This window comes from Microbacterium sp. (assembly GCF_047606685.1).
Taxonomy (GTDB): Bacteria; Actinomycetota; Actinomycetes; order Actinomycetales; family Microbacteriaceae; genus Microbacterium.
This window is the reverse complement of sequence record NZ_JASGEC010000051.1, coordinates 1-57,027: the sequence shown is the minus strand read 5'-3', so window position 1 is coordinate 57,027 and position 57,027 is coordinate 1. Positions and strand designations below refer to the sequence as shown.

The window sequence follows — 57,027 nt, the reverse complement described above, 5'->3', positions numbered from 1 at the left end:
CGAGTCGATGCTCAAGCGCGACCTCGGGATCAAGGACATGAGCTCGTGGCTGCCCGGCCACGGCGGTGTGCTCGACCGGCTGGACTCCATCCTGCTCTCCACGGTGCCGGCGTTGGCGCTGTACTTCCTCTTCTCACCGTTGGGGGTCTCATGACATCCGATCAGCTCCACGACGCCGAGCCCGCTGCGCCGGCCATGTTCCCTGACGCCGTCGGCAGGCAGAAGGGCTACGAGAAGCGCGCGGTGGACGCCTTCCTCGCCGGGGCGCGTGCCGCCTTCGAGGGCGGGACCGGCTCGGAGGTCACCAGCGCCACCGTCCGCGAGGCGACGTTCCCGATCGTCAAGCACGGCTACTCCATCGTGGCCGTGGACGCCGCGATGGGGCGCATCGAGGACGCGTTTGCGGCTCGCGAGCGCGAAGACGGCATCGCCGACGTCGGTGTCGAGGGCTGGGTGGAGCGCGCGCGCGGGAGCGCTCAGGAGATCTTGGACCGGCTGGGCCGGCCGGACGGACGTCGCTTCGACCGGGCGGGCGGGCTTCGGTACGGCTACCGGATCGACGAAGTCGACCTCGTGGCCCGAAAACTGATCGGCTACTTCGAGCGTGGCGAGCCGGTCACCGCCGACCAAGTGCGGCAGGCCGCCTTCCGCATGCAGCGCCGCGGCTACCGCGAGGAGCAGGTGGATGCGCTGCTGGACGCGGTTGTCGAGGTCATGCTCGCGGTGGGCTGACGGCGCGGATGCCGCATCCAGGTTCCGTCGGTAGAATCGCGGCATTGTGACTGTGCCCGACAGGATTGTCCCCGCCACCCGGCGCGCCGCGCGAGCTGCGCGAGCCGCGGGCAACGCGGCGGTCGATGTGGAGCCGGTTCCCGCGCGGGCCCGCGAGAACGTGCGGTGGTCGCGCCAGCACCGGGTCGTCAGCGTGTTCGCCGCGTTCGCGGCTCTCGGTCTTGCCGCGGCGTACGTCGGGCCGATGGGCGCCGCGATCGCCGAGCCCGTCCCCGCCTCCTCGTCGCTGTATGCGAGCGCGGTCGACTCCGCGCAGTCGATCCAGCCCCTCGACGAGGCCGCGAAAGTGTCGTTGCAGCGCGAGGGCTACGCCGTGTATGTCAAGCCGACGCCGACGCCTACCCCGACGGCCACCGAGTCCGGTGGGACCACCGCGCTGTACACGGGCGGCGGGTCGAAGACCGAGTGGCTGCGCGCCGCCGGCATCGCGGAGAGCGACTGGGGATACGTCGACTACATCGTCAAGCACGAGAGCGGCTGGAATCCGAACGCGACCAACGCCTCCTCCGGCGCGTGCGGGCTCGTGCAGGCGTTGCCGTGCAGCAAGGTGCCCGGCAACGGCTACGACCCGGTCGACAACCTCAAGTGGGCGGACGGCTATGCGAAAGGCCGTTACGGCAGTTGGGGTGCGGCGTATGCCTTCTGGACCAGCAACCACTGGTGGTGAGCAGCGCAGCATGCCCCGCGCTCATCGGAGACGCTCGCAACCGCCGTCCGACGACTCGCTCGACCGGTTTCTCGCCGGGTTCGCGCGCGCGGAGACGCGACGCGGCGGCGAGTGGACCGTGCAGCCCGTCTCCGCGCGGCGAGCGCAGAAGGTGTACCGCTGCCCGGGATGCGGGCGCGACATCGCTCCCGGCATCGCCCACGTCGTGACCTGGCGGGCGGATGGCGTGCTGGGCGACGCGGCAGACCTCGCTGCGCGGCGGCACTGGCACACGGGCTGTTGGAGGACGGCATGACGATCGAGATCCGCGGCGCTGTGCAGTTGCCCGCTCGACGCGAGGAGATCGAGCTGCGCACGGCAGACGGGCTGACCCTCGTCGGCGAGCTCGCGCTGCCCGAGTCGCGCGACCCCGTCGCGACGCTGGTGACGTTGCATCCCCTGCCGACGGCGGGCGGCTTCATGGACTCGCACATCCTGCGCAAAGCCGCGGCCCGCCTGCCCGCCCTCGCCGATCTGGCGGTGTTGCGCTTCAACACGCGGGGGACCGCTTCCCCGCGCGGCACGAGCGAGGGCGCGTTCGACGGCGGCCGGGCGGAGGCCTTCGACGTCTCGGCGGCGATGGACCTCGTGCGCGAGCGTTCGCTGCCGCATCCTTGGCTCGTCGGCTGGTCGTTTGGCACCGAGCTGGCGCTCAAACACGGCCGCGAGCACGAGGTCGACGGCGTCGTGCTGCTCTCGCCCCCGCTGCACCGCACGACGCCGGACGAGCTTGCGGCATGGGCGGGCGACGAGCGCCCCATCGTGGTGCTCGTGCCCGAGCTCGACGACTACCTGCGCCCGGCGGAGGCGGCCGAGCGCTTCGCCGCCATCCCGCACGCGACGCTGATCCCCGTCGAAGGGGGAAGGCACTTGTGGGTGGGCGAGAAGCAGACGCTGCGGGTGCTCAGCGAGATCGTGGGCGTGGTGAACCCGGCGGCGCTGCCGTTGCCGACCGAGTGGCCGAGCGGTCCCTGACCGGGTCGAAGCGGTCCCTGAGCCTGTCGAAGCGGTCCCTGAGCCTGTCGAAGCGGTCCCTGAGCCTGTCGAAGGGCTAGCGCTCGTTCTGCCGCGGGATCACCACCTGGCGGTAGATGATGAGGATGCTCGCGGCGACCGGGATCGCGATCAGCGCGCCCAGCAGGCCGAGGAGGGCTCCGCCGGACAGCGCGGCGATCACGACGACCGCCCCCGGCACCGACACCGCGCGGCTCATGATCCTCGGGGAGATGATGTATGCCTCGATCTGCATGTAGACGAGGTAGTAGATGCCCGCGATGAGCGCGGTGGTGGGCGAGCCCACGCCCGGAACCAGACACGTCAGCACGATGATCGTCGAGCCGGTGAGCGTTCCCACGAGCGGGATCAGCGAGAAGAAGAATGCCACCACCGCGAGCACGGCGGGGAACGGGGCGTTGATGATCGCGAGGAAGATCGCGCTGAGGACGCCGTTGATGACGCCGAGCGTCACTTGGCCCATGACGTAGTAGCCCACGGAGTCGGTGATCTGCTCTGCGAGGCCGGTGAAGCGGTCGCGCTTGGAGGCCGGCACGAGCTGGTACACGGCCCGCTTGAGCGACGGCGTGGACGCTGTCAGGTAGATGGTCAGGATCAGCACGATGAAGGCGCCGAACAGGCCCGAGACGAGGCCGAAGCCGGCGTTGATCACGCTGCTGGTGATGGAGTCCAGATTGGCCAGAAGCCACTCTTGGAGGTTGGTGAGCGCCTCGGTGAGGAAGCCGGGCGATATCCCGGGAAAGACGCCGGCGAGCCAGCCGTTGACGTCTTCCACGAACTGGGGGAACGTGCGGCTCTGCAGAAAGTCCTGGACCGTGCCCACGAGCTGGCTGATCTGGCTGACGATGATCGGCACGACCATGAGCACGATCCCCGCGAAGATGGCGAGCACGCCGAGCACCGTCACCAGCACCGCCGCCCACCGGGGCAGCTTCCGCCGCTCCAGCCAGCCCACGATCGGGTCGAGGCCGAGCGAGAGGAACAGCGCAGTGCCGATGTAGAGCAGAATCGTCGACAGCGTCTGGACGCTGCCGATCAGCACAACGCCGAGGCCGACTCCGAGCGTTGCGACGAACGCCGTCCGAAACGGGTTCGTGAACTTCATCGCACTCCGATCGCGCAAGCATCCAGTCGTCCCGTCAGGATATCCGCCCGAGCCTTCCGGACCGTGCCGCCACCCCCTCCATGGTGTCTTTCAGGTCGGCTCGCTACGCTGGAACGTCGAGTGTGCAGACCCGAGCGGCACTCGCCGGGTCGTGGGATGGAGACTTTCGCGTGCGTTTTGTGTGGGCCGTGGTGGCTTTCTTCCTCGCCGCCGCGTGCATCGGCGCGGGCATCGCCCAGCGCACGGTGTTCATGGGACCAAAGACGGCGCAGACCGAGTTCGAGGTCTCGGGCGACCTGCCGTACACCCTCATCGACGGAGCCGTGCTCGCCACCACCTCCGGCGCGCAGACGCTCGTCGTGCGCGGGTCCGACCAGGTCTTTGCCGCCTACGGGCGCACCGTCGACATGGTCGGGTGGCTGTCCGACTCCAGCTACAACCACGTGGTGCTCAGCGGGGGCAAGACCGTCGTCGAGCAGGTGGACAACACGCCCGAGGACGGGAAGGCGTCCGAGCACAACCCCGCCGTCTCCGACCTGTGGCTTGACCAGTTCGAAGAAGAGGGCGAGCTGACGCTGCCGCTGAAGCTTCCCGAGACGATGAGCATTCTCATCGCCTCGGACGGCACGGCGCCGGCCCCGTCCGACATCTCGGTCTCCACGCCCATCAGCAACTCCACGCCGTGGGCGGGTCCGCTCATGGTGCTCGGGGGGCTGTTCCTGCTCATCGGCGTCGTCTTGTGGGTGCTCGGCATCCGCCACGTCCGTCGCTCTCGAGGCCCGCGTCGCAAGGGCCTGCCGGCGCCCCCCACCGAGGCCATCGACGTCGCCGACGACGCGGCGCAGAAGGGCGTCATCAGCGCCGGCCGCCGTCGCCGCGCCATCACGACGGGCCGCCGCGGATTCGTTGTGGCGCCCGCTGTCGCGGTCTCGGCGCTGCTGTTCGGCGGCTGCTCGGCCGACGCGTGGCCCCAGTTCGGCGCCGGCGCGTCGCCCAGCCCGAGCGTGTCGGAGACCGTGATCGTGCCAGAAGGGCAGCAGCAGCCGGCGGTGACCGAGCCGCAGGCGGAGCGCATCATCGCGGAGGTGGCGGAGACGGTCGCCGAGGCGGACGAGGAGAAAGACGCCAAGGCCGCCGCACAGCGGCTGACTGGGCCCGCGCTCGCTGAGCGCGAGACGAACTACACGCTCCGCGACAAGGTCAAGGGGCAAGAGGCCCCTGCCGCGATCCCGTCCAAGCCGCTGGCGATCCTCCTTCCGCAGCAGTTCGACGGCTGGCCGCGCACGGTCATGTCGATCGTCCTCGACAAGGACGACGAGACGGTCGCCCCGACGATCATGCTCATGACGCAGGAGGACCCCTGGTCGAAATACAAGGTGAGCTACCTCGCGAACCTCGAGGCGGCCGCCGAACTGCCGCAGGTGGCGCCCGCCGACATCGGCGCGATCCAGGTGCAGCCCGACTCGCCGTTCCTCGTGATGGAGCCGGGCAAGCTCGCCAAGGCGTACGCGGACGTGCTGAACAAGGGCGAGAAGAGCACGTACGCGGCGATGTTCGACCTCGCCAACGACCACTTCCACTCCAGCGTCGCCGCTGACCGTGAAGAGCGCCTGAAGGCCTTCAACAAGACCGGGAAGAAGACCGGCGAGCTGACGTTCACGTCGAAGCCGGCCGACACGCCCCCGCTCGCCCTGGCCACGCTGGAGAGCGGCGCGATCGTGGCCGTGCACCTGCACGAGACGGACACGGTGAAGGCGACCAACGAGGACGCCGTGATCAAGCTCAAGGACAACCCGACCGTCAAGGCGCTCGCGGGAGTGTCGCAGTCGGCGACGGGGTTCACGACGACCTTCAGCGACCAGCTGTTCTTCTACGTTCCCACGCAGGGCTCGTCGGAGAAGATCCGCCTGCTCGGCTACAGTTCCAACATCCTCTCCGCGGCGGTGATCAAGAAGAAATGAGCGAGCCCCACCCCGGCGCCGTTCTGCGCGGAGCCGTCGACCTCTCCTCGCTGCGCAATCGCCCCGCGCCGGACGAGACAGCCGATGGCGCCGCGGCATCCGCGCCCTCGCTCGTGATGGATGTCACGGACGAGACGTTCCCGCAGGTGCTCGAGCTGTCGCGGACGGTTCCGGTCGTCATCGACCTGTGGGCGCAGTGGTGCGGGCCGTGCACGCAGCTGAGCCCGATCCTGGAGAAGGTCGTCGTCGAGCTCGGTGGGCGACTCGTGCTCGCCAAGGTCGACGTCGACGCCAACCCGCAGCTGTCGCAGGCGTTCCGCGCGCAGTCGATTCCGATGGTCGTGGCCCTCGTCGGCGGGCAGCCGGTGCCGCTGTTCACCGGGGCGGTTCCCGAGCAGCAGGTGCGCGAGGTGTTCGCGCAGCTGCTGCAGGTCGCTGCGCAAAACGGCGTGACCGGCACGGTGGCCGTCGACGGGGCGGAGCAGGCGGCGGATGCCGATCCGGCCGAGCCGGAGCTGCCACCGCTGCACGCCGAGGCCTTCGACGCGATCGAGGCGGGCGACTACGCCCGGGCGATCGACGCGTACGAGCGGGCGCTTGGCGAGAACCCGCACGACGCCGACGCCCGCGCGGGGCTTGCCCAGGTGCGCCTGCTGCACCGCGTGCAGAACCTCGACCTGCAGCAGGCGCGCGCCGCGGCCGCCGCCGCGCCCCTCGACTCGTCGGCCCAGTTCGCGGTGGCCGACCTGGATGTCGCGGGCGGCCACGTGGACGACGCGTTCGCCCGCCTGCTGGACCTGTTCGCAGCGCTGCCCGGCGACGAGCGCGGGCCGGTGCGCGAGCGCCTGCTCGAGCTGTTCTCGCTTGTCGGCGATGCGGACCCGCGCGTGGTGCGGGCTCGTGCGCGCCTCGCGTCCCTGCTCTTCTGACTCGAGCCGGGTCAGCTGCTGTGCTTCAGCCACAGCACGCCGAGCGGCGGCAGCACCATGGTCGCGCGCCTGTCGTCGCCGGTATGCACAGCCCCGAAGTTGCCGACCCCCGACCCGCCGTGCTGCTGCGCGTCGGAATTGAGGATCTCCCGCCACACACCGTGTTCGGGCAGCTCCAGGATGTAGTTCTCGATCGGCACGCCGGCGAAGTTGCACACGACGGCGACCGTGTTGCCATGGTGGTCGCGCCGGGCGAAGGCGATGACGTTCGGGTTCCACGTCGGGCCGCCCAGGCGCGAGAACGCCGCGCCGTCGGAGTCGCGCGCCCACAGCGCCGAGTTGTCGCGGTACACCGCGTTCAGCTCGCGCACGAACGCGAGCAGCTGCTGGTGCGCCGGCTGGTCGAGCAGCCACCAGTCGATGCTGCGCCCCTCCGACCACTCCGACAGCTGGCCGAACTCCTGCCCCATGAACAACAGGTTCTTGCCCGGGTGCCCCCACATGTACGCGAGGAACGCGCGCGTGTTCGCGAGCTTCTGCCAGTGGTCTCCCGGCATCCGCCCGAACAGGCTCCCCTTGCCGTGCACGACCTCGTCATGGCTGATCGGCAGCACGAAGTTCTCGCTGAAGGCGTACACGAACGAGAACGACAGCTCGCCCTCGTGGTAGGCGCGGTACATCGGGTCGCGCTTGATGTACTCGAGCGAGTCGTTCATCCAGCCCATGTTCCACTTGAAGCCGAACCCGAGCCCGCCGGCGCTCGTGGGGGCGGTGACGCCCGAGTAGCTGGTGGACTCCTCCGCGATCATCGCGATGCCCGGGTAGCGCTTGTACGCGGTCGCGTTCGTCTCCTGCAGGAACCCGATCGCCTCGAGGTTCTCGCGCCCGCCGTGGATGTTCGGCTCCCACTCGCCCTCGCGGCGCGAGTAATCGAGGTAGAGCATGGATGCCACGGCATCCACGCGCAGCCCGTCCACATGGAACTCCTCGAACCAGTACAGGGCGTTCGCGACGAGGAAGTTGCGCACCTCCTTGCGGCCGTAGTCGAAGATGTAGGTGCCCCAGTCCTTGTGCTCGCCACGCCGCGGGTCGGGGTGCTCGTACAGCGCCTGGCCGTCGAACCGCGCCAGCGCGAACGCGTCTTTGGGGAAGTGCCCGGGCACCCAGTCCATGATCACGCCGATGCCGGCCTGGTGCATCCGGTCGATCAGGTAGCGCAGGTCGTCGGGCGTGCCGAACCGACTGGTCGGGGCGTAGTAGCCGGTGACCTGGTAGCCCCACGACCCGCCGAACGGGTGCTCGGCCAACGGCAGGAACTCGACGTGCGTGAAGCCCTGCCCGGTCACGTAGGCGATGAGCTCGTCGGCCGCGTCGCGGTACGACAGGCCGGGCCGCCACGACCCGAAGTGCACTTCGTACGCGGCCATCGGGCGCGACACCGGCGTCGCGGTGGCGCGCGCCGACATCCATTCCCCGTCCTCCCACGCGTACGACGACTCGGTGACGATCGAGCCGGTGGCGGGGGGAACCTCGGCTTGGCGCGCCATCGGGTCGGCCTTGAGGATCCAGTGCCCGCCGCGCGTCAGGATCTCGAACTTGTAGACCGTGCCCACGCCGATGTCGGGCACGAACAGCTCCCACACCCCGGTCGAGCCGAGCGAGCGCATCGAGTGCCCCTGGCCGTCCCAGCGGTTGAAGTCGCCGACGACCCGCACGGCCTGCGCGTTGGGCGCCCACACCGTGAACGCGGTTCCCGGCACGCCGTCGCTGGAGCGCACGTGCGCGCCGAGCGCACGCCACAACTCCTCGTGCCGCCCCTCCGCGATGAGGTGCAGGTCGAGCTCGCCGATGGTGGGCAGGTGCCGGTACGAGTCGTCCGTCACGAAGTCGGGAGCGCCGTCGTACGCGGTCTCCAGCACGTACGAGCCCGCTCCGCCGTCGCGCACGCCCTCCCACACGCCGTACTTGACGTGCTGGAGGGCCACGCGCTCGCCGTCGGCGAAGACGGCGGTGACGGATGCCGCGAGCGGCCGCCGCGCGCGCACCACCCACACCGAGCGGCCCGTGCCGTCGGTGGACTCGTGCAGTCCGAGGACGTCGTGCGGGGCGTGGTGCGAGCCGCTGGAGACCCGGTTGAGCGTGACATCGTCGACGGTGCTCATCGCGACTCCTTGACGTGCAGGATGTGGGCGGGTTCGTCGAAGGCGTCCAGCCGAACGTAGTTGTGGTCGGTCCACGTCCAGCGCGACCCGGTGACGAGGTCTTCGACGAGGAACGGGGCGCCGGGCTCGACCCCCCACACGCGTGTGTCGAGGTGGACCATGGTCTGCCGAGCCGAGTGCGGGTCGACGTTGACCACGACGATGATCGTGTCGGAGCGGCCGGTCGGCGAGAACGCCGCGTCGAGGTGCTTCGAGTACACGAGGATCGCCTCGTCGTCGCTCCAGTGCGCGCTGAAGTTGCGCAACTGGCGCAGCGCGGGGTGCGAGCGGCGGATCTCGTTGAGGCGCCGCAGGTAGGGGGCCAGCGAGTCGCCGGCCGCCTCGGCGCCCTCCCAGTCGCGGAACTTGAACTCGTACTTCTCGTTGTCGATATTCTCCTCGGAGCCGGGCCGGGCGACGTTCTCGAACAGCTCGTAGCCTGCGTACACGCCGTAGGTCGGGGCGGCGGTGGCGGCGATCGCGGCGCGGATCTTGTACGCCGGGCGACCGCCGTACTGCAAGTACTCGGTGAGGATGTCGTGCGTGTTGACGAACACGTTGGGCCGCATGTAGTCGGCGGTCTCGTGCGACACCGACGTGAAGAACTCCTCAAGCTGGTCCTTCGTGTTGCGCCACGTGAAGTACGAGTAGCTCTGCTGGAAGCCGACCTGCGCGAGCGCCTGCATGACGCGCGGGCGGGTGAACGCCTCGGCGAGGAAGATCACGTCGGGGGCGTCCGCGTTCACGGTCGCGATCAGCCACTCCCAGAACTGCAGCGGCTTGGTGTGCGGGTTGTCGACGCGGAAGATCTTGATGCCGCGCTCGACCCAGTGCCGGATGACGCGGAGCATCTCCGCGTAGCTGCCCTCCGGGTCGTTGTCGAAGTTCAGGGGGTAGATGTCCTGGTACTTCTTCGGGGGGTTCTCGGCGTAGGCGATCGTGCCGTCGGGGAGCGTCGTGAACCACTCCGGGTGCTCGGCGACCCACGGGTGGTCGGGCGAGGCCTGCAGCGCGATGTCGATCGCGACTTCGAGTCCGTTCTTGCGCGCGGCGCGGATGAACGCCTGCAGGTCGGCCTCGGTGCCCAGCTCGGGGTGGATCGCGTCGTGGCCGCCGTCGGCGGCGCCGATCGCGTAGGGCGAGCCGGGGTCGCCCGGCTGCGCCTCGAGCGAGTTGTTGCGCCCCTTGCGGTTGGTCTGGCCGATGGGGTGGATGGGGACGAGATAGACGACGTCGAAGCCCATGCCGGCGACGCCGGGAAGGCGCCTCGCGGCGGTGCGGAACGTGCCGCTGACGACCGTGCCGTCCGTGCGCCGGTAGGCGCCCTCCGAGCGGGGGAAGAACTCGTACCACGCTCCGACCCCCGCCCGCTCGCGCTCGACGAGCAGCTCGTGCTCGTCGCCGAGCGTCACGAGCGACGCGAGCGGGCGCTCGGCGAAGCGGGCGCCGATCGCCGGGTCGCGCACGGTCAGCAGGGCCGTCTGGTCGTCGACGGCGGCGTCGCGCAGGCGCGCCGCGGCGGCGGCGAGCGCCGTGCGCTCGCTCTTCGGGCGAGACTTCTCCGCGGCCGCGCGATCGAACAGGAGCGCGCCCATCTCGCGCATCAGCGCCGTGTCGACCCCCGCCGCGATCTTGAGGTCGGCGGCGTGCTGCCACGTGGCGAAGTCGTCGGCGAACGCCTCGAAGCGGAACCGCCACACCCCCTCTTCGAGGACGGCGACCTCGGTGCGCCACGTGTCGAACCCGTCGCCGACGGGCGTGAGCCGGTGCAGCGACTCGTCGCCCGACGGCGAGAACAGCCGCACGTGGACGCCGATGATGTCGTGGCCTTCGCGGAAGGCTGTGGCCTGGAACGGGACAACCTCGCTGACGAACGCCTTGGGGCGGAACTTGCCGCCCGGAACCGAGGGCCCGAGGGCCGTCACCGGGATGCGGCCGGTCGCCGTCGGCGGGGAGGACCGCCAGGGCGCGGCGGGGCGCACGGGAATTGCTGTGGCGCTTCGCCAAAGCGGGGGCGCGGGACGTTTCTGCTGTGCGGGGGCCACGTGTCGAACCTACAACGAGCGCGGGCCGGGTTGCAGGCTCACTCGGCGCGGAACAGATGCATCGAGGCTCCGGGGATCGAGAGCGTGTCTCCTGGCGCGTGCGCGGCGCGTGTGTGCGCCGGCCGTTCTTCGGCGCTGGACCACAGCGACGCGAAACGCTCGACGCCGTCGATCGCGGGCAGCGTGACCTCGATCGGGCTCTCGTTGCCGTGCACGACCAGCAGGACGCGGTTGAACGCCTCCAACTCGGGAGTGGATGCCGCCACGTACTGCAGCGTGCGGTGCGCCGGGTTGGTCCACCGGTCGCTGGACATCGTCTCGCCGTTCTCGTCGAACCAGTCCATCACCGACGCGCTGGGCACGCGCTCGCCTTCGTGCGCGAAGCGGATGGGGCGCAGTGCCGGGTTCTCCTGGCGCACCCGGATGAGCGTGCGCACGTGCTCGGCGAGGTCGTCGCGCCACTGCTCGTGCTCCCACGACAGCCACGTCAACGGCGAGTCGTGGCAGTACGCGTTGTTGTTCCCGCGCTGCGACCGGGCGAACTCGTCGCCGGCGGTGAGCATCGGGATGCCCGAGGACAGCAGCAGCGTGCCGAGCAGGTTGCGCATCGCCTTGCGGCGTGTGGCGAGGATGTGCTCGTCGGTCGTGGGGCCCTCCGCGCCGTGGTTGAACGAGCGGTTCGTGTCGGCTCCGTCGCGGTTGTGCTCGCTGTTGGACAGGTTGTGCTTGACGTCGTACGAGACCAGGTCGTGCAGCGTGAACCCGTCGTGCGCGGTCACGAAGTTGACGCTCGCCAGCGGCCCGCGCTCGGCGCTGAACGTGTTCGCCGAGCCGGCCAGCCGCGTCGCGAACCCTCCGACGCCCACCGGCGCGGTGGAGGCGCGGCGGGCGTAGTCGACGTCGCTCAGCCAGAAGTTGCGCACCCGGTCGCGGTAGCGGTCGTTCCACTCGCTCCAGCCCGGTCCGAAGTTGCCGGTCTGCCAGCCGCCGAGGCCGACATCCCACGGCTCGGCGATGCGCTTGACCCCGGCCAGCACCGGGTCGTCGACGATCGCGCGCAGCAGCGGGTGGTCGGGCGTGAACACGTGGTGCTCGTCGCGCCCCAGCGTGGTGGCGAGGTCGAAGCGGAAGCCGTCGACTTGGCAGTCCTCGGCCCAGTAGCGCAGCGAGTCGAGCACGAGGCGCGCTGCGGCATCCGTCGCCGTGTTCAGCGAGTTGCCGCATCCTGTGACGTCGATGTACTGGCCGTCGTCGGTCTGCCGGTAGTACCGGCGGTTGTCGATGCCGCGCAGGCTCGTGCGGGGTCCGCCGATGCCCTCTTCCGCGGTGTGGTTGTAGACGACGTCGAGGATGACCTCCAGCCCCGCCTCGTGGAAGAGCTTGACCATGCCCTTGAACTCGCGCAGCACGGCTTCCGCGCCCTCCCGGCGGTTCGCCTCGGACGCGTAGCCGGCGTGCGGCGAGAAGAAGCTCAGGGTGTTGTAGCCCCAGTAGTTGCTGAGGCCATGCTGGAGCAGGCGGGGCTCGGAGGCGAAGGCGTGCACGGGGAGCAGCTCGACGCTGGTGACCCCGAGGCCGACGAGGTGCTCGATCATCGCCGGGTGGGCAAGGCCGGCGTACGTGCCGTGCAGGGCGGGCGGGATGTCGGGATGCCGCTTCGTGAGCCCCTTGACATGGCCCTCGTAGAGGATCGTGCGATCGAGCGGGATGGCGGGCTTGCGCACCCCGCCCCAGTCGAACGAGCCGTCGACCACGACCGAGCGCCAGTCCTCGAAACCGCCGCTGGCAAGGCCACGCGTGTACGGCTCGAGCAGCAGCGAGCGCGGGTTGAACATGTTGCCGGGCCCGTGCGGGCCCGCGACGCGGATCGCGTAGCGCACGCCCGGCGCGAGGCGGGGCGTCGTCGTCTGCCACACGCCGGACGGCGACGCCTGGAGCGGGATCGCCTCGACGATCCAGTCGAGGTCGGTGTCGTCGAAGATGAGCAGCTCGATGGCGTCGGCGTTCTCGGACCACACGCGCAGCGTTCCCCCGTCCGGACCCAGCCGCACGCCGAGGTCGTCGAGGTCGGGGCTGAGCAGCCCAGCGGTGTGCAGGCCGGCCGTTCGGGTGACGGGCTCGGGAGACAGCATGCGTCCTACAGTAGTTGCGACGGCGGCACGACACACACGACACGGACGGGGCTCGGATGACGGTCTACCTCGACCACGCCGCGACCACGCCGCTGCGCGAAGAGGCGCGCGAGGCGTGGCTGGCCGCTGCGGAGGCGGCGGGCAACCCGTCGTCGATCCACGGCGCGGGCCAGCACGCGCGGCGGCTGCTCGAGGACGCCCGCGAGCGGCTGGCCGCGGCGGCCGACTGCCACCCCACCGAGATCGTCTTCACCTCCGGCGGCACCGAGTCGGCGAACCTCGCGATCCAGGGGCTGTGGTCGGCGCGCCGGTTGGGCGCCGACGCCATCGTGCTGCCCGACGGCGAGCACCACGCGACGCTCGACACGGTCGCGTGGCTCGCGGAGCACGCCGGGGCGATGGTGCGGGGGGTCGGCCTGGCGGCGGACGGCGGCATCCTGCCCGACGCGTTCGGCGCCGCGCTGCCGGGGGCGGCGCTGGCCACCGCGCTGGTCGCGAACAACGAAGTGGGAACCGTGAACGCGGTGGGGCTGCTCGCGTCGCTCGCGTCCGCCGCATCCGTTCCCCTGCATCTTGACGCCGTGGGCGCGTTCGGGCACGTGCCGGTGTCGTTCCGCGCGCTGCGGGCCGAGCCGGGCCAGGGCGGGCTGGTGGCGATGAGCCTGTCGGCGCACAAGCTCGGCGGGCCCGTGGGCGCCGGCGCGCTCGTCGTCGCGCGCGAGGCGCGGCTGCATCCGATCCTGCACGGTGGCGGGCAGCAGCGCGGGCTGCGGCCGGGCACCGAGGATGTCGCCGGCGCCGTGGCGTTCGCGGTGGCCGCGGAGCTGGCGGTCGCGGAGTTGGCGGGCGAGGCGGAGCGGCTGCGCGCGCTGCGCGACCGGCTGGTCTCCGGCGTGCGGGGCGCCGTGCCCGGCGCCGTGCTGCTCGGCGACCCGGATGGCCGGCTGCCCGGCAACGCGCACGTGCTGTTCCCCGGCGCGGCCGGGGAGACGCTGCTGTTCCTCCTCGACCAGGAGGGCATCGCCGTCTCGACGGGCTCGGCGTGCCAGGCCGGAGTGCCCGAGCCGTCGCACGTCGTGCGGGCGATGGGCAGGACGGATGCCGAGGCCCGCCAAGTGCTGCGCCTCACGCTCGGCCGCACGTCCACCGCCGCCGACGTCGACGCGCTGCTGGCCGCACTGCCGGCGGCCGTCGAGCGGGCGCGCGCCGCCTCGGCGCGCTGAACCGGGCGCTGCTCCTGGGCGCGCCCCGCGAAGGTTTGCCCAGATCAGGAGATTTCGCGTGGTCAGGACGTTTTTGCGCCAGATCGTCCTGACTGCGCGAGATCAGGAGATTTCGGTGAGGCGGGGAGGGATGGCGGGCGCCCACCCGCGTCTCCGGCGCCGCTCGTAGACTGGTCGGATGCGAGTTCTGGCGGCGATGAGCGGTGGAGTCGACTCCGCCGTCGCGGCCGCGCGGGCCGTGGAGGCGGGGCACGACGTCGTGGGCGTGCACCTCGCGCTGTCGCGCGCGGGCGGCACGCTGCGCACCGGGAGCCGCGGCTGCTGCACGATCGAGGACGCGATGGACGCCCGTCGCGCGGCGGACCGCCTCGGCATCCCGTTCTACGTGTGGGACTTCTCCGAGCGCTTCCGCGACGACGTGATCGACGACTTCGTCGCGGAGTACCGCGCCGGGCGCACCCCGAACCCGTGCATGCGCTGCAACGAGCGGATCAAGTTCGCCGCGCTGCTCGAGCGCGCGCTCGAGCTCGGCTTCGACGCGGTGTGCACCGGGCACTACGCGACGCTCGTCGACGGGCCGCACGGGCTCGAGCTGCATCGCGCGTCGGACGCGGCGAAAGACCAGTCCTACGTGCTCGGCGTGCTGACGGCCGGGCAGCTCGCGCACACGCTGTTCCCGCTCGGGTCGACGCCGTCGAAGGCGCTCGTGCGCGCGGAGGCGGAGGCGCGCGGGCTGAGTGTCGCCCTCAAGCCCGACAGCCACGACATCTGCTTCATCCCCGACGGCGACACCCGCGGCTGGCTGGCTGAGCGTGTCGGAGCTGAGCGCGGCGACATCCTCGACCGCTCCGGCGCCGTGGTGGGCTCCCACGAAGGCGCGCACGCCTTCACGGTGGGGCAGCGCCGCGGCCTGCAGCTTGGCGTCCCCGCCTCCGATGGCAAGCCGCGGTTCGTGCTCGAAGTGCGCCCCGTCTCGAACACTGTCGTGGTCGGGCCGAAGGAGGCACTCGCCACGGCAGAGATCTCGGGCGAGCGGTACTCGTGGGCGGGGCAGGCGCCGGAGCACGGCGAGTTCGCGTGCGACGTGCAGATTCGCGCGCACGCCGACCCCGCTCCCGCCGTCGCGGTGCTCGACGACCGCGGCGTCACGGTGCGCCCACGGCATCCCTTCGACGGAGTCGCTCCCGGGCAGACCGCCGTCCTCTACGACGGCACGCGCGTCATCGGCCAGTTCACAATCGATCGCACTGTCTCCGCCGTTCCCGCGGGCGTCTGAGCCATGTCGGACGCCCTGCCTAGACTGACGGAGTGACGCAAGCCGCACTGACAGTGGATGCCGCGCGGGCCGAGGCCGATCAGCTGACCGCTCGCATCCTCGAGGCGAAGGACGCCTACTACGGCCGTGACACCTCGGTAGTCGACGATGCCACCTACGACGGCTGGATGCGGCGGCTCGAAGAGCTGGAGCGACTGCACCCGCAGCTGCGAGGGCAGGACTCGCCGACGCAGCTCGTCGGCGCCGCCGGGGCGACGGGGCTGGCGACCATCGGGCACGCAGAGCGGATGCTCAGCCTCGACAACGTCTTCTCGATCGACGAGCTGCGAGAGTGGGCGGCCAAGGCCGAGCTCGCCGCCGGCCGCGAGGTCGCTTGGCTCACCGAGCTCAAGATCGACGGGCTAGCGATCAGCCTCCGTTACGAGAACGGGGTGCTCACCTCGGCCGCGACCCGCGGCGACGGCCGGGTCGGCGAGGTCGTCACCGAGAACGCGCTCCGGCTCGCCGACATCCCGGAACGGCTGAGCGGGTCGGGGCATCCGCCGCTCATGGAGGTGCGCGGCGAGGTGTTCATTCCCGTCGCCGCCTTCGAAGAGCTCAACGCCTTCCAGGCGGTCTGCCGCGAGCGCGTCGTCGACGAGGCCCGCGAACGGTGGGCCGCCAAGGGCGGCGACAAGCCGTTCGACGTCGACCGCGCCGCCACGTCCGCGGCTCGCCGCTTCCCCGCCTTCGCCAACCCGCGCAACGCCGCCAGCGGCGGGCTGCGGCAGCAGCTGGACAAGAAGCACGGGCTCGAGCGCGAGGCGGGGCTCAAGCGCGTCGACGCGCTTCGGCTCTACGTGCACGGCATCGGCGCGTGGCCCGCGCCGCCGGTTTCGGCGCAGAGCGAGGTCTACGACCTGCTCGCTGGCTGGGGCCTCCCCGTGAGCCCCTACACGCGGGTCTGCCACGGCGTCGACGAGGTCGTGGCGTTCGTCGAGCACTACGGGGAGCACCGCCACGACGTCGCGCACGAGCTCGACGGGATCGTGGTCAAGGTCGACGAGCTGGCGCTGCATCCCGAGCTCGGGGCGACCAGTCGCGCGCCGCGCTGGGCGATCGCCTACAAATACCCGCCGGAGGAGGTGCAGACCCGCCTGCTCGACATCGTCGTGTCGGTCGGCCGCACCGGCCGGGCGACGCCGTTCGCGGTGATGGAGCCGGCGCACGTGTCGGGCAGTGTCGTGCGCCAGGCGACGCTGCACAACCAGGACGTCGTCAAGGCCAAGGGCGTGCTCATCGGCGACACCGTCGTGCTCCGCAAGGCCGGCGACGTGATCCCGGAAGTGCTGGGCCCGGTCGTCGACAAGCGCGACGGCACCGAGCGCGAGTTCGTGATGCCGGAGCGCTGCCCCGAGTGCGGCACGCCGCTGCGCCCCATGAAAGAGGGCGACATCGACTTGCGGTGCCCGAACGCACGATCGTGCCCCGCCCAGGTGCGGGGCCGGGTCGAGCACATCGGATCCCGAGGCGCGCTCGACATCGAGGCGCTCGGCGAGGTGACCGCCGCCGCCCTGACGCAGGCCGAGCCGCCGTCGGTCGCGCCGCTGGAGACGGAGGCCGGACTGTTCGCACTCACCCTCGACGAGCTCGTGCCGATCGAGGTGGTCGTTCGCGACGCGGAGACCGGTCTTCCGAAGCAGGATGACGACGGACTCGTCAAGACGCGTTCCCCCTTCCGCAGGAACCCCAGCGCTCTGGAGAAGAAGGAGGGGCTGGAGGGGCCGCAGCCTTCTTCGCAGGCCGTGAAGCTTCTCGCCGAACTGGAGAAGGCGAAGACGAAGGAGCTGTGGCGGCTGCTGGTCTCTCTCAACATCCGCCACGTCGGCCCCGTCGCGGCGCGCGCGCTGGCGCAGTGGTTCGGCTCGCTCGACGCGATCCGCGAAGCGAGCCGCGAGGAGTTGGCGGCGGTCGAGGGCGTGGGCGGCATCATCGCCGACTCGCTGCGGGACTGGTTCGACGTCGACTGGCACCAGGAGATCGTGGAGCGCTGGAACCAGGCCGGCGTGCAGTGGGCGACGCCGGGGCACCCCGGGCCGGGCGGCGCCGTGGTCGCCGGCGGCGTGCTCGAGGGGCTCACGGTCGTGGCGACCGGGTCGCTCGAGGGATACACGCGCGAGGGCGCTCAGGAGGCGATCATCGCGGCGGGCGGGAAGGCGGCATCCAGCGTCTCGAAGAAGACCGACTTCGTCGCCGCCGGGCCCGGCGCGGGCTCCAAGCTCGCGAAGGCGGAGGCGCTCGGCGTGCGCATCGTCGACGCGGCGGGGTTCAAGATCCTCGTCGAGCAGGGGCCGGCAGCGCTCGAGGCTCTCGACGAGGATGCCGGGTGAGGCTGCCGCGCGGAGCGTTGAACGCGCGCCCGTAGACTTGTGCGGTGTCTGAAATCACCCCCGATCTCGTGCGCCATCTCGGCGTGCTCGCCCGGATACAGCTGACCGACGAGGAGGTCGAGCGGCTCACCGGCCAGCTCGACGTCATCGTCGACAACATCGCGAAGGTGTCGGAGGTGGCCACCCCCGACGTGCCGGCGACGAGCCATCCGATCCCGATGGAGAACGTCTTCCGGCCTGACGAGCCGGGCGAGACCCTGACGCTCGAGCAGGCGCTTCGCAATGCCCCGGATGCCGCGGACGACCGCTTCCGCGTGACGGCGATCCTGGGGGAGGAGCAGTGAGCGACCTGACGCGGCTCGACGCCGCCGCGCTCGCCGCGCGGCTGGCGGCCGGAGACGTCTCGAGCGTCGAGGCCACACAGGCCCACCTCGACCGCATCGCCGCCGTCGATGGCGACGTGCACGCGTTTCTGCACGTGAGCGACCACGCGCTCGAGGCCGCCGCCGACATCGACCGCCGCCGCGCCGCCGGCGAGGAGCTCGGCCCGGTCGCCGGCGTGCCGCTCGCGATCAAGGACGTGCTCGTCACGACCGACATGCCCTCCACGAGCGGCTCCCGCATCCTCGAGGGGTACATGTCGCCGGTCGACGCGACCGTCGTCGCGCGCTCGCGCGCGGCCGGCCTCGTCCCGCTCGGCAAGACCAACATGGACGAGTTCGCGATGGGCTCGTCGACCGAGCACTCCGCGTACGGCCCGACCCGCAACCCGTGGGACCTCGACCGCATCCCCGGCGGCTCCGGGGGCGGCTCCGCGGCCGCGGTGGCCGCCTTCGAGGCGCCGCTCGCGCTCGGCTCCGACACCGGGGGGTCGATCCGCCAGCCCGCGCACGTCACGGGCACGGTCGGCGTCAAGCCCACCTACGGCGGCGTCAGCCGCTTCGGCGCGATCGCGCTCGCGTCGAGCCTCGACCAGGTCGGCCCGGTCACCCGCACCGTGCTCGACGCGGGGCTGCTGCACGACGTGATCGGCGGCCACGACCCGCACGACTCGACGTCGCTCGCCGAGCCCTGGCCCTCCTTCGCCGACGCCGCGCGCGAGGGCGCTCGCGGCGACGTGCTGAGGGGGCTGCGGGTCGGCGTCGTGCGGGAGCTGCCCGACAGCGGCTTCCAGGCCGGCGTCTCGGCATCCTTCCACGGCGCGCTGGAGGCGATGCAGGCGCACGGCGCCGAGATCGTCGAGATCAGCGCGCCGCACTTCGAGTACGGGGTCGCGGCGTACTACCTGATCCTGCCGGCCGAGGCATCCAGCAACCTCGCGAAGTTCGACTCGGTGCGCTTCGGCCTGCGCGTCGACGTGCCCGGCGGCACCGTCGAGGAGGTCATGGGCGCCACGCGCGAAGCCGGCTTCGGCGACGAGGTGAAGCGCCGCATCATCCTCGGCACGTACGCGCTGAGCGCCGGCTACTACGACGCCTACTACGGCTCCGCGCAGAAGGTGCGCACGCTCATCCAGCGTGACTTCGCCGCGGCGTTCGAGCGAGTGGATGTCATCGCCACACCGTCCGCGCCGACGACGGCGTTCCGCCTCGGCGAGAAGATCGACGACCCGCTGCAGATGTACCTCAACGACGTCACGACGATCCCGGCGAACCTCGCTGGCGTCCCGGGCATCTCGATCCCGTCGGGCCTGGCCGCCGAGGACGGGCTGCCTGTCGGCATCCAGTTCCTCGCGCCGGCTCGCGAGGACGCGCGGCTCTACCGGGTGGGCGCGGCGTTGGAGGCCGTGCTCCTGGACGAGCGGGGCGGGCCGTTGCTCGATCGGGCCCCGGCCCTTCAACCCTTCGACAAGCTCAGGGCAGGCGCTGCCCGGCAGACGGCGGAAGGGGTGCGGTGATGGCCAAGGACAAGCTGATGGACTTCGATCGCGCGCTCGAGCTGTTCGAGCCCGTGCTGGGATTCGAGGTGCACGTCGAGCTGAACACCCGGACGAAGATGTTCTCGTCCGCCGGCAACCCGGCCCATCCCGACAACCACGACGCGGCGCCGAACACGCTCGTCGCGCCGGTGGACATGGGGCTGCCCGGCTCGCTCCCGGTCGTCAACGAGGCGGCGGTGCGCCACTCGATCAGCCTGGGCCTCGCGCTCGGCTGCGAGATCGCGCCATCCAGCCGCTTCGCGCGCAAGAACTACTTCTACCCCGACCTGGGCAAGAACTACCAGATCTCGCAGTACGACGAGCCGATCGCGTTCGAGGGCCAGGTCGAGGTCGAGCTCGGCGACGGCACGATTGTCGCCGTGCCGATCGAGCGCGCGCACATGGAAGAGGATGCCGGAAAGCTCACCCACCTCGGCGGGTCGACCGGGCGCATCCAGGGCGCCGAGTACTCCCTCGTGGACTACAACCGTGCCGGCGTGCCGCTCGTGGAGATCGTGACGAAGCCGATCTTCGGTACGGAGGAGCGCGCCCCCGAGGTGGCGAAGGCGTACGTCGCCGCGATCCGCGACATCGTCCGGGCCCTCGGCATCTCGGAGGCGCGGATGGAGCGCGGCAACCTCCGCTGCGACGCCAACGTGTCGTTGCGCCCGCGCGGGCAAGACAAGCTCGGCACGCGCACCGAGACGAAGAACGTCAACTCGATGCGCTCGGTCGAGCGCGCCGTGCGGTACGAGATCCAGCGGCAGGCGGCGATCCTCGCTGACGGTGGCGTCATCACGCAGGAGACCCGGCACTGGCACGAGGACACCGGCACGACCTCTCCCGGCCGGCCGAAGTCGGACGCGGACGACTACCGGTACTTCCCCGAGCCCGACCTGCTGCCGGTCGCGCCGTCCGCCGCGCTGGTCGACGAGCTGCGCGCGGCGCTGCCCGAGCCACCCGCCGCCCGCCGTCGCCGGCTCAAGGCCGAATGGGGCTTCACGGGCCTCGAGTTCCAGGACGTCGTCAACGGCGGCCTGCTCGCCGAGGTCGAGGCGACCGTCGCGGCCGGCGCGTCGCCGGCATCCGCCCGCAAGTGGTGGACGGGCGAGCTGACGCGCATCGCGAACGCCGCGGGACGAGAACCGGCCGACCTCGTCGCGCCCGCCGATGTGGCGGCGCTGCAGAAGCTCGTCGACGCGGGAACGCTCACCGACAAGCTGGCCCGCCAGGTGCTCGAGGGCATGGTGGCGGGCGAGGGCTCGCCGCAGGAGATCGTCGACGCCCGCGGGCTCGCTGTCGTGTCCGACGACGGGGCGCTCATCGCCGCGATCGACGAGGCTCTGGCCGCCCAGCCCGACGTGCTGGAGAAGATCCGCGACGGCAAGGTGCAGGCCGCAGGCGCGATCATCGGCGCCGTGATGAAGGCGATGCGCGGCCAGGCGGACGCCGCGCGGGTGCGCGAGCTCATCCTCGAGCGCGCCGCCCGGTAGCCCTTCCGCCCCCCGCCCTCCGCGAGAGAACAGCTGGTCGCCGAGAGACAGGCAACCTCCCTACCTCTCGGCGACCACGTGTTCTCTCGCGGGAAGGGACGGGGCGCGGCGAGGGGTCGGGATGTCGGCGGGGGAGGTGACAATGGGAGCGTGGGACGCGGCGACGGGACAGGACGCCTGGTGTCGCCGGACGACGCGGACGACACCGGCGCCGGCATCCTGCACGTCGACATGGACGCGTTCTACGCGTCGGTGGAGGTCCTCGACGACCCGCGCTTGAAGGGCAAGCCGGTCATCGTCGGGGCCGTGGAGGGCCGCGGCGTCGTCTCCAGCGCAACCTATGAGGCGCGCCGGTTCGGGGTGCGCTCGGCGATGCCGGTGTCGCAGGCGCTGCGCCTGTGCCCGAACGCCATCACCGTCGCGCCGCACTTCGAGCGCTACCTCGAGATGTCGGCGCGCGTGATGCGCATCTTCCGCGAGACGACGCCCCTCGTCGAGCCTCTCTCGATCGACGAGGCGTTCCTCGACGTGCGCGGCGCGCGGCGGCTGCTGGGCAGCCCCGGCGAGATCGCGAGGATGCTGCGCCGCCGCGTGCAGGACGAGACCGGCCTGACCGCGAGCGTCGGAGCGGCCGCGACCAAGCACGTCGCGAAGATGGCGTCGACGATCAGCAAGCCCGACGGGCTGCTCGTCGTCGCCGAGCACGACACGGCGGCGTTCCTCGCCGAGCGGCCGGTGCGAGCGCTGTGGGGAGTCGGCCCGAAGAGCGCCGACGCGCTGGAGTCGCGCGGCATCCACACGGTCGCCGACATCCTGCGCACGCCGCGGCCGGTCCTCGAGCGCGTGCTGGGCGCGGCGATGGGCGACCGCGTCTGGCGCCTGAGCCGCGGCATCGACGCGCGCGAGGTCGAGACCGACCGGGTGGAGAAGAGCATCGGGCACGAGGAGACGTTCCACGACGACATCGCGGACCCGGCGATTCTCAAAGCCGAACTGCTGCGGCTCGCCGACCGCGTCGCGGCGCGGCTGCGCGAGCACGCGTGGGAGGCGCGCACCGTCGCGATCAAGGTGCGTTTCGCGGACTTCACGACGTTCACCCGCGCGCAGACGCTGCCCGAGCCGACCGCCGTCGGCCAACGCATCGGCGCGGCCGCCCGCGACTTGCTCGACGCGCTGGGCGTGCAGATGCCCGTGCGCCTGGTCGGCGTGCGCGCCGAGAACCTCGTGCCCGCCGGCGCGGGCGGCGCGGCCCTGTGGGACGACGACGAGGAGTGGCGCCGTGTCGAGGGCGCCCTCGACGGCGCGGCGGCGCGATTCGGCCGCGGCGCCGTGACTCGGGCAGCCTTCCTGAAGGGCGGCCGCTCGATCGACGCGCTGCCGTCGAACCCGCCCGTTCCCCCACAGCGCCGTGACGGAGGCGGTGCGTGACCGCGACGGTCGCGGTAGCGTGGAGCCATGCCCAACATCGCACTCGAGCTCGGCAAGCAGTCCGCCTCCTTCGGGGTCAAGAGCGCCTACGGCGAGCAGCAGGACGTGGACGGGATCCGCGTGATCCCGGTCGCGATCACGTGGTCGGGCTTCGGCGGCGGCTCCGACGAGGCAGGCAACGGCGGTGGCGGCGGGGGCGGCTACGCCATCCCGCTCGGCGCGTACGTCCGCCGTGGCGACGACTTGCGCTTCGAGCCGAACATCGTCTCGTTCGTCGCCGTCGCGATCCCGTTCGTGTGGGTTGCCGGCCGCGCGATTAGCCGTGTCATCCGCGTCCTCAAGAAGTAGCGCGCCCGACCCGTTCGCCGTGGTGCTGCGCGGAGCCCTCACGGCGGTGGTCGACGCGGTTCGCGGGCTTCAGGCGGCCAATCCCGTCGTGCTCGTGGACGGGCGGTCGGGCGCGGGGAAGACGACCCTCGTGCGCGGACTCGTCGCGGGCTGGCCGCTGCGCGGGCGTGTGCAGGTCGTCGCCCTCGACTCGCTCTACCCGGGGTGGGACGGCCTCGACGACGGAGTCGGCATCGCGCGCGACACCGTGCTGATGCCGCACGCGCGCGGAGAGATCGGGGTCTGGCGCCGGTGGGACTGGGATGCCGCGGAGCCGGCCGAAGCGCACGCCGTCGAGCCCGCCCTGCCCTTGATCGTGGAGGGCTCCGGCCTGCTCACGGCCGAGACAGCGGGGCTCGCCGACATCCGTGTCTGGTTGGACGCGCCGGCGGCCTCGCGCAAGCGCCGCGCGCTGGAGCGGGATGGCGAGACGTACCGGCCGCACTGGGACCGCTGGGCCGCGCAGGAGGAGCGCCATCTCGCGCGAGACGCGCCGGAGTCGCACGCGACGCACGTGTTCCGGCTGCCCTGACGGCTCACGGGTCGCCGGCCACCGCCCGAACGAGTCCGTCCAGGCGGTAGCCGATCCAGTCGTACACGCCGAACCGCGGGTCGTCGGGGTCGTGGTCGTCTTCGGAGCGGATGCCGAGCCGCGACGCGAGCACGAGGCGCAGCGCCGCGAGCGCGCGCATCCACGCCCGCGCGTCGGCCATCGACAGCGGGAGGTCCACGACGTCGTGGTCGTTGCCCGCGCCGACAGCGGTGGCGAGGGCGGCGACCACGCGGTGGGCGTCTTCGCGACGACGGTCGAGCAGGTCGGCCTCGGTCGCGTCGCGGAACTCGCGGGCCGCGGAGGCGTCTTCGGGGTACGCGTCGGGCACGAGGCGCGCGACGGCGGGGTCGTCCTGCGCGTCAGGTGTGGCCCGCAGCAGATCGGCGAACTGCGCGACGAGGTCGGCGAGGTGCCGCGCCTCGACGCGGGTGATCGTGAGGAGCACGACGTCGGCGGTCATCGCGGCGCCCGGCGCACGGTCGCCCACAGCCCGTAGTCGTGCATCGCCTGCGCGTGCAGCTCCATCTGCTCGCGCGGGCCCTCGGCGACGACGGCGTGGCCATTGTGGTGCACGGCGAGCATGCGCCGAGTCGCCTCGTCGCGGGAGAAGCCGAAGTACTCGCGGAACACGTGTGCGACATAGCTCATGAGGTTCACCGGGTCGTTCCACACGACGGTCTGCCACACCGGCGCCTGCGCAGGCGCGTCGTCACGGCGTGTCTTCTCGCGCACGTCGGAGCGGGCGACGCCGGCCATCAGGCCCAGCCCAGTTCGTGAAGTCGGTCGTCGTCGATGCCGTAGAAGTGCCCGATCTCGTGCACGAGCGTCGTGTGCACCTCGCGGCGCAGCGCCGCCTCGTTGGCGCACGCGTCCAGGTGCGGCTCGCGGTAGACGACGATGCGGTCGGGCAGCTCGCCCCGCCCGTACTTGCCGCGCTCGGTGAGCGCGAGGCCGTCGTAGAGGCCGAGCACGTCGAGGCTCCCGTCCTCGGGCCGGTCCTCGACCACGAAGACGACGTTGTCGAGCCCCTCGACCATGTCGTCGGGGAGGCGGTCGAGCTCCTCGACCACGAGCGCTTCGAACGCGGCGGCATCCATCTCCACCATTCTGCAACCCTCCGGCGGCGGCAGGCTCGACCACCGCGACATCGATGCCCTAGCGTGTGTGACAAGCACCTCGAACCCGCAATCGTCGCGCCGCACGGCGCACCACGAAGGAGACCGCCCGTGACTGACTCCCAGCCCGCGCACCTGCGCCGCACCCTGGGGCTTGTGCCCCTCGTCGTGTTCGGCCTGTCGTACATGGCGGTCGCCACCGTGTTCACGACGTACGGCATTGTCAACCAGCTCACCGAGGGCCACCTCGTGCTCTCGTACCTCGTGGCGGTGGTCGTGATGCTGTTCACCGCGAGCAGCTACGGCGCGATGGTGCGCAAGTTCCCGGTCGCGGGTTCGGCGTACACGTACACGCAGCAGTCGTTCGGGGGCGTGGTGGGCTTCCTCACTGGCTGGATCCTGATGCTCGACTACCTGTTCATCCCCATGATCAACTTCATGATCCTCGGCCTGTACATGGGCACCCAGTTCCCGTCCGTGCCGAACTGGATCTTCATGCTCGCGTGCCTGCTCGCGGTGCTGCTGTTCAACGTGTTGGGGATCAGCCTGGTCAACAAGGTCAACATCACGATCATCGCGATCACGGTCGGCGTCATCGCGGTGTTTGCGTTCCTCGCGATCAAGACCGCGGTCAACGACCCCAACGCCCCCGGACTGCTCGATCCGTTCATCCCCGGCGCCGAGGGCTTCAGCCCGGTGTTCGCGGGCGCGGCCGTCCTGGCGCTGTCGTTCCTCGGGTTCGATGCCGTCTCGACACTGTCGGAGGAGGCCAAGAACGCGCGCAAGGACATTCCGAGAGCCATCATCCTCACCACTCTCATCGGCGGCGCGGTGTTCATCGTGATCTCCTGGCTGGGCGCACGCGCCTACTATCTCGACGACTGGAGCACCGCGTCCGAGGACCTCATCAACGCCCCGGGCGTGGTGCTGGCGGGGCACGTCGGGGGAGAGGCCCTGGTGGTCGCGTTCCTGGTCATGGTCGTGATCGGATGCTTCGGCTCGGGCCTGGCGGGCCAGGTCGCGGTGTCGCGCATCATCTACGCGATGGGCCGCGACGGCATCCTGCCGAAGCCGTTCTCGTTCATCTGGGCGAAGTTCGGCACCCCGGTCGTCGCCGCGGTCACGGTCTCGATCTTCGCGCTGTCGAGCATGTTCCTCTCGCTCGACCAGGCGGCGTTCATGATCAGCTTCGGCGCGCTCGGCGCGTTCGCGATGGTCAACCTGTCGGTGATCAAGGTCTACCTGTTCCCGAAGGGCGAGCAACGCCCGCCGGGGGCCGGGCCGCTCATCCGCTACGGGCTGATCCCGCTGATCGGAGTCGGTCTCACGCTGTGGTTGTGGACCTCGCTCCAGCCGCTCACGTGGGTGGTCGGCGGCATCTGGCTGCTGATCGGCGTGATCATCCTGCTCATCAAGACCCACTTCTTCCGGCGCCCCGTGCCGGTGCTCGACTTCAGCGAGGGCCCGACGACGGAGGCGATCGACGCGCTCGGCGACGACGTCCCCTTCGAGGGCGGCACGCCCGCCGACGACCCGGTCCGGTAAGAGGCGAGCGGGATGCCTGTGCGCCTCTACACGGACGCGGTCGTGTTCACCGCCGACCGCGACCGGCCGGACGCGACCGCCTTCGCGGTGCGCGACGGGCAGTTCCTCGCGGTGGGCTCGGAAGACGAGGTGCGCGCCGAGCTCGAGCGCCTCGGCGTCGGCGATGCCGTCGAGACTGCGCTTTCCGGCCGATTCGTTCTGCCCGGGATCGTCGACTCGCACACCCATCTGGCGATGTTCGGCGAGGCGCTCGGCAAGGTGCAGCTGCGTGACTGCGCGTCGCTGCCCGAGATCCAGGAGCGGCTGCGCGAGGCGCGGGCGGCCGACCCTGACGCGAAGCGGCTCCTGGGCGTCAGCTGGCTGTTCGACGCCGTCGGCGACGAGCACCCCACCAGGGAGATGATCGATGCGGCGGTCTCCGACATCCCGGTCTACCTCGACGCGAACGACCTGCACTCGTGCTGGGTCAACTCGGCCGCCCTCGACGAGCTCGGCATCACCGCGGACACGCCCGACCCGATTGGGGGAGAGATCGCCCGCGACGCGGACGGCAACGCGACCGGGATGCTGTACGAGACCGCGAGCACGCAGTACGTGTGGGGGTTCCTCAACGCGAACACCACCGAGGATGAGGTCGTCGCGCATCTGGAGACGGCGTTCGCCGGCTACCTCGCCGACGGCGTGACCTCGGCCACCGACATGGCCCTCATGCCGGGCGCGGTGGCCGGAATTCGGGCGCTGTTGGCTCGCGACGGCCGCCTGCCCTTCCCGATCACCGGCCACGTGCTGGTCGAGCCCAGCGGCGACACCGCCACCGACCTCGCGGTCGTGGCCGACACGGTGCGACTGCGCGACGAGCTCGCGCGCACCGGCGAGGACGAGTGGTTCCGCGTGGCGGGCATGAAGTTCATCATGGACGGCGTGATCGACGCGTGCACTGCCGCCATGCGCGCGCCGTACGCGGACGGCAGCAACTGCGACCCGATCTGGGAGTACGAGCCGGCGTGCCCCGTCGCAGCCGCTGCCGACGCCGCCGGCCTGCAGATCGCGATGCACGCGATCGGCGACCGCTCGAGCGAGATCGCCCTGGATCTGGTGGAGCACTGCATCCGCGTGAACGGCGAACGCCCCCGCCACCACCGTGTCGAGCACCTCGAGTCGGTGACGGAGGAGACGATCGAGAGGATGGCGCGGCTCGGCGTGGTCGCGTCGATGCAGCCGGTGCACTGCGACCCGGCCGTGCTCGCGAACTGGAAGGCGGTGCTCGCCGACGAGCGCCAAGAGCGGGGCTTCCCGTGGCAGTGGCTGCGCAAGCACGGGGTGGAGTACACCCTCGGCAGCGACGCGCCGACGGCGCCGCACCACCCGCTGCCCAACCTCTACATCGCGCTGACCGGCAAGTCCGCGCTCAACCCGAGCCTGGAGCCCTACCACCCCGAGCGGGCGTTCACGCCGGAGGACGCGCTCGTCGCGTTCACCCACGGCGGCGCGTACGCCGGCGGCTTCGAGTCGACGCGGGGGCGCATCGCGCCGGGCCTGGAGGCGAGCTTCGCGGTGCTCGACACGAACCCGCTCACCGCCGACCCGCGGGACGTGCTGACGGCATCCGTGCTCGCGACGTACGTGCGTGGCGAGGCGGCGTACACCGCGGTGTGAGCGGCCGTCACGCCGCCTCGGGCGGCTGGCCGTCTGGATTGGCTGATCGAGCAACGGCTCTGGGAGGAGTTGGCCGTTCACGCCCCCGCATTGGTCGACGCCTACGCGGACTCCCGGGATCCGTCCGGCCGGGCGCTGGCGGCCCGCGCCGCGTGGGCTGCCGTCCACGCGCGCCGGCACCTGGCCGGCTCCGCCCTGGCCCTCGCGGAGGTGGCGCAGCGGGCCGAGTCGCTGATCGCCCGTTTCGCCGTGGACGACGATGCCGTCGTCGTCCGTTCGCTGTTGCGTCTGCGGGCGCTGCACGGCCGGGCGCTCGCCGACGTGGGGAGCACGAGGCAGGCGCACGCGCCTTTGCCGCTGCGGTCGAGATCGCAGCGCGCAGCCACGACGACGAGCTGCGGGAGATCGGCTTCGATCTGCGGCACGAACAGCTGCGGTCGCGCCACGAGCGAGGAGATCGGCGACCTGCCGGGCGCCCTGGCCGAACACTCTGAACGATCTCGGCCGCACCGCCGAAGCGATCGACGTATACCGTGCCGCCGCCGTCTACCTGGACGCGGAGGGAGCCGATGCTCGCACCGAGGCAGCCAAGTCGGTGGTCAACCATGCCATGATCCTGGCGCAGCGAGGGGACCACCGCGGCGGGTGAGGGCCGCCGATCGGCTGTTCGACGCTGCACGAACACTCCCGTTCGCACAGGTGATTGATAGCCGACGCAAATCATCCTCAATGCCGCTGCATTGCTTGCGCTCACACGTGGGCGCGAGGTCGCCGATCGGTGCTTTGAGCGCCGGCGGACTACCTGTAGCGTGGGGAAGCATTGGCCATGGCCGGGAGAGGGAATTCACAGAGAATGCGTAGTGAAGCGAGGGCGTCATCCGCCCACAGCACGTCGCGGGTCGGTCTTCGCAGGGTGCTGTCGGCCCTGCTCGCCGGTACCCTTCTCGCGACGTTCAGCAGCCTGTTGACGGCTCCGGCGGCGTCGGCGGCGGTCACGATCGAGTGTGGCGACGACGCCGATGAGAGCACGGTCTACGTGCTCAACCAGACTGGTCAGTTCGGCACGCTGGACGGCTCGACCGGCGTCGTGACGCTGCTGTCCGCGATCGCACGACCGAGCACGACCTACCCTCTGAACGCGCTCGGGATCAGTGCCGACGGCGCGTACGCGTATGCGGTGACCGGCAGCGCGACGGTGTCCGGGTCGCTGTCGCTGTCGGTCTTCGACGCCAGCACCGAGACGACCACCAGCTATGCGCTGCCGGACCCGACCAACACGGCCAGCCAGGCAACCATCCTCCGGGGCGCGATCAATCCGGCCAACGGCTACTACTACTACACCGTCAGCACCAGCTCGTATCAGGACCTCTACGCGTTCGACACGACGACGAACACGGCGATCGGCCTCGTGGGCCGCATCAGCAGCTCGACGAGCCCCGGCGACCTCGCCTTCGACGCCGAAGGCAACATGTACATCGTGCTCAGCTCGACCCTGGGGCTCGTCACCGACGTGCCCAACACAGCCTCGTCCGCGACCTTGACCATGACGACCCTGGCCACGCTGTCGGGCAACGCAGACGGCAACGGCATCGCCTTCGGCCGCGACGGCTATCTGTATGCCACGACGTCGAGCACGGTCTACCAGTACGACCCCACCACCGGTGCGCTGGTGACCTCGCACAGCATCACCAACGGATCGTTCACCAACAACGTCAACGACGCGGCGAGCTGCCAGAACCCCAACACCTTGACCGTGGAGAAGAACGTGGCGAGCCGGGCCGACTCCACCGACCAGTTCACGGTGTCGATCAGCAGCAGCGGGGCGCTCCGCGCCAGCGGCACCACGACGGGCACCGACACCGGGCTGCAGGAGGACACCGGCGAGTTCGCCGGGCCGGTCGTCGCGACAAGCGGCACGGAATTCACTATCGCAGAGACGGCTGCCAGCGGGGACCTGACTGATTACGTCTCCACGTACGAGTGCACGGACGAGGACGGCACGTCGTACGCAAGCGGCACCGGCACGAGCTTCGATCTCACCTATCCGACCAGCGCGTCCGGGGGCCTCGCCATCACGTGCGTGTTCACCAACACGGCGTCCGGGCTCACTCTGGCCAAGTCGGTCTCTCCGAGCACGGTGGATGCGGTGGGTGACGAGGTCACCTACACCTTCACGGTGACCAACTCGGGAGGCACGGCGATCAGCGACATCGCGATCGATGAGACGGCGTTCTCGGGCTCGGGCTCGTTGTCGGAGATCACGTGTGCGGCGACGTCGCTGGCGGCGGGCGCGTCGACGACGTGTGCGGCGACGTATGCAGTGACGCAGGCCGATCTGGATGCCGGAGAGGTGACCAATACAGCGGTGGCGACCGGCCTCGATCCCGACGACGTCGCCGTGACGTCGGACGAGGACGATGCGGTGGTGACCGCTGAGCAGTCGGCCGCGTTGACGCTGGAGAAGTCGGCGTCGCCGACGACGGTGTCCGCAGTCGGCGACACCGTGACGTACACGTTCGCGGTGACGAACTCCGGCAATGTGACGGTCGATGAGATTGCGATCGACGAGACCGACTTCTCGGGTTCGGGATCGTTGTCGGCGATCACGTGCGCAGCCACCACGCTGGCGCCGACCGCGTCGACGACGTGCACGGCGACCTACACGGTGACGCAGGCCGATCTGGATGCGGGTGAGATCACGAACACCGCCGTCGCGACCGGCGTCGATCCCAGCGATGGCGACGTGACATCGAACGAGGACGACGCGGTGGTCACAGCCCAGTCGGCGTCTTTGTCGCTGGACAAGTCGGTCTCCCCGAGCACCGTGGACGCGGTGGGTCAGACGGTGACCTACACGTTCGAGGTGACGAACACCGGGGACGTGACGGTGGACGAGATCGCGATCGACGAGACGGCGTTCTCGGGTTCGGGCTCGTTGTCGGCGATCACGTGTGCGGCGACGACGCTGGCGGCGGGCGCATCGACGACGTGCACCGCGACCTATGCGGTGACGCAGGCTGACGTCGACGCGGGTTCGATCACGAACACGGCGGTGGCCACGGGCGTCGACCCCAGCGATGGCGACGTGACGTCGAGCGAGGACGATGCAGTGGTTACGGCCACCCAGGCAGCCAGCCTGTCTCTGGCGAAGACGGCCAGTGTGAGCACTGTGACGTCGGTCGGCGCCGAGGTCACCTACACCTTCGAGGTGTCGAACACCGGCAACGTGACCATCGACGACCTGGTGATCGACGAGACCGACTTCTCGGGGTCGGGGGAGCTGTCGAGCATCGTCTGCGAGGACACGACCCTGGCCTCCGGCGACTCCACGACGTGCACCGCGACCTACACGGTGACGCAGGCTGACGTCGACGCGGGTTCGATCACGAACACGGCGGTGGCCACAGGCGTCGACCCCAGCGATGGCGACGTGACGTCGAACGAGGACGACGCGGTGGTGACGGCCGAGCAGACGGCATCGCTGTCGCTGGTCAAGTCGGCCGATGTGGCCGCGGTGACTGCGGCGGGCGATGAGGTCGTCTACACCTTCTCGGTGACCAACACCGGCAACGTGACGGTCGACAGCCTGGCGATTGACGAGACGTCGTTCTCCGGCTCGGGTTCGCTGTCGAGCATCGTCTGCGAGGACACGACCCTGGCCTCCGGCGACTCCACGACGTGCACCGCGACCTACACGGTGACGCAGGCCGACGTCGACGCGGGGTCGATCACGAACACGGCGGTCGCCGAGGGCACTGACCCGGACGACGAGGACGTCACTTCGAACGAGTCCGAGGCCGAGGTGATCGCCGATCAGGCGGCGGGCCTGGTGCTGGTCAAGTCGGCCGATGTGGCCGCGGTGACTGCGGCGGGAGATGAGGTCGTCTACACCTTCGCGGTGACCAACGCCGGCAACGTGACGGTCGACGACCTGGCGATCGACGAGACGTCGTTCTCCGGTTCGGGATCGCTGTCGAGCATCGTCTGCGACGCGACGTCTCTGGAGGTGGGCGATTCGACCACCTGCACGGCGACCTACACGGTGACCCAGGCCGACATCGACGCCGGTGAGATCACCAACGTCGCTGTCGCGACCGGCACCGATCCCAGCGACGACACGGTCACCTCGAACACCGACGACGCGGTGGTGACCGCCACCCAGTCGGCGTCGCTGTCGCTGGTCAAGTCGGCCGATGTGGCCGCGGTGACCGCGGCGGGCGATGAGGTCGTCTACACCTTCACGGTGACCAACACCGGGAACGTGACGGTCGACGACGTCGCGATCGACGAGACGTCGTTCTCGGGCACCGGCACGCTGTCGGAGGTCAGCTGCCCGGAGACGGCCCTGGCCGCGGGGGAGTCGACCACGTGCACGGCGACCTACACGGTGAGCCAGGCCGACGTCGACGCCGGTGAGATCACCAACACCGCGGTCGCCACGGGCACAGACCCCGGCGACGAAGGCGTCACCTCGAACGAGTCCGAAGCCGACGTGACGGCCGACCAGAGCGCGTCCCTGGAGCTCGTCAAGAGCTCCGACGTGTCGAAGGTCACCGCGGTGGGCGATGTGATCACCTACACCTTCGCGGTGACGAACAGCGGCAACGTGACGATCGCCGACATCGTGATCACCGAGACCGATTTCTCCGGAACGGGCTCGCTGTCGGAGATCGTGTGCGAGGCGACGACCTTGGCGCCGGCCGAGTCGACGACCTGCACGGCGACCTACACGGTCACCGCGGCCGATCTGGCATCCGGTGAGATCACCAACTCGGCCCTCGTCTCTGGAACGGACCCGGGGGGTGAGTCGGTCGCCTCTGTCGAATCCGAGGCCGACGTGACGGCCACAGCCTTGTCCGACTCCGGAAGCTCGGTCGACACCGGCGGATATCTGCTCAGCGGCTCACTCGGCTGGCTGCTGCCCGGCGTGGCGGGCCTCGGGCTGATCGCGCTGTGCATCACCCTGGTGCTTCGCAGGAGGAATGGCGACGTCGGCTGATCCTCCACCCCGGCGCCGGCCACGAGTGCGCGTCCTCGCGCTCGTGGCCGGTGCCATGGGTGTCGCCCTCGTGATCGTCGCGTTCGTGATGGCGACGACGGCGCCGTCCGACCTGGTCGACATGAACGGGAACTCCGTCGCGCTGGAGCCGGGCACGACCCCCTCACCCGAGGCGCTGTCGAAGATGGCCGTGCAGGAAGACACCGGTGAGCGATTCCGAGTGCCGTCGGCGGGACTGGACGTGCCGCTGGACTCGATGAACGCCGTCGACTCGGTGATCACCCCGCCGGGATTCACCGCCGCCTACCGGGTGCGCAACCTCGGCGTGTCGCTCGACCACGCCGCGGAGGGCACCGTCTACGTTGCGATGCACTCGCTGCGCGACGGCGCGGTCGGCCCGGGCAATTACCTCATCGACGTGGAAGCCGGCACCGCAGCCGTTGCGGTGGGCACCGAGATCATCGTGGCCGGCCTGGACTATCGGTTGACTGGTTCTCAGAAGATCGCCAAGGAGCGGCTTCCTGCCGCGGAAGCGGTGTGGGCCGACGTGCCGGGGCGGCTGGTCGTGATCACCTGCCTGCAGCGCCCGGGAGGCGGGCCGTCGCTGGAGAACGTGGTGCTCACCGCCGAACTGGCGACGCCGACGCCCACCGCCAGCCCCTCCGATCCGCAGGGCTGAGCGGCCGCATCCGAGGAAGCGCCGTCTCCCCGTACCGCCACCTGACGGACGAAGTGGGCAACGCTCCAACCCATGACTGCAATCGTCTAGAATGCTGTCAAAGATGGTGGAGGAGAAGCGATGGCAGTCCTGACCGTTCGGAACGTTCCCGACGAGGTGCATCGCGCCTTGCGGGTGCGCGCGGCCGAGCACGGCCGCAGCGCGGAAGCCGAGGTGCGCGAGATCCTGTCGGCCGCTCTGGTGCCGTCGGGCCGGCTCCGGCTCGGCGACGCCCTGGCCTCGCTCGGCCGCGACCTCGCGCTCACCGACGAGGACGTGGCCACGCTGGACGCCGTGCGCGACCGGACCCCGGCGGAGCCGCTGACGCTGCCGTGATCGTCCTCGATACCAACGTCGTCTCCGAGGCGATGCGGCCCGAGCCGAATCCCGGCGTGGTGGGCTGGCTCAACGCCCAGGCCGTCGACACCCTGTACCTGTCGAGCGTGACGTTCGCGGAGCTGCTGTTCGGCATCGGCGCTCTGCCCGCCGGGGCGAGGAAGGACCGGCTGGCGCGGGCGCTTGACCGGCTGCTGGCGCTGTTCCCCGGTCGGGTGCTGCCCTTCGATCAGGAGGCCGCCCGCCGGTACGCGGACATGGCCGTGACCGCCCGCGCCGCCGGCCGGCCCCTGCCGACCGCGGACGGCTACCTCGCCGCGACCGCCGCCGCCCACGGCTTCGCCGTCGCCACCCGCAACATCCAGCACTTCGGCGACACCGGCGTCGAGCTGATCGATCCCTGGCAGGACCGCTGACTCCGTGGAGAGCGTCAGCGCGTCGTCTCTCCCGCAGGGGTCTTGTCCGTGGCGGCTGGGGATTTGTCAGCTGCGCTCGCGCGAGCGGCGCACGCGATTCCACCACAGGGAGAGGCCGAGTCCGATCGTGACGAGTGTCGCGCCGGACGCTGTGAACCAGGCGGAGATCTCGACATCCTCCGTCGTCACGGAGATGGTCGCCGGCAGATCGCCGAGCACGTCGGTGAGCTGATCGGCATCCGTCGCGCGGAAGTACTCGGCGCCCGTCAGCTCGGCCACCGACTCGAGCGTCTCCTCGTCGATCTGCTGACCGCCGCCTCCGCCGCCTCCGCCGGGCGAATCCTGGCCGCTCGCCGAGTCCTGGTCGATCTGGTCCGCCGTGCACACCGAGCTCGCGGCCTCGGTCGTGCCGAAGCCGATCGTGTACACGCGCAGCCCGCGGGCCGCCGCCTGCTCGGCAGCCGTCACGGGATCGACGCCCTCGCTGTTCGAGCCGTCCGTGAGCACGACGATCGTCTCCGGCTGCAGCTCGACCTCCTCGTCGCCCGATCCCTCGGACGCGGTCGCGTCGATGCCCGTCGCCGCGACGTCCGGGTTGATCTCGGCGATCGCGTCGATCGAGGCGAGGATGGCTGCGCCGATCGCCGTCCCGCGAGACGTGGTGAGGCCGTCGATCGCCTCGGTGACCTCGTCGGTGTCGTCGGTCGGCGCGACGATGAGACCGGCGACGCTCGAGAAGGCGACGAGACCGACCTGCGTCCCGGCGGGGAGGGAGTCGACGAACGAGCTCGCGGCCTCCTGCGCCGCGACGAGCCTGTTCGGGTCGACGTCCGTCGAGCACATGGATCTGGAGACGTCGAGGGCGAGGATAATGGTCGACTCGCTCGACGCGACCTCGACCGTGGCCTGCGGCCGCGCGACACCGACGGCCGCGGTCGCGAGCCCGAGGAGCAGGAGAGCGGCGGGGATCCTTCTCCGCCAGCGCGGCCCCGCGCTGCTCGCCACGGCGATGGGCGCGAGGCTCGGCACGCGGACGGCATCCCGCTTCCTCCTCCGCCTGATCGCCCACGCGAGCAAGAAGAGAAGCGGGGCGACGAGGATGGCGGCGAGCATCAGCGGCCAGGTGAAAGACATCAGACGAGCCTCCCGTTGCGCGACACCATCAGCACGCTGCCGATCGCGACGAGGAGCAGGCCGAGGCAGCCGACGATGGCGGTGATCTCGATCTCCTCGTCGGCCACCGTGAGGCGCAGGTCGATGGTCGAGGCGACGCCGTCGACATCCGACGCGTCCGAGAGCGCGTGGTACTCGCCCGAGGCGGTCTCGGCGATCTGGGTGAGCGCCTCCTCATCGAGCGCCGTCGACACCTGGTAGCCGTCGACCTCGATCGTCGTGCCGTCGGTCGTGCCGACGCCGATCGTGTCGATGTGCACCCCGGCCGTCGCGGCGACCGCGGCGGCCGAGACGGCGTCCGGGTCCGCGGTCTCCTCGCCGTCGGAGAAGACGACGATCGTCGCCGAGCCCCAGTAGCCGATGTCGGTCGTGCCCTCCGCGTCGTCCGAAGGGAGGGTCACCTCCTCGCCCGTGATCGTCGAGAGGGACGTCAGGATCGCCTGGCCGATGGACGTCGCGCCGCTCGTCTCGAGCCGGTCGACCGCCGCGAGGGCGTCCGAGCGGTCCGCGGTCGGCTCGAGCGTCGTCAGGGCGCCCTTAGCGAAGGCGACGACGCCGACGTCCACCGTGTCCGGCTGTGCCTCGATGAACGCGGCCGCCGCCTCCTTCGCCGCCTCGAGGCGACTCGGCGACACATCGGTCGCCTGCATGCTCGCGGAGACGTCGAACGCGAGGATGACGGTGCCCGCGGCCCGCGCCGTCGGCACGACGGCCTGCGGCCTCGCGGCGGAGACGAGGAGCACGCCGATCCCCGCGACGATGAGCATCGCGGGCAGCACGCGGAATGCCCGGCGGAGCGGGCCGCCCGCCCGGGGGATGCCCGCCCGCTCCGTTGCCGCCCGCCTTCGTCTCTCGAACAGCCAGACCGCTGCCCCGAGGGCGACGACGGCGATTGCCGCGGCGACGAGCACGGAGGGGATGAGGAACGTCATGCCGACCTCCGCGCGGTCCGCCTGGCGACGCCGACGAGCGCGAGCGCGAGGTCGTCGTCGGCGGAGACGGTGAGGTCGGCGACGCCCGCTCGCCGCAGGGCATCCCCGAGTGCACGCTCGCTCGCCTCGTCGAGTTCGGCGAGCCGGCGCCTGAACGCGGGATCGCTCGCGTCGACGAGAAGCTGCTCGCCCGTCTCCGCATCCTCGACAATCGTCGTCCCCCATTCGGGGAGGAGCTTTGATGCAGATGCTGTCAGCCGCACGGCCGACACGTCGTTGCGATGCGCGAGCCGGGCGAGCTGCCGTTCCCATCCGGGCCGTCCGATGAAGTCGGACACGACGATGACGAGGCTCCGGCGACCGATGGTGCTCGCCGCGAGGCCGAGCATCCGCGCGATGTCGGTCTGCCGGCCCTGCTCGGTCGCCCCCACCAGCCGGCGAAAAAGACCCCGGCGCTCGTTCCGCCTGTCCGGCCCGTTCTCGCGCCCTGCCCCGATCTCCCGCGCGAGCCGCAGCACCGGGGAGCGTCCGGTCGACGGGGGGATGACGACCTGGCGGTCGTCGTCGTAGAGGATGGCTCCGACCCGGTCGCCCGAGAGCGTGAAGAGCCGCGCGAGGCTGAGCGCGACATCGGTGAGAAGGTTCGGCGCCTCCCGTGCTCCCACCCGCATCGAAGCGGAGCGGTCGATCACGAACCAGGCCGTCAGCTCCCTCTCCTCGAGGAAGCGTCTCACGTGCGGCTCGCCCGTTCGCGCGGTTGTGTTCCAGTCGATGTGCCGCACGTCGTCATCCGCCGAGTACGGGCTGATGCCCGCGAGGTCGAGCCCGGCTCCTCGGAAGACCGTGCGGTGCGCGCCCTGGAGGAGCCCGTCCAGGCGACGGACGACGGTCCACTCGAGGCGGTGGAGCAACTGCTCTGGGGCTGTGGTCATGCGGTGGTCACCCGGCGGTGGCGAGCACGGGAACGGGGAGGGAGTGGATGACCGATCCGACGATGGCGTCGGCCGTGACCCCGTCCGCCAGGGCCTCGTAGCTGACGACGATCCGGTGCCGCAGGACATCGGGTGCGAGCTCGAGGAGATCGTGGGGGAGGACGTAGTCGCGTCCCCGCACATGGGCGAGCGCCCGGGCGGCGAGCACGAGGTTGATGGATGCGCGCGGGCTCGCCCCGAATGTCACGTAGCGCGCGAGGTCGGGCAGGCCGACCCAACCCGGGTCGCGCGTGGCGCAGGCGAGGCGCACGGAGTAGTCGACGAGGGCAGGGTCGACGTAGACGAGCTCGACCTGCTCCTGCATCTGCTTCAGACGGCCGAGGTCGAGCACCGGAAGCGGTGGGGCGGGCGGGACGAGGGCGCGCTGGACGATCGCGTGCTCCTCCACGGGGGAGGGGTAGCCGACCACGATCTTCAGCATGAAGCGGTCGACCTGGGCCTCGGGGAGGGGATACGTCCCCTCCGACTCGACCGGGTTCTGCGTGGCGAGCACGAGGAACGGGTCGGCGAGTGGGTGGGTCTCGCGTCCGATGGTGACCTGCCGTTCCTGCATAGCCTCGAGGAGGGCGCTTTGGACTTTGGCCGGCGCCCGGTTGATCTCATCCGCGAGCAGGAGGTTGGTGAAGACGGGTCCGCGCTCGACCTGGAACTCGCCCGTTCTCTGGTTGTAGACGCGCGTGCCGGTGAGATCGGCCGGTACGAGGTCCGGCGTGAACTGCACGCGGTGGAAGGTGCCGCCGACGGCCTGGGCGAGCGACTTCACCGCGAGGGTCTTCGCGAGGCCTGGGACGCCCTCGACCAGGACGTGGCCGCGCGCGAGAAGGGCGACCAGCAGGCGTTCGAGCAGGGCATCCTGCCCTACGATCGTCTTCTTCACCTCGTAGAGCACCCGTTCGAGCGGCGTCCCGCCCGCCGGATCGATGGGTGCGCCGTTCGTGTGGTCGTGCGGATCGCTCATAGCTGCGGCCCTTCCTCGCCGCCGGATCCTCCGACGGCGCTCGTGATCGGGACGGCAAGGCCGATCCCGGAGAACACGTCGTCGCCGTCCGAGCTGAGGAGGGCGACGACGATGCCGACGACGGTGCCGTCGGAACGGACGAGGGGGCCGCCTGAGCTCCCCGGGTTGACGGCGGCGTCGAATTGGATGAGGCCGGACAGGGCCGTGCCATCCTTGCTCGTCGTGCTCCGGTCCAGGCCAGAGACGACGCCGGTGCTCACGCTCCACGAGAGGCCGAGCGGTGTGCCGATGGCGATGACGTCCTCACCGGTCTCGAGGTCGCTCGAGTCGCCGATCGTCGCGGGGACGAGCGTTTCGGGAAGGGTGTCCACAGTCAGCGTCGCGATGTCGGTCGCGGCGTCCGACGACGCGACGGATGCGGACGCCGTCGTCCCGTCGCTGAAGGTCACGGTGATCTCCGACGCGCCGTCGACGACGTGGAGGGCCGTCATGATGCCGCCATCCGTCGTCACGATCACGCCGGATCCGATGCCGCCCTCCGTCTTGATCACGACGACGGACGGTGTGACGGCCGCGTACAGCTCGGAGGTGGTGGGGTCGGCGGTCTCGGACGGGGTCGGCGTCGGGGTGGCCGTTGCCTCCGCCTGGTCGGTTCCCGTACCCATGTGGTAGGCGAAGGCCGCTGTGCAGACGAGGAGGATGGCGACGACGAGCGCCGTCGCGAGGCGCCGTCGAGCGCTGCGTGCGGGGGCGCCTGCGGATCCGTTCCCGGAGTCCGCGCCGTCGGAGGCACTCGTCATACGGGGGAAGGTAGGCCTGTTTCCGATGGATCGCCTATGTTCTGCGTGGGCTGCTCCTGTCAGCTGCCACTGCCGGGCCGCGGATCCGCTCCTCCGAACGCGACCACGCGGTCCCACATCCAGTCGGTGAAGCTCGGCGCGACCTCCCGGTCATCCTCCCCGACGCGCCGGCGGTACAGCCGCCCGGCGGTGCCCTCGAAGAGGTACGCCCCGGCATCGTCGGTGAGGATCTGCGTGAAGTACTCGGCCTCGGCATCCCACTGCGGCCAGGCCTCGGGTTGCCGCTCGATCGCGTCGTTCATCTCGGCTATCTCAGCCGCCGACATCAGCCGGAACGCCGTGCCGTCCCCCCACAGCCCGCCGCTGCCGGGCTCCTGCCCATCGTGCCAGGCGAGCAGCTTGGCCTCGCCGTCGCTCGCCCTCGCAGCCTCCCGGCCGAGGGGCGGGCGCAGCGAGCGCGCGAGCTCCTCCGGCAACACCTCCTCCAGCGCGGCGAGCGCCTCGGCGAGGCCGACTCCGAAGAACCTGTCGCGCAGGATGCGCCACGCGATCTCCCCCATGCCGATGTGCCGCAGCAGGCCCATCGTCGCGTCGCCCCGCTCGATGGGGTCGAGGAATCCACGGGCGACGACGAGCCCGCTCTGCGCGACCTCGTTGGTCGGATCCTCGCGCAGCACGCGCCGCAGCAACTCCTCCGCTTCGCGCGGGCGGTAGTCGTAGAGGTACGCATACGCCAGGGCGGTGGCGATGATGGGCTCGCTCGGATCCGCCGCGATCGCCTCCTCCGCGGCGACGAGGAAGCGGTCCGCGGGCGCGCCCGAGGCGAGCAGACGCAGCGCGCGCTGCCCGAGCGCGCCCGGGTGCTGCTCCGGGTCGGTCCTCGCGCACAGCTCGACGGCGTCGTCGAGCTCGCGCCAGCCCTCCTCGGGTCCCGCGACGAACGCCAGCGCGCTGGCGTGGTCCATGAGGTCGAGCCAATCGACCTCAGGGGTTTCCCGTAGCACGATGTCGGCGAGGCGCAGCGACTCCGGATAGTTCCCCTCGCTGAACTCGAGATCGCGCAGCTTCTTGGCGGCGTTGACGTACTGGCGGTCGCGCCGGCCCATCAGCTCCCGCAGCAGCCGCCGAGCCTCGTCGACCTCACCGCAGGCTTCGCGGTGCATTGCCAGCAGGATGATCATGTCGGTGAAGGTCGGCTCCCGCGCCAGCACGCTCTGAGCGAGCTGCGCGATCCGCGGATGGTCGAGCCGGAAATCCGAGAGCTCCCACGCGAGATCGCGATCCCGTTCGGTTGCCGCGCGCTCGATCGGCCCGGTCTCCTGCGTCCCGCTGTTGGCCTCGACGCTCATCGTGCGTCTCCGGATATGCTCGCGCCCTGCCGCGGATCCTCGCCGCCGAACGCCACCACCCGATCCCACACCCAGTCGGCCAGGCTCGGGGCCGCCTCCCGCACCTGGCCGTCCGCGCCCCGGCGGAACAGGCGCCTGGCAAAGCCCTCGAACCAGTAAGCTCCCGCGTCGTCGGTGGCGATCAGCGTGTAGTACCCATCGTCGGCGGCCCACTCCGGCCACGCCGCGGGATCCCGCGCGATCGACGCCTCCATCTCGTCGATCTCCTGCGACGACAGCAGCCGGAACGGCTCCGCGAGCCCCCAGGCCGCTCCGCTCCCGGGATCTTGCCCGTCGTGCCAGCCGAGCAGCGTCACCTCGCCTTGCGTGTCACGGGTGCTCGCCCGGCCGAGGCGCCCGCGCAGCACGCGCACCAGCGCACGCGGCAGCACCCTGGTCAGCGCGGCGAGCGCCTCCTCCAGGCCGGTGTCGAACATTTGATCGCACATCATGCGCCACGCAGCCTCGCCCATGCCGGCGCGGCGGAAGTCGTCGATCGTGGCGTCGCCGCGCTCGATGGGGTCCAGGAACCCCCGCACCATGGTCATACCGCCCTGCGCGATCGTGTTGGTGGGATCCTCCCGCAGCACGCGCAGCAGCAGGGTCTCCGCCTCCTCCATTCGATAGTGGAACATGTAGGCGTACGCGAGTGCGGTCGACAGCATCGGTTCCGCGGGGTTCGCGGCGATCGCCTCCTCGGCGGCGAGGAGGAAGCGGTGCGGCGGCGCGCCCGTCGACAGGAAGCGCGCCGCACGCTGGGCGAGCGCGCGCGGGTAGCGCTCGGGATCGGTGCGCGCGCTGAGCTCGACGGCCTCGTCGGTCACCCGCCAGCCCGCCTCGCGTTCGCCCGTGTAGACAAGAGCGGTCGCGAGCACCATGCGGTCCATCCAGCCGGCCTCCGGGTCCTCACGCAGCACCGCTTCGGCGAGCCCCAGCGACTCCCCATACTCCTTGTCGCCGTACTCGAGGTCTCGCAGGATCCTGAGGGCGTTCAGGTACTGACGATCCCGCAGTCCCAGCAGATCTCGCAGCAGGCGCTTGGCCTCGTCGTTGTCGCCGCAGGCACTCCGGTGCAGCGCGAGCAGCACGATCATCCCGGTGAAGGCCGGCTCCCGGGCCAGCACGCTCTGCGCGAGCTCCGGGATGCGCCGGTGGGTGGGCTTCGCCTCGAACAGCTCCCAGGCGAGGTCGCGATCGTGCTCGATCGCCGCGCGCTGGACATCGATCGGATCGACGCCGGGTTCGGGAGCCGGGACCGAGATCCCCCGCCGGCCGAACGGACTCCGCCGGGTCATCGCATCCCGTGCTTCACTCGGTAGGCCCGCAGCTGCTCGAACGTGCCGTCGTCGACGCCGTACTCGATGACGGGAGCCACTTGGTCGAACCACGTGGTCGTCGACGGGGTGATGCCGGCCGCCGCCTCGAGCAGCGACTTGGTGGTCACGGGCACGATCGATCCCGCGCTCATCGACGCCTGCAGGGACTGCTGCAGTGCGATCTTCGCGACCTGCGCGATGTCGGCCCCCGAGAAGCCCTCGGTCGCGGCGGCGATGGAAGGGATGTCGACGTCGTCCACCGGCTTGCCCTCCAGCGCGCCCTGCAAGATCGCGGCGCGCGCCATCGCGTCGGGGGGCAGCACGAGCACCGTCTTGTCGATGCGGCCGGGGCGCCTGAGTGCGGGATCGATGTCCCACGGGCGATTGCTCGCGGCGAGGAAGTACACGCCGTCGTTCTCACTGGTGACGCCGTCGAGTTCCTCGAGCAACTGGGTCACGATCATGCGCATCGATTGCGAGCCCCCGCCGCCCGAGGTGCGGCGCCCGCCGAGGGCGTCGAACTCGTCGAAGAAGATCACGCAGGGCGCGGCGGCGCGGGCGTCGCGGAACACGCTCTGGACGGCCTTCTCGCTGTCGCCGATCCACTTGCTCAGCAGATCCGCGAGTGTGACGTGGATGAATGAGGCGCCCAGGTCGCCCGCGATCGCCCTCGCGATGAACGTCTTGCCGCAGCCGGGCGGGCCGTACATCAGCAGCGACCCTCCCGGCGTCTGGCCGAACGCGGCCGCCAGTTCCGGGTTGCGCAGCGGGGCCAGGAAGGTGGAATCGATGTGCTGTTTGACCTCGGCGAGGCCTGCGACGTCGGCCAGTGTCACGGCGGGGCGCTCGGCGTCCCAGAGGCCAGGCTGGCGCACCTCCTGCTCGACGGCGTCGCCCGCTGCCTGATCCCCCACCTCCGCGGACCCGGAGCGCAGTCGGGTCGCCATCAGACGCGCTCGCAGCAGGCGCGCGCGCCCGGCGTCGCCGCCGCTCGCCTCGAAGACCGATATCTCCTGCCCAGCGCGATCGGGGTCATGCCGCAGCAGCAGTGTGATGAAGTCCTCGCGGAGCGTGAGGTTCTGCGGATCCTGCTCCACCTCAGCTGCGATCACCTCGAGGAAGTCATCGTCCTGCGCCATTCCGCCCGCCCCTCCGCCGAACCGATCCCTCGATTCTGTCAGGCTTCGAGCAAGAAGCGCGTCCAGGGTTCCGGCGACGTGGGCGCGCACTCCGTGCCCTCTCCACCGCGAGCGTCGTGAGCGTCAGCCCGCCGCCGCAAGAGGATTGCGCCAGGCCCGAACCTCGACCAAGGGCGGTCCCTTGGTCGAGGTTCACACCTGACCCCTTTGGGGTGAGTAACGGGACTTGAACCCGCGACCCCCTGGACCACAACCAGGTGCTCTACCAACTGAGCTATACCCACCATGTGTCCGTGGCCGGACAACCACACGATTCTCTCACACGGACGGGGGGTGAGCGGACACGACAGAGGCGGCGGCCGCACGCGCGTCGTCGCTTGTCGGCCCGGGCTCGGGCACAAACACCGCCCGGCGGTAGTAGGCGAGCTCGCGGATCGACTCCAGGATGTCGGCAAGCGCCCGGTGGCCACCGTCTTTGGCGGGTGCGTGAATATAGGCGCGCGGGTACCACCGGCGTGACAATTCCTTGATCGACGACACGTCGACGTTGCGGTAGTGCAGCCAGCGGTCGACGCGCGGCATGTACTTGGCCAGGAACATGCGGTCGGTGCCGATCGTGTTGCCGGCGAGCGGGGCTTTGCCTTCGAGCGGGACGAAGCGCTGGATGTACTCGAGGGCCTGGAACTCGGCGTCCGCCAGGCTCACGCCGTGGGGGATCTCGTCCAAGAGCCCGGAGGAGCGATGCATATCCGTGACGAACTCGTTCATGTGCTCGAGCGCCGACGCGTCGGGCTTGATCACGATCTGGAAGCCGGGGTCAACCGGCCGCAGCTCGAAGTCGGTCACGACGACCGCGATCTCGACCAGCTCGTCGACTTCGAGGTCGAGGCCGGTCATCTCGCAGTCGATCCACACCAGTCGGTCGTTGTCTGAGGTGCCCACCATGTGCCCCCGACAGGATTCGAACCTGTGACCAACGGATTAGAAGGCCGCTGCTCTATCCACTGAGCTACGGAGGCGCACCCCCAGGGTACGCGATGGCCGTACTCCGGCGAGGAAGGCGGGGCCCTGGCCAACGCGGTGGCCGCTGCGTCGCGCCGATGCCACTGAGAGCAGCGAGGCGTCACCGCAAGCACGCGACGGCGTCGTCGGGCGACCAGAAGTCGCCGAGGTCGCGGAAGCGCGCCGTCGGCGCGTGGAAGCGGCGCGCGCGGTAGCGCAGGCCGAGCGGATGGGCGACGGCTTGCAGGTGCCCGATCACCCGGCCCGTGTGGTCAAGCACACGCCACAGGTCGTCGGCTGCGCGGGCGAGCGAGACGCCGCGGGCGGCTGGGAGCGCGGGAGCGGAGAGAGGCAGCGACGCGCAGGCATCCGTCCGCTCCTCGAGGTCGACGAAGCTGGTCATTTCTGGGTCTCCTTCCCTTCAATTCGAAGATATATACGACCTCCGACATTCGATCCGCGCTCGGAACACACAGCGCGGGCGTAGCCTTGAGGCTGTCGTCGCAAGCCACGCGCCCCGCGGCGCAGAAGGAGTGAACATGCAGACTTTCGTCCTCGCCGGCGGGTGCTTCTGGTGCCTGGACGCCGCCTACCGCGCGCTGCGCGGAGTGAGCTCCGTCGTGGCGGGCTACACGGGCGGGGAAGCGCCAAACCCGAGCTACGAGCTCGTGTGCACGGGCGCGACCGGCCACGCCGAGGCGGTTGCCGTGGCCTTCGACCCCGACGTGATCCCGTCAGAGGTCATTCTCGACGCGTACTTCACGATGCACGACCCCCGCCAGCTGAATCGACAAGGCGGGGATGTCGGCACGCAGTACCGCAGCGCGATGTTCTATCGCGACGACGCGCAGCGAGCGCTCTTCGAGGCGGCGCGCGAGCGCGCGTCGGAATGGTGGGATGGCGGGCTGGTCACCACGATCGAGCCGCTCGGCGGCTTCTATCCCGCCGAGGATTACCACCAGGACTTCTTCGCGAAGAACCCGACGCAGGGGTATTGCCTCGCCGTGGCCGTGCCGAAGGTGAACAAGGTGCGCGCGAGGTTCGCCGAGTACCTCGCCTGATTTTCCGCGGCGTCTGCTCCTGCACAGGCGGGAACGGTGGCGCCGACTGTCCACAGATCTCGCTTTCCTCGACCACGCCGCGTGCCCGCGGTCCAGGCTGAGGGTGCTCCGGCGCCTCGTGGCGGGCACTCGGGCGCCGGAGCAGTGGGGAAGGTCCCCAGTCACAGAGAGGACAGCGCCATGAACGAAACCATCACCGTCGTGGGTAACATCACGCAACCCGAGTACAAGGTCACCGCCGCCGGCGTTCCGATCCTGAACTTCCGCATCGCCAGCACGGTTCGCCGCTTCGACAGGGGCGAGGAGAAGTGGGTGGACGGCGCGACCAACTGGTTCAGCGTGTCAGTGTTCCGCCAGCTCGCCGAGCACGCGAACCGCTCTTTGCGAAAGGGAGACCGCGTTCTCGTGACGGGCCGCTTGCGGCTGCGCGACTGGGAGACGGCGGCGAAGAAGGGCGTGACCGCGGAGATCGACGCCGACGCGCTCGGCCACGACCTGCTGTGGGGGATGACGACGTTCCACCGCGACGGCGGGCCCGGGCGCGTGAGCGCGCCCGCGCAGGACCCCGAGTGGGGTGTGCCCGGCGACGACCGGCGAGCCGAGGGCGAGGCGAGCAGCGAGTGGCCGGTGGCGGCGATCGGCGACACGCCGGCGCAGCAGCCCGACGGGCCGCGAGGCGACGGGGCCGACGAGCCCGAGCTGGTCAGCGCCGGCGCCCACACGGACACGCCATTCTGACCAGGGGAGGGGGCGCACAGCGGACGCACGGGGCGGCGGCCCCTAGACTCTCCCCGTGTCCTCCCGCCGCCCCGACGCCCGCGCCCGCCGTCTCGGCGCGTGCGCGGCGGCGGCCCTCCTGGCCGTGGCGCTGATCGCGGGGTGCGCGGCCGAGCCTGTGGAGCCGACGGCTTCGACGCCCGCCTCTCCGACGCCGACGGTGAGCGAGACCCCCGTCAAGATCGCCCTCCACCCCGACGGCACGGCGGAGGACAACCTGCCGCTGTTCGCGCGGGTCGCCGCGAAAGTGTGGAAGTCGGGGTCCAAGGCCAAGGGCCGTGCGTACGTCGACGCGCTCGCGAAGGCGGGGTTCGACAAGTCGGACATGCAGGTCACGAAAGACACGACGACGATCGGCGAGCCGGCCGAGAGCATCCAGTTCTCCGTGCTGTGGGGAAAGGAGTGCCTGATCGGCCAGGTCGGCCCGGCGACCGGCAAGCCGGTGACCACGGTGATGCCCGCACTCCAGGGCAAGACCTGCCTCGTGGGCAAGACCCGCGAGATCGACTGGTGACGGCGAACTCGCCGCTTCGCCGCCGGTAGGCTTTTCCGTTATGGCTGAGTACATCTATCAGATGGTCCGCGCCCGCAAGGCCGTGGGCGACAAGGTGATCCTCGACGACGTCACGATGGCATTCCTGCCCGGCGCCAAGATCGGCGTGGTCGGCCCCAACGGGGCGGGGAAGTCGACGATCCTGAAGATCATGGCCGGGCTCGACCAGCCGTCCAACGGCGAGGCCAAGCTCTCGCCCGGGTACACCGTCGGCATCCTCATGCAGGAGCCCGAGCTGGACGAGGACAAGACCGTCCTCGAGAACGTGCAGCAGGGCGTCGGCCCCATCAAGCAGAAGCTTGACCGCTTCAACGAGATCTCCGAGCTCATGGCCGATCCCGACGCCGACTTCGACACCTTGCTCGCCGAGATGGGCACGCTGCAGGAGGAGATCGACGCGGCCGACGCGTGGGACCTGGACTCCCAGCTCGAGCAGGCGATGGACGCGCTGCGCACCCCGCCCTCCGACGCTCGCGTGGCGAACCTGTCGGGCGGCGAGAAGCGCCGCGTCGCGCTGTGCAAGCTGCTGTTGCAAAAGCCCGATCTGCTGCTGCTGGACGAGCCCACGAACCACCTCGACGCGGAAAGCGTGCTGTGGCTGGAGCAGCACCTCGCAAAGTACCCGGGCGCCGTGCTCGCCGTGACCCACGACCGGTACTTCCTCGACCACGTCGCGGAGTGGATCTGCGAAGTCGACCGGGGCCGGCTCTACCCCTACGAAGGCAACTACTCCACGTACCTGGAGAAGAAGCAGGAGCGTCTGCAGATCCAAGGCAAGAAGGACGCCAAGCTCGCCAAGCGGCTCGCGTCCGAGCTCGAGTGGGTGCGCAGCAACCAGAAGGGCCGGCAGGCGAAGTCCAAGGCGCGGCTCGCCCGCTACGAGGAGATGGCCGCGGAGGCCGACCGCACGCGCAAGCTCGACTTCGAGGAGATCCAGATCCCGCCGGGGCCGCGCCTCGGCCAGGTCGTGCTCGAGGCGAAGAGCCTGAAGAAGGGCTTCGACGGGCGCAGTCTCATCGACGGATTGAGCTTCTCGCTGCCGCGCAACGGAATCGTCGGCATCATCGGGCCCAATGGCGTCGGCAAGACCACCCTGTTCAAGACCATCGTCGGGCTCGAGCCCCTCGACGGCGGCGACCTCAAGATCGGCGAGACGGTGGAGATCTCGTACGTCGACCAGAGCCGCGGCGGCATCGACCCGAACAAGAACCTGTGGGAGGTCGTCTCCGACGGGCTCGACTTCATCCAGGTGGGCAAAGTCGAGATCCCGTCGCGGGCGTACGTCTCGCAATTCGGCTTCAAGGGGCCCGACCAGCAGAAAAAGGCGGGCGTCCTCTCCGGCGGCGAGCGCAACCGCCTGAACCTGGCTCTCACCCTCAAGCAGGGTGGCAACCTCCTGCTGTTGGACGAGCCGACCAACGACCTCGACGTCGAGACGCTCGGATCTCTGGAGAACGCCCTCCTGGAGTTCCCCGGCTGCGCCGTCGTCATCACCCACGACCGATGGTTCCTCGACCGAATCGCGACCCACATCCTCGCCTACGAGGGCACCGACGCCGAGCCTGACAAGTGGCACTGGTTCGAGGGCAACTTCGAGGCGTACGAGGAGAACAAGATCGCCCGTCTCGGGCCGGATGCCGCAAAGCCCCACCGCTTTGCCCACCGCAAGCTCACGCGCGACTGATGCGGCTCCACGTCCCGATCCACCTGCGCTGGGGCGACCTCGACGCGTTCAACCACGTCAACAACGTCGCCCTGCTGAAACTCCTCGAAGAGGCCAGGGTGCGGGCGTTCTGGCGGCCGGCGGCCGGTGAGGACGCCCCGCCCACGGCGGTGCTCGACCCGAGCCTGGGCGCCGGAGTGCTGACCCTCATCGCCCGTCAGGAGGTCGAGTACTACGCGCCCATCCCGTACCAGCGGCGCCCCCTGGATGTGCAGCTGTGGTTCGGTAAGCTCGGCGGGTCGAGCATCGAGGTGTGCTACGACGTGCTCAGCCCCGCAGACGCCGGCGGCGCGCAGATCCTGTACGCGCGCGCGTCCACCACGGTGGTGAAGGCGGACGGCGCGACCGGGCGGCCGCTGCGGATCTCGCCGCTCGAGCGCGCTGCGTGGGAGCCGTACCTCGAGGACACCGCCGAGTTCACGCACCGTCGGTGACCGCGTCGGGGACGCGCACCATGATCTCCTGCGCGACGTTGGCGAGCAGCTCGCCGTCGCGCGAGTACATGCGCCCCAGCGACAGGCCGCGCCCGCCGCGGGCACTCGGCGACTCTTGCACGTACAGCACCCACTCGTCGGCGCGGCCGAAGCGATGCCACCACATCGCGTGGTCGAGGCTCGCCAGGCGCAGGCCCGGTGTCGTCCAGGGCAGGCCGTGCGCGCGCAGCACGGGCTCTTGGATGGTGAGGTCGCTCATGTACGCCAGGGCGGCGCGGTGCGCGTTCGGCTCGTCGGGCAGCGGTCCGCGGGTGCGCAGCCACACCGCCTGCTGAGCCGCGCGGTCGGCCACCGACGCGTAGATCGGCGGCTGCACGTGGCGCAGGTCGACGGTGCGCTCGGTGAACAGCCGTTTGCTGAGCGGATGGACGCCGGCCAGCCGGTCCTCGAGATCGGGCAGGTCTTCAGGCTGCGGGATGCCGGAGGGCATCGGCGTGTGGTGCTCGACGCCGGGCCCCTCGTCTTGGAACGAGGCGATCGTGGAGAAGATCGGCACGCCGTCCTGGTACGCCTGCGTGCGCCGGGTCGAGAACGACCGGCCGTCGTGGACGCGGTCCACGGCGAAGGTGATCCCTTTGGTCGAGTCGCCCGGGCGCAGGAAGTAGCCGTGCATCGAGTGCACCACGCGGTCGGCGGGGGTTGTGCGCGCCGCGGCGACGAGCGATTGGGCGAGCACTTGGCCCCCGTACACGCGGCCCAGCGGCATGCGCTGCGAGACGCCCGTGAAGATGTCCTCGCTCGTCCGTGCGTCGGAGTCGGCCAGATCCAGCACGGCCAGCAGAGCCGCGATGCGGTTGGTGTCGGGGGTCACGTTGGTAGCTTAGGCGGGTGCCTGATCGCCTCCGGTTTTGCGACGACGAGACGGCCGTCGACGCCCTCACCTTCGCCCGGCGGGCGTCGCGGCTGGCCGAGGACGCGGTGCGGCTCCAGGCGACGGGGGGCGTGCTCGCGATGACGGCCGCGGCCCTCGCCCCTCGCGGCCTCGGCGATGCGACCCCCACGGTGCTGGGAATGCGGGCTGTCGCTGCCGATCCCGAGCTAGTGTGCGACATCGTGGTCGTGGCGTCGGCGCTGGAGGCCGACCCGCACGACGCGCGGCAACTCGTGCTGCCGGCCACCGGGCTCGCCCCCGCGTGGGCAGGCCTCGCGCCCCCGCGCGGCGGGTGGGCGGAGCGCGAGGCGGTGGATGCGGCGACGCTCGCCGCGAAGGCTCAGGGCGGAATGGCGCGCGTGGCCAGCGCGCTGCCTGCGGACCCCGGCGAGGACGTCGTGCGCGCCGTGCGCGCGGGCGTGTGGGGCGAGCCGGAGCCGGAGTTCGACGGCCTGCCGCTCGGCGTCGCGTTCGCGGCGGTCGCGCTGGGCTTCATCAGCGGGTCAGAGGCGGCGCGGGCGTTCACGAGCGGGCGGTGGACACGGCTCACGCTGCGACGCGGCCACGTGCTGGTGCGGGGGCCCGTGGCATCCGGGCTCACTCCGGTCCGCGCCACCGGCGGCGGGCTCTCCCGCTGACCCTCCGATTTCTCCAGATCAGGCCGTTTCGCGTGGTCAGGACGTTTCGCGGCGGATCGTCCTGACTGCGCCAGATCAGGAGATTTCGGACAAGCCGGATCGGCGCCCGGGAAGGACCGCTCAGACGGCGGCCGCAGCGGCGCGCCCTGCGGCGCGGCCGGAGAACATGCAGCCGCCGAGGAAGCTGCCCTCCAGCGCGCGGTACCCGTGCATCCCGCCGCCTCCGAAGCCTGCCGCCTCGCCGGCGGCGAACAGGCCGGGCACCGGTTCGCCGTTCGCGTCGAGCGCGCGCGAGTGCAGGTCGGTCTGGATGCCGCCGAGCGATTTCCGGGTGAGCACGTGCAGTTTCACCGCGATGAGCGGCCCGTTCGCCGGGTCGAGGATGCGGTGCGGAGCCGCGGCGCGGACCAGCCGGTCGCCGCGGAACGCGCGCGCCGCGCGCAGCAGCGCGATCTGCGCATCCTTCGTGAAGTCGTTCTCGACCTCCCGGTCGCGCGCCTCGATCTCCCGCACGACGCGGTCGGGGTCGAGCGCGTCGCCGCCGGGGAGGGCTTGCATGCCGGCGACGAGCTCGTCCAGCGACTCGCGCACGACGAAGTCGGCACCCTCGTCCATGAACGCCTGCACCGGGCCGGACGCGCCCTTCCCGAACCGCGATTTCAGCAGCAGGTGCAGGTCGCGGCCGGTGAGGTCGGGGTTCTGCTCGCTGCCCGAGAGCGTGAACTCCTTCTCGATGATCCTGCGGGAGAGCACGAACCACGAGTGGTCGTGCCCCGTGGCGCGCAAGTGCGCCAGAGTGCCGAGCGTGTCGTAGCCGGGAAACAGCGGCGTCGGCAGCCTTGCGCCGGTGGCATCCAGCCACACCGACGACGGCCCGGGCAGGATGCGCACGCCGTGATCGGCCCAGACGGGGGCGTGGTTCTGGATTCCCTCGACGTAGTGCCACATACGGTCGCCGCCGATCAGCCGGGCTCCCGCGTCCGCGGCGATCGACAGCAGGGAGCCGTCGACATAGGCCGGCACCCCGGCGAGCATCGACTTCGGAGGCGTGCCGAGCCGCTCGGGCCACTGCTCGCGCACCAGCTCGGGATTCCCGCCGATGCCGCCGGAGCAGACGACCGTGGCGCCGGCCGTGAGTTCGAACGACCCGACCACCTCGCGGGAGCTGGGCACTGCGCGGGCGGCGCCGGAGGGGGAGAGGATGTCGCCGGCGGCGCCGGTCACGGCGTTCCCCGTGCGGACGAGCTGGGTGACCTTGTGGCGGGGGAGCAAGATCAGCTGCCCTGCGGTCTCGGCCTTTTCCAGGGCGGCCTGGAACGGCGCCACGATCCCGGGGCCGGTGCCCCACGTGACGTGGAACCGCGGCACCGAGTTGCCCGGCCCGAGGGCCGTGTGCCCGCCGCGCTCGGCCCAGCCGACGACCGGGAAGAAGCCGATGGCGAGCTGGCGCAGCCAGGCGCGCTTCTCGCCGGCGGCGAACTCGAGGTACGCCTCCGCCCAGCTACGCGGCCAGGCATCCTCTTCCCGGTCGAAACCCGCCGTCGCGAACCAGTCCTGCCGGGCCAGCTCCAGCGAGTCCCTGATTCCGAGCCGCCGCTGTTCTGGCGAGTCCACCAGGAACAGCCCGCCGAACGACCACCACGCCTGGCCGCCGAAGTTCGTGCGGGGCTCCTGGTCGACGAGCACGACGCGCTTGCCCGCCGCGATCGCCTCGGAGGCGGCGACGAGCCCGGCAAGCCCCCAGCCGACCACCAGCACATCGGTGGAGAAAAGGCGGGGCGCCGTGGGTCCGGGCTTGGTGATCGCGGGCATGGTGGCTCCTCGGGGTGGCTCAGGCGGCCGGGTCGGCTGGCCGCGCCACCACGGTCAGCGGCGCGCTCTCGCGCCCTGCGGCCGCCGGGCCGATGCCGGCTGGCTCGAACGTGTTGACCATCGCGTGGGCGGCGCGCTGCAGGTAGTCCCACAGGGTCGCGTCGTGCAGCGGCGCCAGCTCGAGCTCGTCCACGGCGGCGCGCATGTGCGCGAGCCAGCGGTCGCGAGCGGCCGGGTCGATGTGGAACGGCGCGTGCCGCATCCGCAGCCGTGGGTGGCCGCGCCGCTGGCTGTAGGCGGCGGGGCCGCCCCAGTACTGCTCCAAGAACATCCGCAGCCGGTCGGCGGCGGGGCCCAGGTCCGCCTCGGGGTACATCGGCCGCAGCACGGGGTCGTCCGCGACGCCCCGGTAGAACGCGTCGACGAGCCGCGTGAACGTCTCGTGCCCGCCGACCTCGTCGTAGAAGCTGCGCGGCGCGTCGGCGGTCACGACGACTCCTCGCTGTCGTCCCCCTTGTCGGTCTTGGCCGACTTCTTGCCGGTCTTGCGCGGCTTCCAGACCGGGTTGTCGGGCGTGGCCGCAACGGGATTCGGCCGCGTCTTGGGCGGATTCGCGCCCCGCACGCGCTGGGCGCCCTCGAGCCCTTCCAGGGTGATCGAGCTGAGCGAGGGGAGCCGCACGCCATCCTCGTCGAGCGCGTTCTTGATGCGCATGCGCAGCTCGCGCGACACGTCGTCTTTGGCGTTGGGCCGCGTCTTCACGACGAGCCGGATGACGAGCGCGTCGCCGGAGACCGACTCCAGGCCCCACACCTCGGGCTGCTCGAGGATGCGGGTCTGCCACTTGGGCTCCTTGGCGAGCGCCGTCGCCGTGGCCAACAGCGTCCGCTCGACGGCGCCGATGTCGGCGTCCACCGGCACGGCGAGGTCGATGATCGACCGGGCCCACCCCATCGACATGTTGCCGATGCGCAGGATCTCGCCGTTGCGCACGTACCAGAGCGTCCCGTTGACATCGCGCACGTGGGTGATGCGCACGCTCACGTACTCGACGACGCCCGTCGCGAGGCCGAGGTCGACGACGTCGCCGATGCCCACTTGGTCTTCGGCGACGATGAAGATGCCGTTGAGCACGTCCTTGACGATGTTCTGCGCCCCGAAGCCGAGGCCCGCGCCGATTGCCGCGGTGAGCAAAGTGAGCGAGCCCACCACGTCGGGGGCGAACAGGTTCACGAGGAGCACGAGCGCGACCACGACGAGTGTGACGTTCGTGATGTTCTGCAGGATCGAGCCGAGCGTGCGCGTGCGCTGCACGAGCCGCACTTGCGACAGCGGGGAGGCCTCGATGGCGCGCGTGTCGTCCACTTTCGCGCGGTCTTTCGCGCGGGTGACGATGCGGTGCACGACGCGCCGGATGACCAGGCGCAGGATCCACGACAGCAGGACGCAGACGATGATGATGACCGCCGCGCCGACGAGCTTCCACCCGATGACCATGATCACGCTGAGCGCCTCCTCCCAGAAGGAGGCGGTCTTTTCGGCGAGCGGGACGAGAGCAAGGAACGGCATCAAGTCGATCCTAACGAGGGATGCCTCAGCGCCGGCTGAGTCCCACGCGCGGCTGTCGAGTTCGATTCGCCCGCTCAGTGAGCCGGTGGGAGCGGCTCGTCGTCCCCGACGAGGCCGAGCCGGTGGGCGAGGATGACGGCGTGCACCCGGTCGCGGGCGTCCACCTTCGCCAGCACGCGCCCGACGTGCGTCTTCACCGTCGACTCGCTGAGAAACAGCGCCTCGGCGATCTCGGTGTTCGTGAGGCCGCGGCCGATCGCGAGGAACACTTCGCGCTCGCGGTCGGTGAGCTCGGCGGTCGGATCCGGGCCGGGCCGTGCGGTGGTCCACCGCGTGCCCATCCGATCGATGAGCTGGCGTGTCACGCGTGGCGAGAGCGTGGCGTCGCCGCGGTGCACGGCGCGCACCGCCGCGACCAGCTCGTGGCGGCGCGCGTCCTTCAACAGGAACCCGCTGGCGCCGGCCTGCAGCGCCCCGAACGCGTACTCGTCGAGGTCGAAGGTGGTCAGCACGAGCACGCGGGCGCCGGGTGTTTCCGCGACGATGCGCTCGGTCGCGGCGATGCCGTCGACTCCCGGCATCCGCACGTCCATCAGGATGACGTCCGGGCGCAGCTGGCTCGCCAATCGCACGGCCTCCGCGCCATCGCCGGCGTCGCCGACGATCTCGATGTCGGGCTCGGCCTCCAGCACCAGGCGGAATCCGACGCGGATGAGCTCCTGGTCGTCCACGAGCAGGACCCGGATCGCCTCGGTCACGCGTCCTCCACCGGCACCGCGTCGGGGTCGATCGGGAGCTCCGCGTGCAGCAGCCAGCGCCCGTCGCCGACCGGTGCGGAGTGCAGCGAGCCGCCGACGTGCGTCGCGCGCTCGACCAGCCCGCGGATCCCGTAGCCGCCCGGCGCGGCACGGCGCGAGACCCCGTCGTTGGCGATCTCGATCCGCACGGCGGCGGGCGAGCGCTCGACGCGCACGCGGATATCGGTGGCCTCCGCGTGCCGCATGGCGTTGGTGAGCCCCTCCTGCACGATGCGGCCGGTGGCGTACTCGACGTGCGCTGGAGCGCTCGCGTCGCCCGACACCGTGAGGGTCACCGGATAGCCGGCGCGTTGCGCTGCGGCCACCGCGTCCTCCGGGCGCACCGGCTCTGAGGGCGCGAGCGGAGCCGCGGGGTCGTCGGCGCGGAGCACGCCGAGCATCGAGCGCATCTCGGCGAGCGCCTGCCGCGCCGTCGTCGCGGCCGCATCCATCGCCCCGCGGGCCCGATCGAGGTCGGCGGTCGCGCTGGCGCCCTCGGCCAGCGCCACGATCACGGTGAGCGAGTGCGAGACGATGTCGTGCATCTCGCGGGCGATGCGGGCGCGCTCCTCCGCGGCCGCGAGCTGGGCTTGCTGATTGCGCTCCACAAGCAGCTGGCGGGAGCGGTCGATGACGGCCTCCATATAGCGTCGGCGATTGCCGACGTTGACGCCCACGAGCGCGCCCAGCAGCGCCATCACGATCGTGTCGAGCACCGAGTTGGCCGCCACGTTGAACGACACGGCCTGCGTGCTGAGGGCGAGCAGGCCGATCAGCCCGACGGTGCCCGACAGCACGCCGAAGCCGATCCAGCACGCCCGATTCGACCGGTAGACCGCGAGCGAGTAGGTGGCGACCAGAAGCGATGGCGAGACCGAGGTGGACGGGATGAACAGCAGAGTGAGCTGGGTCGCCGCGGCCGCCACGAACGGCAGGATCGGCGCGCTTCGCCGCCACATCAGCAGAACGCACGTCGCGAGCACGAACACGACGGCCACCGTCGGCGCCGGCCACTCGACGCCAGCTGTGTCGGACTCCGACTCGCCGGTGGCCATGCGGTTGTAGGTCACGGCCGCCGCGACGGGCCCCACCGACAGCAGCAGGCAGACAAGGGCGAGCAGGACGTCCGTGAAACGCGGATGCCGCGCCCAGAACCGGCGGATGACCCCGGGCGGACGCGGCAGCCGCAGCTCGGCGTCCGGGAGGACGTCGAGACTGCGGCTGCGGGCGGTCGGCACGGTTCGACTCTAGGCGTCGCGCCGCTTACGCGTCGCGTGTGCGCAGCGCCATCCAGGCTGCGCCGATCGTGGCGACGACCCACGCGCCGAGCGTCGCGAGGGCGACGGGAGCGCTCAGGCCCCACTCGTCCTGTGGAGTGATCACGTTCTGCGACGCGGACATCGGCAGGTAGTGGCCGAGGTCGCCGAGCCAGGCCCATCCGCTCATCGAGGAGAAGACGCTGAAGACGAGTGGGAGCACGAACAGCAGTCCGATCGTGGCCGCGATGGCTCCCGCGCCGCCGCGTATCACGAAGCCGAAGCCGAGCCCGATGAGAGCGAACACCGACATGGACAGAGATGCCGCCAGCAGCGGCTGCCACGCGCCCTCGACGTCGCCCCACGGGAATGCGACGTCGATCCGCTGGAGGATCGGCGTGACGACGGCCGCGGCGACGAGGAAGATCGCCAACGACGCGACGAACATGAAGGCCGCGACGACGAGGGCCTTCGCCGCCAGCACGACGCCTCGCCGGGGCTCTGCCGCGAGCGTGGAGCGGATCATGCCGGTGGAGTACTCCCCGGTGACCGCGATGACGCCGAGGATGCCGGCGAGCAGCATGGTGAACTGCACCCCCGAGACCACGGTGAGGATGGCGGGGAAGTCGTCGTCGATCGTGGAGGCGATGAGCGTGGCGATGCCGATCGTCAGCACGGCGACGAGCCCGATCGACCACCACGTCGAGCGGAGGGTGGCGAGCTTGAGCCACTCGCTGCGCACGAGGCGCGGGAAGCTCAAGCGGTAGGGCGAGGGCGGGATGTGGGTGGCCCGGGCGAGCGCGGGCGCGGCGGCGGTGGTCATGAGATCTCCTTGGACTTGTACTCGACGGATTCGCCGGTGAGGGCGAGGTAGGCGTCTTCGAGCGAGCCGGCGCTCGGGCTGAGCTCGTGGACAGGGATGCGCAGATCAGCGGCCAGGTCGCCGATGCGCGCGGCCGGGACGCCCGTCACGTCGAATGCCTCGGGGCCGGTCGTGGTGATCGCGACCGCGGGGCCGGCGAGCGCGGCCGACAGCTCGGCCGCGCGCGGGCTGCGCACGCGGATCGTGGTCTCCGTCCACGCGCGCACGAGGTCGTCGATGGGCGCGTCGGCGAGGACTCTGCCGCGCCCCAGCACGATGACGTGGTCGGCGGTCTGCGACATCTCGCTCATGAGGTGGCTCGACAGCAGCACGGTGCGGCCCTCGGCGGCGACGCGCCGCACGAACTGGCGCACCCACCGCACGCCCTCGGGGTCGAGGCCGTTGACCGGCTCGTCGAGGATGAGCGTGTGCGGGTCGCCGAGGAGGGCGGCCGCGATGCCGAGCCGCTGGCCCATGCCCAGCGAGAACTTCCCGGCGCGCTTGCGGGCCACCGTGTCGAGCCCGGTGAGCCCGATCACCTCGTCGACGCGGCGATTCGGGATGCCGTGGGTGGCCGCCATGGCCCGCAAGTGGTTG

The 57,027-nt window shown here is 70.8% G+C and carries 53 protein-coding genes and 2 tRNA genes (1 of these 55 only partly in view); 28 read left to right on the top strand and 27 right to left on the bottom strand.

From position 1 onward, the window contains the following. The 5 genes in view from QM611_RS05965 to QM611_RS05945 are tightly spaced (at most 46 nt apart) and all read left to right on the top strand, a layout consistent with a single transcriptional unit that may run on beyond the window. Positions 1–154, top strand: the 3' end of a protein-coding gene (locus QM611_RS05965; protein ID WP_415078987.1) for a phosphatidate cytidylyltransferase. Its footprint begins 887 nt before the window's first position; 154 of the gene's 1,041 nt are visible here — the last part of the coding sequence; its start codon lies off the left edge, out of view; it ends in the stop codon at positions 152–154. Continuing rightward, a complete protein-coding gene (locus tag QM611_RS05960) occupies positions 151–732 on the top strand; it encodes a DivIVA domain-containing protein (RefSeq protein WP_415078986.1) in 582 nt (193 codons plus the stop codon). The genes QM611_RS05965 and QM611_RS05960 overlap by 4 nt, the downstream gene beginning before the upstream one ends. Positions 733–778: 46 nt before the next feature. Beyond that, entirely contained in the window at positions 779–1,459 is a 681-nt protein-coding gene (locus tag QM611_RS05955; RefSeq protein ID WP_415078985.1) for a transglycosylase SLT domain-containing protein, read from the top strand. A gap of 10 nt (positions 1,460–1,469) precedes the next feature. Further along, positions 1,470–1,754, top strand: coding sequence for a hypothetical protein (locus tag QM611_RS05950; protein ID WP_415078984.1), 285 nt, complete (start codon positions 1,470–1,472; stop codon positions 1,752–1,754). Then, the gene (locus QM611_RS05945; RefSeq protein WP_415078983.1) at positions 1,751–2,473 is read left to right on the top strand and encodes an alpha/beta hydrolase; all 723 of its coding nucleotides are present in this window, start codon (positions 1,751–1,753) and stop codon (positions 2,471–2,473) included. The genes QM611_RS05950 and QM611_RS05945 overlap by 4 nt, the downstream gene beginning before the upstream one ends. A gap of 76 nt (positions 2,474–2,549) precedes the next feature. On the opposite strand, the gene QM611_RS05940 is transcribed toward QM611_RS05945, so the two are convergent. Continuing rightward, entirely contained in the window at positions 2,550–3,617 is a 1,068-nt protein-coding gene (locus QM611_RS05940) for an AI-2E family transporter (protein WP_415078982.1), read from the bottom strand. 170 nt (positions 3,618–3,787) lie between these two features. On the opposite strand from QM611_RS05940, the gene QM611_RS05935 reads away from it, so the two are divergent. Beyond that, a complete protein-coding gene (locus QM611_RS05935) occupies positions 3,788–5,578 on the top strand; it encodes a glycosyl transferase (RefSeq protein WP_415078981.1) in 1,791 nt (596 codons plus the stop codon). After that, entirely contained in the window at positions 5,575–6,507 is a 933-nt protein-coding gene (locus QM611_RS05930; RefSeq protein WP_415078980.1) for a tetratricopeptide repeat protein, read from the top strand. The genes QM611_RS05935 and QM611_RS05930 overlap by 4 nt, the downstream gene beginning before the upstream one ends. A gap of 11 nt (positions 6,508–6,518) precedes the next feature. On the opposite strand, the gene glgB is transcribed toward QM611_RS05930, so the two are convergent. The 3 genes from glgB to glgX form a co-directional block, all read right to left on the bottom strand. Next, positions 6,519–8,669, bottom strand: coding sequence for a 1,4-alpha-glucan branching protein GlgB (glgB, locus tag QM611_RS05925; RefSeq protein ID WP_415078979.1), 2,151 nt, complete (start codon positions 8,667–8,669; stop codon positions 6,519–6,521). After that, complete coding sequence (locus QM611_RS05920) at positions 8,666–10,696, bottom strand: maltotransferase domain-containing protein (RefSeq protein ID WP_415078994.1); 2,031 nt, start codon at positions 10,694–10,696, stop codon at positions 8,666–8,668. Before QM611_RS05920 ends, glgB begins: the two co-directional genes overlap by 4 nt. Before the next feature lie 95 nt (positions 10,697–10,791). After that, positions 10,792–12,885 carry a glycogen debranching protein GlgX gene (gene glgX / locus QM611_RS05915; RefSeq protein WP_415078978.1) on the bottom strand — a complete coding sequence of 698 codons (2,094 nt, stop codon included), beginning with the start codon at positions 12,883–12,885 and terminating at the stop codon, positions 10,792–10,794. A gap of 56 nt (positions 12,886–12,941) precedes the next feature. Between glgX and QM611_RS05910 the strand changes: the two genes are divergently transcribed. The 9 genes from QM611_RS05910 (at position 12,942) to QM611_RS05870 (ending at position 23,511) form a co-directional block, all read left to right on the top strand. Continuing rightward, positions 12,942–14,108 carry a cysteine desulfurase family protein gene (locus QM611_RS05910; protein ID WP_415078977.1) on the top strand — a complete coding sequence of 389 codons (1,167 nt, stop codon included), beginning with the start codon at positions 12,942–12,944 and terminating at the stop codon, positions 14,106–14,108. 178 nt (positions 14,109–14,286) lie between these two features. Further along, positions 14,287–15,384, top strand: a complete 1,098-nt coding sequence (gene mnmA / locus QM611_RS05905; protein WP_415078976.1) for a tRNA 2-thiouridine(34) synthase MnmA — start codon at positions 14,287–14,289, stop codon at positions 15,382–15,384. A gap of 167 nt (positions 15,385–15,551) precedes the next feature. Beyond that, a complete protein-coding gene (ligA, locus tag QM611_RS05900) occupies positions 15,552–17,753 on the top strand; it encodes an NAD-dependent DNA ligase LigA (RefSeq protein WP_415078993.1) in 2,202 nt (733 codons plus the stop codon). 44 nt (positions 17,754–17,797) lie between these two features. Next, positions 17,798–18,097 carry an Asp-tRNA(Asn)/Glu-tRNA(Gln) amidotransferase subunit GatC gene (gatC, locus tag QM611_RS05895; RefSeq protein WP_415078975.1) on the top strand — a complete coding sequence of 100 codons (300 nt, stop codon included), beginning with the start codon at positions 17,798–17,800 and terminating at the stop codon, positions 18,095–18,097. Further along, on the top strand, positions 18,094–19,650 hold the full coding sequence (gene gatA / locus QM611_RS05890) for an Asp-tRNA(Asn)/Glu-tRNA(Gln) amidotransferase subunit GatA (RefSeq protein ID WP_415078974.1): 1,557 nt from the start codon (positions 18,094–18,096) through the stop codon (positions 19,648–19,650). Before gatC ends, gatA begins: the two co-directional genes overlap by 4 nt. Further along, positions 19,650–21,164: an Asp-tRNA(Asn)/Glu-tRNA(Gln) amidotransferase subunit GatB gene (gene gatB / locus QM611_RS05885; protein ID WP_415078973.1), complete on the top strand. Its 1,515-nt coding sequence runs from the start codon at positions 19,650–19,652 to the stop codon at positions 21,162–21,164. The genes gatA and gatB overlap by 1 nt, the downstream gene beginning before the upstream one ends. A gap of 150 nt (positions 21,165–21,314) precedes the next feature. Beyond that, positions 21,315–22,592, top strand: coding sequence for a DNA polymerase IV (locus QM611_RS05880; protein WP_415078972.1), 1,278 nt, complete (start codon positions 21,315–21,317; stop codon positions 22,590–22,592). A gap of 27 nt (positions 22,593–22,619) precedes the next feature. Continuing rightward, positions 22,620–22,940, top strand: coding sequence for a hypothetical protein (locus tag QM611_RS05875; RefSeq protein ID WP_415078971.1), 321 nt, complete (start codon positions 22,620–22,622; stop codon positions 22,938–22,940). Beyond that, on the top strand, positions 22,915–23,511 hold the full coding sequence (locus QM611_RS05870) for a hypothetical protein (protein ID WP_415078970.1): 597 nt from the start codon (positions 22,915–22,917) through the stop codon (positions 23,509–23,511). The genes QM611_RS05875 and QM611_RS05870 overlap by 26 nt, the downstream gene beginning before the upstream one ends. 4 nt (positions 23,512–23,515) lie before the next feature. On the opposite strand, the gene QM611_RS05865 is transcribed toward QM611_RS05870, so the two are convergent. The 3 genes from QM611_RS05865 to QM611_RS05855 are packed head-to-tail and all read right to left on the bottom strand — an operon-like array spanning position 23,516 to position 24,638. Continuing rightward, positions 23,516–24,019: a DUF2017 family protein gene (locus QM611_RS05865; protein WP_415078969.1), complete on the bottom strand. Its 504-nt coding sequence runs from the start codon at positions 24,017–24,019 to the stop codon at positions 23,516–23,518. After that, complete coding sequence (gene clpS, locus QM611_RS05860; protein ID WP_415078968.1) at positions 23,989–24,288, bottom strand: ATP-dependent Clp protease adapter ClpS; 300 nt, start codon at positions 24,286–24,288, stop codon at positions 23,989–23,991. Before clpS ends, QM611_RS05865 begins: the two co-directional genes overlap by 31 nt. Next, positions 24,288–24,638 carry a metallopeptidase family protein gene (locus QM611_RS05855; RefSeq protein WP_415078967.1) on the bottom strand — a complete coding sequence of 117 codons (351 nt, stop codon included), beginning with the start codon at positions 24,636–24,638 and terminating at the stop codon, positions 24,288–24,290. The genes clpS and QM611_RS05855 overlap by 1 nt, the downstream gene beginning before the upstream one ends. A 120-nt stretch (positions 24,639–24,758) precedes the next feature. On the opposite strand from QM611_RS05855, the gene QM611_RS05850 reads away from it, so the two are divergent. From QM611_RS05850 to QM611_RS05825, 6 genes are all read left to right on the top strand, one after another. Then, a complete protein-coding gene (locus QM611_RS05850; RefSeq protein ID WP_415078966.1) occupies positions 24,759–26,192 on the top strand; it encodes an APC family permease in 1,434 nt (477 codons plus the stop codon). Positions 26,193–26,204: 12 nt separating this feature from the next. Next, complete coding sequence (locus QM611_RS05845) at positions 26,205–27,848, top strand: amidohydrolase (protein WP_415078965.1); 1,644 nt, start codon at positions 26,205–26,207, stop codon at positions 27,846–27,848. Between the two features lie 964 nt (positions 27,849–28,812). Beyond that, positions 28,813–32,847, top strand: coding sequence for a beta strand repeat-containing protein (locus QM611_RS05840; protein WP_415078964.1), 4,035 nt, complete (start codon positions 28,813–28,815; stop codon positions 32,845–32,847). A gap of 55 nt (positions 32,848–32,902) precedes the next feature. Beyond that, positions 32,903–33,526: a class F sortase gene (locus QM611_RS05835; protein WP_415078963.1), complete on the top strand. Its 624-nt coding sequence runs from the start codon at positions 32,903–32,905 to the stop codon at positions 33,524–33,526. A 120-nt stretch (positions 33,527–33,646) separates the two neighbouring features. Then, positions 33,647–33,901 carry a FitA-like ribbon-helix-helix domain-containing protein gene (locus QM611_RS05830; RefSeq protein ID WP_415078962.1) on the top strand — a complete coding sequence of 85 codons (255 nt, stop codon included), beginning with the start codon at positions 33,647–33,649 and terminating at the stop codon, positions 33,899–33,901. Next, complete coding sequence (locus QM611_RS05825; protein WP_415078961.1) at positions 33,898–34,317, top strand: type II toxin-antitoxin system VapC family toxin; 420 nt, start codon at positions 33,898–33,900, stop codon at positions 34,315–34,317. Before QM611_RS05830 ends, QM611_RS05825 begins: the two co-directional genes overlap by 4 nt. 66 nt (positions 34,318–34,383) lie before the next feature. Here QM611_RS05825 and QM611_RS05820 read toward each other — a convergent pair whose 3' ends face one another. The 12 genes from QM611_RS05820 to QM611_RS05765 form a co-directional block, all read right to left on the bottom strand. After that, on the bottom strand, positions 34,384–35,451 hold the full coding sequence (locus QM611_RS05820) for a VWA domain-containing protein (protein ID WP_415078960.1): 1,068 nt from the start codon (positions 35,449–35,451) through the stop codon (positions 34,384–34,386). After that, positions 35,451–36,422: a VWA domain-containing protein gene (locus tag QM611_RS05815; protein ID WP_415078959.1), complete on the bottom strand. Its 972-nt coding sequence runs from the start codon at positions 36,420–36,422 to the stop codon at positions 35,451–35,453. Before QM611_RS05815 ends, QM611_RS05820 begins: the two co-directional genes overlap by 1 nt. Then, complete coding sequence (locus QM611_RS05810) at positions 36,419–37,354, bottom strand: DUF58 domain-containing protein (protein ID WP_415078958.1); 936 nt, start codon at positions 37,352–37,354, stop codon at positions 36,419–36,421. Before QM611_RS05810 ends, QM611_RS05815 begins: the two co-directional genes overlap by 4 nt. 7 nt (positions 37,355–37,361) lie before the next feature. Further along, complete coding sequence (locus QM611_RS05805) at positions 37,362–38,372, bottom strand: AAA family ATPase (RefSeq protein WP_415078957.1); 1,011 nt, start codon at positions 38,370–38,372, stop codon at positions 37,362–37,364. Beyond that, positions 38,369–39,172, bottom strand: a complete 804-nt coding sequence (locus QM611_RS05800; RefSeq protein ID WP_415078956.1) for a S1C family serine protease — start codon at positions 39,170–39,172, stop codon at positions 38,369–38,371. Before QM611_RS05800 ends, QM611_RS05805 begins: the two co-directional genes overlap by 4 nt. 59 nt (positions 39,173–39,231) lie before the next feature. After that, entirely contained in the window at positions 39,232–40,521 is a 1,290-nt protein-coding gene (locus QM611_RS05795) for a tetratricopeptide repeat protein (protein WP_415078955.1), read from the bottom strand. Beyond that, the gene (locus QM611_RS05790) at positions 40,518–41,855 is read right to left on the bottom strand and encodes a hypothetical protein (protein ID WP_415078954.1); all 1,338 of its coding nucleotides are present in this window, start codon (positions 41,853–41,855) and stop codon (positions 40,518–40,520) included. Before QM611_RS05790 ends, QM611_RS05795 begins: the two co-directional genes overlap by 4 nt. After that, positions 41,852–43,015 carry an ATP-binding protein gene (locus QM611_RS05785; RefSeq protein ID WP_415078953.1) on the bottom strand — a complete coding sequence of 388 codons (1,164 nt, stop codon included), beginning with the start codon at positions 43,013–43,015 and terminating at the stop codon, positions 41,852–41,854. The genes QM611_RS05790 and QM611_RS05785 overlap by 4 nt, the downstream gene beginning before the upstream one ends. A gap of 208 nt (positions 43,016–43,223) precedes the next feature. After that, positions 43,224–43,299: transfer RNA gene (locus tag QM611_RS05780), tRNA-His, on the bottom strand. A 34-nt stretch (positions 43,300–43,333) separates the two neighbouring features. Then, the gene (orn, locus tag QM611_RS05775; protein ID WP_415078952.1) at positions 43,334–43,960 is read right to left on the bottom strand and encodes an oligoribonuclease; all 627 of its coding nucleotides are present in this window, start codon (positions 43,958–43,960) and stop codon (positions 43,334–43,336) included. A gap of 1 nt (position 43,961) precedes the next feature. After that, positions 43,962–44,034, bottom strand: a tRNA-Arg gene (locus tag QM611_RS05770). A gap of 104 nt (positions 44,035–44,138) precedes the next feature. Then, positions 44,139–44,420: a hypothetical protein gene (locus tag QM611_RS05765; RefSeq protein WP_415078951.1), complete on the bottom strand. Its 282-nt coding sequence runs from the start codon at positions 44,418–44,420 to the stop codon at positions 44,139–44,141. Positions 44,421–44,556: 136 nt separating this feature from the next. Here QM611_RS05765 and msrA point away from each other — a divergent pair, with 136 nt between their 5' ends. From msrA to QM611_RS05740, 5 genes are all read left to right on the top strand, one after another. Continuing rightward, a complete protein-coding gene (msrA, locus tag QM611_RS05760; protein WP_415078950.1) occupies positions 44,557–45,078 on the top strand; it encodes a peptide-methionine (S)-S-oxide reductase MsrA in 522 nt (173 codons plus the stop codon). Between the two features lie 180 nt (positions 45,079–45,258). Then, positions 45,259–45,816: a single-stranded DNA-binding protein gene (gene ssb, locus QM611_RS05755; protein WP_415078949.1), complete on the top strand. Its 558-nt coding sequence runs from the start codon at positions 45,259–45,261 to the stop codon at positions 45,814–45,816. Positions 45,817–45,871: 55 nt separating this feature from the next. Continuing rightward, positions 45,872–46,369 carry a DUF6993 domain-containing protein gene (locus QM611_RS05750; protein WP_415078948.1) on the top strand — a complete coding sequence of 166 codons (498 nt, stop codon included), beginning with the start codon at positions 45,872–45,874 and terminating at the stop codon, positions 46,367–46,369. Between the two features lie 40 nt (positions 46,370–46,409). Further along, the gene (ettA, locus tag QM611_RS05745; RefSeq protein ID WP_415078947.1) at positions 46,410–48,092 is read left to right on the top strand and encodes an energy-dependent translational throttle protein EttA; all 1,683 of its coding nucleotides are present in this window, start codon (positions 46,410–46,412) and stop codon (positions 48,090–48,092) included. Continuing rightward, positions 48,092–48,565, top strand: coding sequence for an acyl-CoA thioesterase (locus QM611_RS05740; RefSeq protein WP_415078946.1), 474 nt, complete (start codon positions 48,092–48,094; stop codon positions 48,563–48,565). Before ettA ends, QM611_RS05740 begins: the two co-directional genes overlap by 1 nt. Here the strand turns inward: QM611_RS05740 and QM611_RS05735 are convergent. Next, entirely contained in the window at positions 48,549–49,436 is an 888-nt protein-coding gene (locus QM611_RS05735) for an acyl-CoA thioesterase (protein ID WP_415078945.1), read from the bottom strand. The genes QM611_RS05740 and QM611_RS05735 overlap by 17 nt on opposite strands. 17 nt (positions 49,437–49,453) lie before the next feature. On the opposite strand from QM611_RS05735, the gene QM611_RS05730 reads away from it, so the two are divergent. Then, the gene (locus QM611_RS05730; protein WP_415078944.1) at positions 49,454–50,134 is read left to right on the top strand and encodes a hypothetical protein; all 681 of its coding nucleotides are present in this window, start codon (positions 49,454–49,456) and stop codon (positions 50,132–50,134) included. 120 nt (positions 50,135–50,254) lie between these two features. Here the strand turns inward: QM611_RS05730 and QM611_RS05725 are convergent, their stop codons facing one another. The 7 genes from QM611_RS05725 to QM611_RS05695 all read right to left on the bottom strand — a co-directional run. After that, positions 50,255–51,946: an FAD-binding dehydrogenase gene (locus QM611_RS05725; RefSeq protein WP_415078943.1), complete on the bottom strand. Its 1,692-nt coding sequence runs from the start codon at positions 51,944–51,946 to the stop codon at positions 50,255–50,257. A 19-nt stretch (positions 51,947–51,965) separates the two neighbouring features. Continuing rightward, positions 51,966–52,436, bottom strand: a complete 471-nt coding sequence (locus QM611_RS05720; RefSeq protein WP_415078942.1) for a globin — start codon at positions 52,434–52,436, stop codon at positions 51,966–51,968. Further along, on the bottom strand, positions 52,433–53,515 hold the full coding sequence (locus tag QM611_RS05715) for a mechanosensitive ion channel family protein (protein ID WP_415078941.1): 1,083 nt from the start codon (positions 53,513–53,515) through the stop codon (positions 52,433–52,435). The genes QM611_RS05720 and QM611_RS05715 overlap by 4 nt, the downstream gene beginning before the upstream one ends. Positions 53,516–53,589: 74 nt before the next feature. Next, positions 53,590–54,273, bottom strand: a complete 684-nt coding sequence (locus tag QM611_RS05710) for a response regulator (protein ID WP_415078940.1) — start codon at positions 54,271–54,273, stop codon at positions 53,590–53,592. Beyond that, positions 54,270–55,550 (bottom strand): sensor histidine kinase, encoded by a 1,281-nt coding sequence (locus QM611_RS05705; RefSeq protein ID WP_415078939.1) that lies wholly within the window; start codon positions 55,548–55,550, stop codon positions 54,270–54,272. Before QM611_RS05705 ends, QM611_RS05710 begins: the two co-directional genes overlap by 4 nt. A gap of 25 nt (positions 55,551–55,575) precedes the next feature. After that, positions 55,576–56,391, bottom strand: a complete 816-nt coding sequence (locus QM611_RS05700; RefSeq protein WP_415078938.1) for an ABC transporter permease — start codon at positions 56,389–56,391, stop codon at positions 55,576–55,578. Beyond that, a partial coding sequence (locus tag QM611_RS05695) for an AAA family ATPase (RefSeq protein ID WP_415078937.1) occupies positions 56,388–57,027 on the bottom strand: 640 nt, incomplete at its 5' end. The genes QM611_RS05695 and QM611_RS05700, both read right to left, overlap by 4 nt.

What these genes read in the sequence shown, in the direction of transcription:
- QM611_RS05960 (WP_415078986.1), top strand. Translation starts at nt 151, where the DNA reads ATGACATCCGATCAGCTCCACGACGCCGAGCCCGCTGCGCCGGCCATG.
- QM611_RS05950 (WP_415078984.1), top strand. Translation starts at nt 1,470, where the DNA reads ATGCCCCGCGCTCATCGGAGACGCTCGCAACCGCCGTCCGACGACTCG.
- QM611_RS05945 (WP_415078983.1), top strand. Translation starts at nt 1,751, where the DNA reads ATGACGATCGAGATCCGCGGCGCTGTGCAGTTGCCCGCTCGACGCGAG.
- QM611_RS05940 (WP_415078982.1), bottom strand. Translation starts at nt 3,617, where the DNA reads ATGAAGTTCACGAACCCGTTTCGGACGGCGTTCGTCGCAACGCTCGGA.
- QM611_RS05930 (WP_415078980.1), top strand. Translation starts at nt 5,575, where the DNA reads ATGAGCGAGCCCCACCCCGGCGCCGTTCTGCGCGGAGCCGTCGACCTC.
- glgB (WP_415078979.1), bottom strand. Translation starts at nt 8,669, where the DNA reads ATGAGCACCGTCGACGATGTCACGCTCAACCGGGTCTCCAGCGGCTCG.
- glgX (WP_415078978.1), bottom strand. Translation starts at nt 12,885, where the DNA reads ATGCTGTCTCCCGAGCCCGTCACCCGAACGGCCGGCCTGCACACCGCT.
- QM611_RS05910 (WP_415078977.1), top strand. Translation starts at nt 12,942, where the DNA reads ATGACGGTCTACCTCGACCACGCCGCGACCACGCCGCTGCGCGAAGAG.
- mnmA (WP_415078976.1), top strand. Translation starts at nt 14,287, where the DNA reads ATGCGAGTTCTGGCGGCGATGAGCGGTGGAGTCGACTCCGCCGTCGCG.
- ligA (WP_415078993.1), top strand. Translation starts at nt 15,552, where the DNA reads ATGCGGCGGCTCGAAGAGCTGGAGCGACTGCACCCGCAGCTGCGAGGG.
- gatB (WP_415078973.1), top strand. Translation starts at nt 19,650, where the DNA reads ATGGCCAAGGACAAGCTGATGGACTTCGATCGCGCGCTCGAGCTGTTC.
- QM611_RS05875 (WP_415078971.1), top strand. Translation starts at nt 22,620, where the DNA reads ATGCCCAACATCGCACTCGAGCTCGGCAAGCAGTCCGCCTCCTTCGGG.
- clpS (WP_415078968.1), bottom strand. Translation starts at nt 24,288, where the DNA reads ATGGCCGGCGTCGCCCGCTCCGACGTGCGCGAGAAGACACGCCGTGAC.
- QM611_RS05855 (WP_415078967.1), bottom strand. Translation starts at nt 24,638, where the DNA reads ATGGTGGAGATGGATGCCGCCGCGTTCGAAGCGCTCGTGGTCGAGGAG.
- QM611_RS05845 (WP_415078965.1), top strand. Translation starts at nt 26,205, where the DNA reads ATGCCTGTGCGCCTCTACACGGACGCGGTCGTGTTCACCGCCGACCGC.
- QM611_RS05835 (WP_415078963.1), top strand. Translation starts at nt 32,903, where the DNA reads ATGGGTGTCGCCCTCGTGATCGTCGCGTTCGTGATGGCGACGACGGCG.
- QM611_RS05830 (WP_415078962.1), top strand. Translation starts at nt 33,647, where the DNA reads ATGGCAGTCCTGACCGTTCGGAACGTTCCCGACGAGGTGCATCGCGCC.
- QM611_RS05820 (WP_415078960.1), bottom strand. Translation starts at nt 35,451, where the DNA reads ATGTCTTTCACCTGGCCGCTGATGCTCGCCGCCATCCTCGTCGCCCCG.
- QM611_RS05815 (WP_415078959.1), bottom strand. Translation starts at nt 36,422, where the DNA reads ATGACGTTCCTCATCCCCTCCGTGCTCGTCGCCGCGGCAATCGCCGTC.
- QM611_RS05810 (WP_415078958.1), bottom strand. Translation starts at nt 37,354, where the DNA reads ATGACCACAGCCCCAGAGCAGTTGCTCCACCGCCTCGAGTGGACCGTC.
- QM611_RS05805 (WP_415078957.1), bottom strand. Translation starts at nt 38,372, where the DNA reads ATGAGCGATCCGCACGACCACACGAACGGCGCACCCATCGATCCGGCG.
- QM611_RS05800 (WP_415078956.1), bottom strand. Translation starts at nt 39,172, where the DNA reads ATGACGAGTGCCTCCGACGGCGCGGACTCCGGGAACGGATCCGCAGGC.
- QM611_RS05795 (WP_415078955.1), bottom strand. Translation starts at nt 40,521, where the DNA reads ATGAGCGTCGAGGCCAACAGCGGGACGCAGGAGACCGGGCCGATCGAG.
- QM611_RS05790 (WP_415078954.1), bottom strand. Translation starts at nt 41,855, where the DNA reads ATGACCCGGCGGAGTCCGTTCGGCCGGCGGGGGATCTCGGTCCCGGCT.
- QM611_RS05785 (WP_415078953.1), bottom strand. Translation starts at nt 43,015, where the DNA reads ATGGCGCAGGACGATGACTTCCTCGAGGTGATCGCAGCTGAGGTGGAG.
- orn (WP_415078952.1), bottom strand. Translation starts at nt 43,960, where the DNA reads ATGGTGGGCACCTCAGACAACGACCGACTGGTGTGGATCGACTGCGAG.
- QM611_RS05765 (WP_415078951.1), bottom strand. Translation starts at nt 44,420, where the DNA reads ATGACCAGCTTCGTCGACCTCGAGGAGCGGACGGATGCCTGCGCGTCG.
- msrA (WP_415078950.1), top strand. Translation starts at nt 44,557, where the DNA reads ATGCAGACTTTCGTCCTCGCCGGCGGGTGCTTCTGGTGCCTGGACGCC.
- ssb (WP_415078949.1), top strand. Translation starts at nt 45,259, where the DNA reads ATGAACGAAACCATCACCGTCGTGGGTAACATCACGCAACCCGAGTAC.
- ettA (WP_415078947.1), top strand. Translation starts at nt 46,410, where the DNA reads ATGGCTGAGTACATCTATCAGATGGTCCGCGCCCGCAAGGCCGTGGGC.
- QM611_RS05740 (WP_415078946.1), top strand. Translation starts at nt 48,092, where the DNA reads ATGCGGCTCCACGTCCCGATCCACCTGCGCTGGGGCGACCTCGACGCG.
- QM611_RS05725 (WP_415078943.1), bottom strand. Translation starts at nt 51,946, where the DNA reads ATGCCCGCGATCACCAAGCCCGGACCCACGGCGCCCCGCCTTTTCTCC.
- QM611_RS05715 (WP_415078941.1), bottom strand. Translation starts at nt 53,515, where the DNA reads ATGCCGTTCCTTGCTCTCGTCCCGCTCGCCGAAAAGACCGCCTCCTTC.
- QM611_RS05700 (WP_415078938.1), bottom strand. Translation starts at nt 56,391, where the DNA reads ATGACCACCGCCGCCGCGCCCGCGCTCGCCCGGGCCACCCACATCCCG.